Source organism: Baekduia sp., assembly GCF_035685985.1.
GTDB lineage: Bacteria > Actinomycetota > Thermoleophilia > Solirubrobacterales > Solirubrobacteraceae > Baekduia.
Genome location: NZ_DASRZV010000003.1, coordinates 1 through 49,084, shown reverse-complemented (window position 1 = coordinate 49,084; position 49,084 = coordinate 1). Strand labels below are relative to the sequence as shown.

Sequence of the window (49,084 nt, the reverse complement as noted above, 5' to 3'; positions counted from 1 at the left end):
CGCGGTGAGCCGGGCGGTCAGCGAGGCGCCGTGGGCGCTGGCGATCGTCCGGGACACGGCGGTCACGCCGCTGCCGCTGAGCTTGACCTTGCCGGCGCCGAGGCCCGCGAGGCGCAGCGTGATCGAGCGGCTGCTGGTGGTCGTCTTGGCCACCGACAGCGAGCAGTCGGCCAACGACATCAGGCCCTTGCTCTTGACCACCTTGCCGGTCTGACCGGTGAACGCGGCCACCGAGTCATCCGCCGCGGCGCAGATGTTCTCGTTGCCGACCAGGATCCCGTGCGCCCCGCCGGCCAGCGTCATCTGGAAGCTGGAGACCGGAGCGTCGGGGATGTTGTCGAACGTCGAGACCAGGTGACCCGCGTCATCCACCGTCGAGCCGGCCCAGAGGTCCAGCGACACGCCCTCGCCCTCGAGCTTCAGCCAGAGGTTGGGGAACGTCTTGCGGACCTTGCCGGTCGTGGTCGTCCGCGTCGCCTCGACGAAGTACACCGGGCCGGTCAGGGCCTCGTGCAGCGCCGGGGTCCGCACCGTGGCCTGGCCGACGATCGAGCCCTCCGGGCAGGCCTTCGCGACCGCCTGCTCGGGCTTGCACAGCGCCTGGGCGTTGTCGGGATCCAGCGACATCGACAACGGCAACGTCACCTTCACGTTGCGCAGACCCGACTCACCGGACTGCTGCGTCAGGCCGGCCACCAACGCCGGATGCCCGCCGTCCTTCAACTCCGACTTCCCGCTCAGGCCGAGCGTCAGCTTCGGCGCCAACGGCGTCGAGGCGCACTCGGCCACCTGATAGCGGCTGCTGAGCGACGCGACCTGGCCGGCGGCCGAGGCCACCGTCGTACCCACGCTCGTCGGCGCGCAGCTGGTCGGGTTGATCATGAACCCGGGCCGATCGACGGTCACGTTGATCGTCCGGTACTGGAGCGGGAAGCCCTTCAGGATCTGCGGCAGCGGATCGCTCTTGATCGTCACCTGCGCCTTGTTGGCATCCACGAACAGCGCCGCGCGGACCACGACCGTGCCGAGGTCGTACGGACCGGCCTGCGCCGGCACGACGATGCTCAACGAGAACGGCGCACCCTTGTAGGGACCGCCCAGGTACACCGCGGTCGGGGCCTTGCCCGCCTGCGGCAGCGTGACCGGGTTGGCGCCCGGGCCGACCGAGACCGTCGTGTGGCCGATCTGGCTGTCGGCACCGCACGTCCCCGCCGCCGCCTGGGCCTCGGGGCACAGCGGGACCTCGGACAGGCGGGCCAGCTGGCCCGGCGGCAGCGCGACGTCCAGCGAGCCGATGTTCGGCTGCCCGTCGGGCTTGGTGACCGTCAGCGTGAACGCCGACGTCGCACCGGCCTGCAGGTTGACCGTGCCGGCCGTGACCGACGGCGTGAACGCCGCGCCCTTGTCACAGCCCTGGTCGACCGTGAACGCCGTGTCGGCGTTCACCGCGGTGTCGGACGACCACGGCGTCAGCGCCACGGCCACCGACTTCGCGCCGCAGGCGACCGGGTTGGTCAGGACCGCGCGCGGCCCGCCGTTGAACCGCAGCGAGATCCTGCTCGACGCCAGCGGCGGCAGGTCGTCGAACGTCGTCGTCACCCGGCCGGTGACCGGGTCGAGGTCGATCGTGCCCGGGATCTTGAGCAGGACGTTGCCGCCCTCGATGACGAGGAAGACCCGGACGAGCTGGTCCGGCGTCGGCGTGCCGACGTAGATCCGCCCGGCCATGTCGTCGGCCAGCAGCGGCGTCTTGATCGACGCGGTGCCGATCTCCGACGCCTGCGGGCAGGTCGCCGGGTCGTCGTTGCCGATCCCGATCTGCGCGTCGCTGCAGCCGACCAGGCCGTCGGCGGCCGACGGCGACAGCGTCATGCCCTCGGGCAGCGTGACCACCGCGCGCTTCAGCGGCGGCGTCGCGGGATCGGTCGAGGCGACGGTCTGGGGGATGTCGATGTCGACGCCCAGCCCGGTCGGCGCTCCGGCCTCGGAGCTGCCGGGCCGCACGCTCGCCGCCGGCGTGATCCGCTCGCTGTCACAGCCGGTCAGCGCCGGGATGCCGGTCTCGTACGACCGGTGGTCGTTGCGGTGCACCCACGTGTTCATCGTGAACTTCGCGCTGGTGGCCACGCCGCACTGGGCGCTGTTGCTCATGAACGCGCGCGGCCCGACGCCGCTCGGGATGCCGGCGGCCGGGAACGGGTGGGTCGGATCGGTCGTGCTGTGGCAGTCCGTGCTGCCGAACATCGTCTGGCAGCTCAGCGCCCGCTCGTTGTCGTGCGCGTGCGACGCCGGGTCGCCCCAGAACGTCATGTCGACGTCGAAGAGCGGGACGGCCTGCGGCACCTGGGGGATGTTCAGCGTCAAGCCGTGGTCGCCGGGGCGGACCGAGGCGGTCATGTGGGTCGGGACGACCTGCATCGCGTTGAACGCGAACTGCGCCACGCTCCCCTGCGCCGGCTCCATGTTGAAGACCGGCGACTGCGCGATCACGTCGAAGCCATACGAGAGGGTCAGCGTCGTCGTGCCGATCACGGTGTCCGCCGGGCAGTCCGGGTACTCCGCCGGCTTGCACATCGGATAGGCCTGCGGGTTGCCCACCAGGCCCGGCGGCAGGTCGACCTGCATGTCCTTGACGGCCTCGCTCGGCATGTCGAGCGGGGACCCGAAGAACACGCCGGGCTCCTTGATGAACGCGAAGCGCGTCCGGACGTCCGGGTGCCCGCCGGCCTGCGTGGTCGACAGGTCGACGTGGAAGCTGCCGGGCACCAGGCCCCAGTCGGCGCGCGCCGACCCGGCCAGCAGCAGCGCGGCCAGCATCGCCAGGCAGGCCGCGGCGATCCCGGCGCGCGTCGCCCGGAACATCGAGGTCATCGTCGTCTCCTTCGTGGCGGCGGACATCAGCGCGCCGCCTTCTTGCTCGTGGCCTTCTTGGTGGCCTTCTTGGCGAACTTCAGCTGCACCGTCTTCGACCCGGCCTGGCCGTCGACGGGCGTGAACTGGACCTTCAGGGCCGCGGTGATGCTGCTGTGACGGGCCAGCGACCGCTGCCATGCCTTGGTCAGCGCCACGCGCACCGAGTAGGTCCCGGCCTTCAGCACCGTGCGCTTGGCCGTGCCGACGCGCGCGCCGCTGATGCGGATCACGCCGCCGCCCGGCACCTTGACGCGCACCAGCGCGCTGGTCCCGCGCACCGTGCCCGACGGCTTGGTGACCGTGGGCGTGCTCGAGACCGGCTCGTCCTGCGCCGGCGGCACGAGGTTGCCCGGCCCGGCGAACGTCACCGAGGCGGCGACCGGCAGGCTCGGCGCCGGGGCGAGCGGGCCCTGGCAGGCCGTGCCGCACGGATCGGGCGTCTGCTGGACCGGGAAGCCCCCGCCGATGCGGGAGACCCAGAGCTTCTGGTAGATGTCGGTCACGCCGGGGACGTTCTGCGTGCCGCCCTGCTGGAAGAAGATCGACGACCCGTCGGGCGTCATGCCGCGCGCGACGCCGGGCGTCGTGCCGGTGCCGCTGGAGATCAGCACCTGCTTGCCGTCCTCCCAGGCATAGGTGTCGGTGAGCCCGTTGGTGTCCCGGGGGTCGAGGGCCATCTTGGTGATGAAGACGATGGTCTTGCCGTCCTCGCTGACGAAGGGCCGCCAGATGGCCGCGGCGAACGCGGCCGGGGCCAGGGGAAACGACGTGTCCGCCGTGACGCCGGCCGGCGGGCACGAGACGCACTCCGACACGCCGTCGCGACCGATCCGCGTGAGCTGGATGCCGTGGAAGGCCCCGGTCACCGGGTCCGTGGTGGCCCCTCCGTAGACCAGGGTGCGGCCGTCGGAGGTGAGCTGGCTCTGGTCGCTGCCGCCGAACGTCTTGAGCAGCGGGGCGGTCAGGTAGGTCCCGACGAAGTGCAGGGCGCCGTCGTCCCAGAGGAAGATGTTGGGCTTGCCGGCCTGGCCGGAACCGCCGAGCGGCTGGTCGGCCTCGAACCAGACCGTCGAGCCGTCCCGCGAGGCCTGCGTCTGACCGGCGGTGACGACGCCGTCGGTGATCCGCGTCAGCTGCCCGCGCTCCCAGACGTAGAGGTCGGTGGCGCCGTTGGTGTCGCTCGCCTGGAGCTTGGCCGCGGTCGTGAAGTAGATGCGCGACGCGTCAGGGCTCCGGCCGACGAACGCCGCGTTGCCGTCGGCGCCGCCGCTGACCGGCGTCGTGATGTCGGTCGACGTCCCGTCGTGCCACAGCACGAGGTGGCTCGGGACCGGCGTCGCCGGCGAGCCGACCGTGCAGGCCGGGGTCGCGACGACGAGGGTGCTGCCGTCGGCCGAGATGCCCGTCTGGCCGTTCTCGCGCATGGCGAGCGTCGCGAGCGGGTCGGCGCAGGTGGCACCGGAGTAGCGCGACATGTCGATGTCGATGGGCTCATAGCCGTCGGCCGACCAGCGGTACAGCCCGCTGTTGCTGGTGGTCGCGGTGAGCTGCCCGGCGGACGCGCGGACGACGAGCCGGCTGAGGTCCTTGGAGCCGGCGAGGTAGCTCGGCGCCTCGCTGGGATCCAGGGCCGAGTCCCAGACGGCGAGCTGCGAGATGTGGCCGTCCTGGATGGTGAACAGGCCCTGGGGGTAGCCGGGGATGCCCGCATAGGGCGAGAGCTCGTTCCAGACGACCGCCGACCCGTCCGGGGAGAGATCCTGGACGCCGAAGCCGGCACCGTTGAGCTGGGCGTCGAGCGTGCTCGGCGTCGTCCAGCCGGTGGCCGTGCGCCTCGTGGTCTTGACGTCGGCGACGAAGAACTCGTCGGCCCAGAGCGCCATGTTGCCGTCGAGCGAGTTGTAGCCCGAGGCGTCGTTGACGTCGGTGCCCTGCGACCTGGCCGGCGAGACCGGCTCGACGACGCGCTCCTGCGCGTGGGCGATGCCGGGCACGACGAGCGCCCCGACCGCGGCCAGCGGGGCGAGCCCGCGGATCACCGCGCGCCTCATGCGGTCCCACTCCCGCCACGGCACGACGTGACAAGCCGGCGGCTCGCGGCCGCCCGCTGAAGGTGCTTCATCGACTGCTTCCTCCTCCACAGAGACAAGAGCCGGTCGCGTCTCGACCTAACGACCTTCAGAAACGCAACCGGCCCCCAATGTCGCAACCGTAAACGTAAAAGTTCCTATGCGTCAAGCATTCGCGCCGAGAGCGCGGGCGGAGCCCAGCAGAAACCCTGCAAATCCAGCAAATTTCGGAAGCTGAGAATCGACCGTCCCGCCTTCCTGGAGTGCATCGAGAGCGCTCATCGACGGAGCGTCCTGTGCCATTCCCCCGTCCCGCCGCCCCTCCGTGCCCGGCCGCCCCTGGGCGATCCCCCGATGTGCGCCGGGAGCGGCGTCCGCACGATGGCCCAATGCCGTCTCGCACCCGCCCCGGGAGCCTCAACGCCGTTCGTGTCGCGTCGCTGCTCGCGACCCTGATCGCGCTCGCCCTCGCCGCCGCGTCGACCATGGCGCCCGCCGCCGCGCAGGCGCGCACGTTCGTCGTCGACGACGAGCGCGACAAGCCCGACAGCGACACCGACGACGGCCGCTGCGAGACCGAGGACCACACGTGCACGCTGCGCGCGGCCATCCAGCAGGCCAACCGCGAGGACGACCGCGACACGATCACCTTCGACCTCCCCGACGACGCGACGATCGAGCCCGAGGGCAACGGCCTGCCCGCGATCCGCAAGCCGGTGACGATCGACGGCGCCGGCGACGACGGGCGCCCGCACACCGTGATCGGCGGCGACGCGCTGACGCGCCCGAACGCGCCGTCCGGCGAGGGCTGGTTCGTGCTGGAGCCCCACGGCCTGCAGGTGACCGACGCCCAGGACGTGGTGATCCGCGGGCTGATCGTCAACCACACCGTCGGCGCCGGGATCGCGGTCGTGGGCGGCACCGACGTGCGCGTCGAGAACAACTGGTTCGGGCTGGACCGCACCGGCACCTTCGACGCGGGCTACTACACCACCGACAACGTCGATCCGGCCGGCGTGCTCGTGCGCGGCGGGAGGCACGTGACGATCGGCGGCCCGCTGGCCGGCCAGGGCAACGTCATCTCCGGCACCGAGCGCGGCGTGGTCGTCGTCGACGGCGCGCTGCAGACGAGCATCGAGGGCAACCTCGTCGGCCTCAGCGCCGACGGCCGCGAGCCGATCCGCAACGACCGCGACGGCATCGTCGTCGCGCTCGGCCTCGTCGGCACCGCGCCGCGCGAGACCGAGATCATCAACAACGTCGTCTCCTCCTCGGGCCGGCCGTCGCTGCCCGAGCTGGCCGGCACCGCCAACGGCATCCACCTCCAGGGGGCGGTCGACACGCGGATCGTGGGCAACTGGGTCGGCTACGACCGCTCCCACGAGCACGTCGCCGGCGCCGAGGGCGGCACGCTGGGCGTCGACGGCATGGGGATCCGCGTCGAGGACGCGCCGCGCACGACGATCGGCGGCCGCGGCGCGGAGGCCAACCACGTGGCCGCGTCCAAGCGCGACGCGATCCTCGTCATCGGCGACGGGCTCTCCGGCACGCGCGTGCAGGGCAACGTCGTCGGCCTCGACGCCGAGGGGCGCACCACGGTCGACGCCGACCTCGAGGACACCACCAACGCGGGCAACGGCATCCGCGTCCTCGCCCACGAGACGGCGAGCGACGTGCTGATCGGCGGCGACGCGCTCGGCGAGGGCAACACGGTCGCGGGCAGCCGCGAGCAGTACGGGATGATCGTCGAGGGCCCGCTCGTCGCGCCGCGGATCGTCGGCAACACGGTCGGCACCTCGCTCCTCGAGCCCACCGCGATCCCGGACAAGCTCGGCGGGATCCTCGTCGACCGCAGCGACGAGGGCCGGCCCAGCGATCCGCTGCTGGTGGGCAACCGCGTCGTCGCCGAGCCGGTCGGCATCCGCCTGGAGGCGGCCGACCGGGCGCGCGTGCGCGGCAACCGCGTCGGCCTCGGCGCCGACGGCCGCGCGATCGGCAACGGCTACGGCATCGCGATCCTCGACGCGCCGGACGCCGAGGTCGGCGGCCCGCTGCCCGAGGACGCCAACACGATCGTCGCCGCCCGCCAGGCGGGCGTCGTGGTCAACGACGCCCGCGCCGCGGGCACCAGGATCTTCAACAACGACATCGGCCGCACGGCGCTGCCGAGCACCGCGACGCCCGACGAGCTCGGCAACGCGATCGGCGTCGCGGTCGGCGACGCCGCCGGCCGCCAACCCGCCAAGGACGTGACCGTCGGCGGCACGTCGCCCGGCACCGCCAACCGCATCGCCAACGGCGACGTCGGCGTGCTCGTCCGCAACCAGGCGCGCCACACGACCGTGGCGGGCAACGTGATCGGGCTGGACGGCACCGCGCCGGCCCCGATGAGGACCGGGATCGAGGTCTCGCGCGGGCCCGAGACGCAGGTCGGCCTCCCGGGGCGCCCGAACGTCGTCGTCGCGACGACCGCCGACGCGATCCTCGTCTCCGGCACCGCCGAGAAGCGGCGCGTCCAGGGCAACCGCCTCGGCCTGCCCCCGGCGCCCGGCACGGAGGTGATCGGCAACAGGGACAACGCCATCCGCCTCTCCGGGGCGTCCGAGGTGGTCGTCGGCTACGGCCTCGACGCCCAGGCGATCGAGCCCGACTGCGTCGCGGCCTGCAACGAGATCGCGGGCTCGGACGGGTCGTCGATCGTGGTGACCGGCGAGGGCACCAAGAACACGATCCGCGGCAACCGCGTGCGCGTCTCCGGCGGGCTCGCCGTCGACCTGGGCAACGACGGGCTCGACCAGCTGGACGAGCGCGACGCCGACGGCGGACCCAACCGCGGGATGAACGCCCCGGCGGCGCTCCAGGTCGTGCGCAGCGGCCGCCGCGGGAACATGGTCGTCACGGGCCTCGTGGAGTCGGCGAAGCCGACCGAGATCACCGTCGACATCTACCGGCAGCCGATGCCCAGCGAGGGCGCCGGACGCGACGGCGTCGGCCAGGACACGACCTGGGTCGGGACCGTGAAGCCCGACGCCCACGGGGCGTTCGTCGCGGCCCCCGACGCCGACCACACCGGCAAGGACACCATGTACACGGCGATCGCCACCGACAAGGACGGCAACTCGTCGGAGTTCGGCCAGGCCTGCGGCGCGGTCGACCCGTCGCTGGGCAGCGACGGCGACGGCGACGGGATCTGCGACGAGTGGGAGCGGTGGGGCGTCGACGTCAACCTCGACGGGATCGAGGACTTCGACTTCCCCGACGCGCGGACCAAGCAGCGCGACGCCTACGTCGAGGTCGACGCGATGGAGGGCCCCGACCTGCGCCCGAGCCGCGCCTCGCTGGCGCGGGTCCAGCGGGCGCTCTCCGACGGTCCCGGCGGCGGCGTGGTCCTGCACTTCGTGACCGGCGACGGCGACCGCGACCACGTCGACGAGGACGTCCCGGCGTCCCCGGGCGCGCTCGCGGTCAACTACCGCAAGGGCGGCGCGCTGGACGACTACGACGACTACCGCTGGGGCGACGGCCCGCCCACGGACAAGGCCTGCCCTGGGTACTTCGGCACCGCCGCCGAGCGGGCCAACGGCGACCACGCCTGCTGGGCGCGCATGGCGGCGCGCGGCCTCGTGGTCCGCTACGCGCTGGCGGCGCACCAGCTGGAGCGCGCCACCCAGGAGGGCGGCACGACGCTCGGCCAGGCGGCCTACGGCCGCGGCTTCGCCGAGGCGATCGGCGCCCAGACCGACCGGTGGGCGCTCGGCCACGGCCTCGGTCGCGAAGGCTGCGCCACCGGCTCGTCCTGTCGCGAGATGGTGCGCTCCTGGACGTTCATGCACGAGCTGGGCCACACCTTCGGCCTGCACCACAGCGGCGCGGAGAACGAGCCGGTCTACGACCCCGCGCACCTCAGCGTCATGTCCTACCAGTACGACATGCCCAACGTCGGGACGCCGCTCGACTACGGGCGCGGCGACGGCCCGGCGGTGATCGACGAGCAGGCGGTCGACGAGCAGCACGGCTTCGCGATCCCGGCCACGGCGACCGCCCGCGGCTGGAAGGTCGCGGCCTCGACCGTGGTCGACCCGTTCGGGCGCGACGAGCCGCGCGACTACGTCTGCGACATCCAGCTGTTCGGCTCCGGCGAGCCCCACGACTTCAACTTGGACAAGAAGCTCGAGCCGCGCATCGCCCACGGGCTCAACGACCCGTGGTCCGACACCCGCTGCCGTGACGACGCGGACAAGCAGACCGACCGCTCGACCGGCGACTACGACGAGTGGGGCCACCTGGAGCTGTCGGTCCTCCTCGCCGAGCGCCACTGGCGACCCAACGGCCTGCGCGCCGCCGCGGCCGACGACCCGGAGCCCGAGCCCGCGCACGAGACGCTGCGCCTGGACCGCGACGGCGACGGCATCTCCGTGGGCGACGTCTGCCCGACGGTGCCCGATCGCGACCAGAAGGACTCCGACCACGACGGCGTCGGCGACGCGTGCACCAAGCCGGAGATCATCGGCGCCAGCGACCTGGCGGTGAAGCTCGACGGCCCGTCGCGGCTGCGGGCCGGCGAGCGCGGCACGCTGAAGGTCACGCTGACCAACGACTGGCCGATCGCCGCCGGCGCGGCCACCGTCGGGCTCACGCTCCCGGAGGGGATCGTCCTCGACGGCGCCGCCGAGGGCGACGGCGACTTCGACGCGGCGACCGCGCGCTGGAGCGTCGACGGCGTCGGCGTGCGCGGCGAGCGGCGGCTGACCGTCCCGGTCCGCGCCGAGCACGGCGACGTCACCGCGGTGGAGCGGGAGGCCATCGCGGAGGTCGTCGCCGCCGCCGACCCCGACATCGACTCGACGGCGGGCAACGGCGTCCCCGGCGAGGACGACTGGGCCGCGCACCCGATCGAGCTGCTGCCCGGCGACGCGGCGCCGCGCGCGCTGTCGGTCGCCGACGCGGCGACCGCGGAGGGCACGACGGTCGCGCGCCGCCTGCGCTTCGCGATCACCCTGGACCAGGAGTCGGTCGGGACGGTGCGCCTGCGCGCCCGGACCCGTCCGGGCACCGCCACCAGCCCCGAGGACTTCGACGCGGTCGACGTGCCGGTGCGCTTCGCGCCCGGCCAGGTCCGCCAGGTCGTCGAGGTCCCGGTCCGCCCGGACGCCGACCAGGAGGACGACGAGGACCTCGAGCTGGAGCTGACCGACGTCGACGGCGCGACCGTCGCCCGCGGCGTCGCGCGCGGCACGATCCGCGACGACGACCAGCCGCTCGTGGCCGGCGACCTCACCGCCCTCTCGTGCATCGGCCCCTACAGCGACACGAAGGCCTGCGGCATCGAGGGCCCGGGCCTGCGCGGGGCCAAGTTGATGTTGATGATCGGCGAGCGCGACCTGTACGTCAGCGACCGCGAGCAGCTCCTGCTCCTGCACCGCGACCCGGCGACCGAGGCGATCGAGCCGGTCCGCTGCTGGGCGGTCTTCATCAAGGACCGCGACTGCGCGCGGCTGGCGATGCCCGCCGAGGAGGACGAGGAGACGGACCCGCCCACGCTGCGCAACGCCGAGACGCGGCGCATCGCGGCCTCGGCGGACGGGCGCGTGATCGCGCTGTCGTCCAACCACGGCAACAGCACCGGCCAGGACCCGCGCGTCCAGCTGCTGCGCCGCGACCCGGCCACGGGCGACCTGCGCTACACCGGCTGCATCGCGCCCGCCGGCGCCCCCGAGTGCCTGCGCGCGATCGTCGGCTACCCCGACGCCGTCCACGTCTCGCCCGACGGGCGCTTCGTGTACCTCGTCGCCGGGCTGCGGGTGCGGCGGATCGCCGTCAGCGCCGACGGCGTGCCGACCGCCATCACCGAGCAGCGCTTCGACAACAGCGAGGAGGAGCCGCAGCGCGACAGCTCGAGCTCCGCGCTGGCGCCCGACGGCCGCACGCTGCTCGTCCGCGCCGCGGGCCGGCTCACGGTGTTCGACGTCGCCCCGGCCGGGGGCGCGCCGTCGATCGCGCGCGCCGTCGACCTGCCGGGCTTCGGCCCGGTGACGATCGCGCCGGACGGCAAGCGCGCGTACGCGTTCAGCGAGGAGCAGCGGCTGCTGGGCCAGTACGGGTACCCGTCGCTCGCCGGCCAGGGCTGCGCCCAGGAGCGCGGCACCGGGAACGCCGGGTGCGCGGCGCGGCCCGCGCTGCTGCGCGGCATCGGCGAGCTGGCGGCGACCGCCGACGGGCGCGACGTGTACGGGTCGGTCAGCGGCGGCGGCGCGATCGTCGTGCACCGCGACGGCGACGGCGCGCTGAAGGCCGGCCGCTGCATCGACCCCGAGGACGACGTGCCCTCCTGCGACGAGCCCGGCGACGACAAGGACCGCCGCGGCGACGGCGTGCTGTCGACCGCCGACGGCCGCGTCGTCTTCACGGTCGACGGTGGCATCGCCAACCAGCTCGTGCGCGTCCAGCCGCCGGCGCCCGACGGCAACCGCGCGCCCGTGTGCGCGCCGGCCAACGTCTTCGGACGGCCGGACAGCCCGCTGCGGGTGCCGCTGCGCTGCGCGGACTTCGACGGCGACCCGGTCACGATCCGCGTGACCGGCGACCCGGCGCACGGCGCGTTCGACCCGTTCGACGCCGACTCCCGCAGCGTGACCTACCACCCGGAGCGCGGGTTCCGCGGCACCGACACCGCGACGTTCCGCGGCAGCGACGGCCGCGCCGAGTCGCCCGACACGCGCATCGACCTCGCGGTCGGCAACCACGCGCCGATGTGCGCGTCGGCGACCCTGTTCGTGCACAGCACGCGTGGCACCGGACACGTCTACGCCTCGTGCGTCGACGAGGATCGCGACCCGCTGACGGTGACGGTGCTCGAGGGTCCCGAGCACGGCACGCTCGGCGCCTTCGACGGGCTGGACGCGTCCTACACGCCGCATCGCGGCTACCACGGGCCGGACCGGATCACGGTCCGCGCGAGCGACCCCTATGACATCTCCGAGCCGGTGACGATCTCGATCGATGTCGGCGACCCGCCGCCGTCCTGCGGGCCCGCCGCGCCGCTGGCGCTCGGCGCGCAGGCCACCAAGACGGTGGGCCTCGCGTGCGCGGATCCCGACGGCGGCCCCGTGACGCTCGCGGTCGAGTCCGGCGTGCCGTTCGCGACGGCGACGGTGAAGGACGGCGGGCTGACCGTCACGTCGGCCGAGCAGGCGGGCAGCGGCACGGTCGTCGTCGCCGCCACCGACGACGGCGGGCAGGTCGCGCGCGTCGAGGTCCCGGTGACCGTGACGATCCCGCCGCCGCCGAAGCAGACGCCCGCCGACCCGACGTGCGCCAACGGCTGCCGGCCGGACGCCGGCGGCACGGTCACCATCACGTTCTTCTGCGACGGCGCGTCGGTCTCGCAGGCCAAGTACCACGCGTGCCGCGGGCAGGCGGTGATGGTCGTGTGCAGCTCGCCGTCGGCGTGCCGCACGACGACCAGCTCGCCGACCGGCCACAGCGCGGCGGCCAAGGGCAAGAGCAAGGCCAAGGTGAAGATCCTGCCCTCGGTGAAGGGCAAGCGCCTGGCGCAGGTGCGGACCTCGGTCAAGGCCGGGAAGCAGGGGCGCCTGCGCCTCAAGCTGACCAAGGAGGGGCGCAAGCAGCTGGCCCGCAAGCGCCAGCTGCGCGTGGCGATCGTGATCGAGGTCCGCCAGCTGGACGGCAAGACCTCGCGCGTGCGCAAGGTGGTCACGATCAAGGCCCCCAAGAACAAGAAGGCCCGCCATGGGCGGGCCCTCTCGTAGGTGGAGGAGGGGGCGCTCCGCGACCGGAGCGCCCCCGGTGACTCAGCGGCGCTTGCGCGCGGCCTTGGCCTTGCCAGCCTTCTTGGTGGCCTTGCTCGCCTTCTTGGCCTTGGGGCACGGCGTCGACAGCGCCGTCGCGCCGTCCGACGGCTTGCCGTTCTGGCCGTCGATCGCGTAGTCGGCGACCTGGCGCGCGGCGCAGACGTTCTCCGTCGCCGCCAGGATGCCGCCCTTGCCCGACTTCAGCTGCAGGTCGAACTGGCTGATCGCGGCGTCCGGGATGTTCGAGAACGTCGTGACCAGGCGGTCCTTGTGCACGTTGGTCGTGGCCCGCAGGTCGATCGCCAGCTCACCCCGCAGCGGGATGAACAGCGTCGGCAGCGACTTGACCATGCCGGTCTTCGTCTTGCGCATGCCCTGCACGAGGTAGACGGCGCCGGTGAGCGGCTGGTTGAGCAGCGGCGTCACCGCCTTCGCCGTGCCGATCGCCGAGGCGGCCGGGCACTCGCCCTTCAGGCCGTCCTCGTAGGGGCACAGCGCGTTGGCGTTCTCGGGCTCCAGCGCGAGGCTGAGCGGCAGCGTCACGGCGACGTTCTTCATGTTCGCCTGCCCCGCCGGCGGCCGCGATGCTGTTGACCGCGCTGCCGCTCTTGTGCACCGGCGAGACCAGCTCGTAGGCCCGCCCGGGCGGCGGCGTCGCGGCCACCGCCGCCGACGGCACGCCGGCCGCGCTCGCGAGCGCGGCCGTGCCCAACACCGCGCAGAGCCCGGACCGCGCCAGGCCTGTCCGCCGCCGGCCATCACCCGGCTGCTGACGATCCCTCATCGACTTCCCTCTCCTCCTCCGCAGACGAAAACGTCCGCGACCACCCGCCCTAACAGCCTTCAGAAACGCGAGCGGCCACGAAGGAGGCAACCGTAAACACGGCGGTATCTCTTAGTCAAGCGATTTGACCGAAAGGTACCGAAGAGCCTCGTAAATCCCCCGCAAATCGTCGCAAACGACGAGCGGGCGCGAAGCGCGCTCAGGCCTGGCTCGGGACCGGCACGAGCAGCCAGTCGCGCACCGGCGCCGCGCGCTCGGCGCCGCGGCGCCACCGCAGCCGCCGGCCCGCGGCGACCGACGGCTCGCTGGAGGCGATGACGCGCCCGTCGGCGTTGGTCAGCGCGACGGGCACGGCGAGCGCGGCGAGCGCCGGCGCGACGCGCCGCTCGAGGCGGGACAGCAGCACGTCGGCGGCGGCGACGCCGAGGAAGGCCCCGTCCGGGCCGTGGACCGGCACCGCCATCGTGATGGCGTACTGGTTGGTGCAGGCGTAGTCGACGTAGGGCCCCGCCAGCCGCGGCTCGTCGGTCGCATACCAGGCGGTCGCCGTGTAGTCGTAGAAGTCGGGCGCGCCGGGATCGAGGTTCACGCGCAGCGCCTCGGCCGCGCCCGCGGGGCCGAGCCACCACCACTCCAGCCAGCGCGGCGCGTCGGCGAGCAGGCCCGGCGCGGTGACGATCCCGGCGCCGGTGAGCAGGTCGGGGTGGTCGGCCAGGAGCGCGAGGATCGCCGGGCGCAGCGGCTCGAGGTCGTCGCGCCGCGCGGCCTCCAGCTCCGCGAAGCGCGCCCCGAGGTCGCCCAGCGCGGCGAACACCACGTCGAGCTCGCGGGCGACGACCTCCAGCGGCTCGCCCTCGCTGAGGTCGGGCGCCGCCAGGCGCAGCGCGATCAGCCGCTCGGTCTCCGCCGCCACGAGCCGCGCGGCCACCTCGCGCGCCCGCGCCGGGCGCCGCTTGGCGATCGCCTCGACGAGCGCGCGGGGCAGCGCGTCGTCCTCGACGTCGCCGAGCCGCAGCAGGTCCCCGAGCTCGGAGCGCAGCCGCGCCTCCTCGTGCGTGAGGCGCGGCGACTGCGCCGCGGCGGCGACGGCGATCGCCAGCTCGGCGTCGGCCCGGCGGCGCTCCAGGAGCTCGCGCAGGTGCCGGATCTCCTCCGGGTCCGCGCGCTGCGCGGCCAGGCCGGCCGCGGCGCTCAGGATCGCGGCGCGCTGGTCGCCGAGGTCGCGCAGCTCGCTGACGCTGAAGCGCCGCAGCGGCTCGTGCGCGTCGGCCGGGGCGTGGACGAAGCTCCCGCCGCCGCGGCCGCGCCGCGTGGTCACCAGGCCCTGCTCGCGCAACAGCGTCAGCGCCTCGCGCAGCGTGACCGGCGAGACGCCGAACCGCGCGGCCAACTCGCTCTCGGCCGGGAGCCGCTCGCCGTCGGCGATCAGGCCCAGGCGGATGGCGTCGCCCAGGCGGCGGGCGATGAGCTCGGGCAGGCCGCCGGACGAGCCCTCCAGCGGCGCGAGGACCGTGCGCGCCGCCGCGGTGGTGAACCCCCTTGACATCGAAACCTATACAACCATAGGTTAGACAGCACCGCATCCTGTCGAGGGGAGGAGCACCCCACATGGCCACGACCTCTGGACCGGAGACCCCGGTCCCGCCTGTCGCCGACAACGACGACGACGCGCGCCTCAAGAGCCTGGGCTACACCCCGCAGCTCAACCGCGTGCTCGGGCTGTTCGCGAACTTCTCGGTCGCGTTCACCTACCTCTCGCCCATGGTCGGGATCTACTCGCTCTTCGTGCTGGGCGTGGGGACCGGCGGGCCGGCGTACCTCTGGCTGACGATCCTGCCGGTCGTCGGCATGCTGTTCGTCGCGCTCGTCTTCGGCGAGCTGGCCAGCCACTACCCCGTCGCGGGCGCGTTGTACCAGTACTCGAAGTTCTCGGTCGGACCCGGGTTCGGATGGTTCGTCGGCTGGTTCTACGGCATCGCGCTGCTGGTCACCGTGGCGTCGGTGGACACCGGTGTCGTCACCTACGTCACCGCGCTCACGCACAACTGGTTCGGCTGGAACCTCAACCCCGCGAGCCACGGCACGATCCTGGTCATCACGCTGATCCTGCTGTCCATCCAGACGACGCTGAACATCACGGGCGCCCGAGTGATGGGGCGTGTCGCGCAGTTCGGCGTCTACGTCGAGGTGCTCGGCACGTTCGGGATCGCGCTGATCCTGCTGATCCACGGCTTCCACCACGACCTCGGGTTCCTGTTCTCGACGCAGGGCGTCGAGCACGCGGCCAGCAACCCGCTGAAGCTCGACTTCCACGGGACGTGGTTCCCGGCCGCGGCGCTGATCGCGGTCCTCGCGCCCGTCTACATCTTCTACGGCTTCGAGTCGGCGGGCGACATCTCCGAGGAGACCAAGGACGCGGGGCGCAGCGTGCCGCGCGCGATGCGCCTGGCGCTGATCTGGGGCGGCATCGCGTCGCTGGTGCTGACCGCCTCGCTGCTGCTGGCGATGCCCAAGCACGACCCGGTCGGCGCGACGGTCAACGGCGGCGGCGTCCCGTTCATCCTCGGCGGCCTGTCGGAGGGCGTCCAGGACTTCCTGCTGCTGTTGATCATCTTCGCGTTCTTCTCCTGCGGCACGTCGGTGCAGGGCGCGGGCAGCCGCCTGGCGTTCTCCTACGCCCGCGACGGCGCGCTGCCGGGCTCCAAGTGGCTCGGCCACGTCAACCGGCGCTTCAAGACCCCGGTCAACGCGCTGATCGGCGGCGTGTTCATCACGGTGCTCTTCGTCCTGCTCGTGTTCCCGTCGCCCAGCCACGACGTGAAGATCGGGTTCATCACCTACCCGGCCAACACCAATGCCTTGGTCGCGCTGGTGTCCTTCGGCGTCAGCGGCATCTACCTGTCGTTCCTGCTGACGGTGATCGGGTCGATCATCGCCAAGCGCCGCGGCTGGATCCCGGAGGGCAGCTTCACGCTCGGGCGCTGGGGCTGGCCGGTGCGCATCATCGCGGCCGGCTACCTCGGGTTGATGTTCATCAACGTCGCGTTCCCGAGCGGCATCACGAGCCCGAGGGCGTACTTCAACCTCGACTGGATCACGCTCAGCGTCATCGTGGTGATCGCGGTGGTCGGCGCGATCCTGTTCCTGATCGCGCGGCCCGACCGCGGGGTCGCGCGCCACGTGCACGACGCGATCGAGCCGACGGGGGCCGAACGCGTGTAGGCGCGCCTCGTCGGCTCAGAACGGCCACACCACCGGCACCCAGAGGATCGCCACGACCGCGTAGAGCGCGATGAACGGCAGCGCGAAGCGCCAGTAGTCGCCGAAGCGGTAGCCCGCCGGGCCCATGATCATCAGGTTGCCCGGCGTCGAGATCGGCGTCAGGAACGAGGCGCTGCAGCCGACGGCCAGCGACATCAGGATCGGCCGCGCCGAGACGTCCAGCGAGTGCGCCGCCGAGACGCCGACCGGGATCAGGATCAGCGCGGTCGCCGTGTTGCTGACCGCGACGCTGAAGGCCAGCGCGACGAGGAACAGCGCCACCAGCACCATGTGCGGCCCGGCGTCGCCGACGACGTCCAGCAGCACGCGCGCCAGGTCGTCGGCCGCGCCGGTGGACTGCAGCGCGTGCGACAGCGGGAACAGCCCGGCGATCAGGATGACCGTCGTCCACGAGACCGCCCGGTAGGCCTGCTCGACCCCGACGACGCCGAGCAGGATCAGCGCGCCCGCGGCCAGCACGCCCGCGATCGCCGGCGGCAGCGCGCCGGTCGCCAGCGCCACGACCATCCCGACCAGCACGCCGAGCGCCAACCCCGCGCCCTCGCTCAGCGGCACGAGCTGCCGGCGCACGGTCTCGGGGTCGTCGACCACCAGCACCTCCTGGTCCAGGTGGCGGCCCAGCGCCTCCCACGAGCCCTCCAGCAGCAGCACGTCGCCCGCCGCCAGCGTCACGTCGCCCGGCCCGGCCTCGGCCCCGGCGCGCTGGATCGCCAACACCACCAGGTCGCCGCTGGGCGTCGTCATCCCGTTGAAGAACGTCTCCCCCACCAGCGGCGACCGCGGCGGCACGAGCACCTCGGCCACGCCCGACGTGCGCGTGAACAGCTCCTCGGGCGCCTCGTGGCGGACGGCCGCGCCGTCGCCGCCGTACTGCGCCATCAGCGTCCGCGCGTGGTCCGACAGGTCCACCGACAGCTCGCGCGGCCGGCGCTCCGGCAGCAGCCGGCCCGCCAGCGTGACGCCGATGGCGATCGCGCCGATCACCAGCGGCACCCCGAACAGCGCGAACGCGAAGAACCCGAACGGCCCACCGGCCGAGCGGTCGGCCTCCTCGGAGACCAGCACGTTGACCGGCGAGCCCATCAGCACCAGCGACGCGCCCGCGTAGCCGGCGAAGGCCATCGGCATCAACATCAACGACGGCGCGCGCCCGAGCCGCAGCGCCATCAGCACGGTCATCGGGATCATCGCCGCGACCGCGCCGTTGGGCGTCAGCACCGCCGCCAGCACCGCGGCCAAGGCCAACAGCATCGCGACCAGCCGTCCCTTGCTGCGCCCCGCCGCCGCGACGAGCCGCTCGCCCGCCCACGTCGTCACGCCGGTCGCGTCCAGCGCCTCGCCGACCACGAACAGCGACGCGATGAAGATCACGGTCGGGTCGCCGAACCCCGCGAACGCCGCGTCGGCGGAGATCACCCCGGTCGCGTACAGCGCCACCGCCACGCCCATCGCGACGACCGCGACCGGCCATCGGTTCCACACGAACAACGCGACCGCCGCGCCCAGGACGACGAACGTGATCGTCGCGTCGTCCACCGCGCGCTACACGGGCCAGCCCGGGCCCAGCGGGATGCCCAGCAGGTACCAGAGCACGAAGAACGCCACCCAGAAGACCGCGACGACGATCGCGTAGGGCACCATCAACGCGATCACCGTGCCGATGCCCGAGTCCCTCTGGTAGCGCGCGGCGAAGACCACCATCAACGGGAAGTAGGGCATCAGCGGCGTGACGACGTTGATCGGCGAGTCCCCGACGCGGTAGGCCGCCAGCACCGTCTGCGGCGCCACGCCCAGGCGCAGCATCAGCGGCACGAAGATCGGCGCGAGGATCGCCCACTTGGCGATCTTGGCGGGCATGATGATGTCGACGGCGAACGTCAAGATGATGATCATGAGCAACAGCAGGACCTTGCCCAGGTCCAGGTGCTCGAGGATGTCGCCGAGCCAGATCGCGACGACCTGCGCGATGTTGCTGAAGTCGAAGTACGCGATGAACTGCGCGATCAGCAGGAACAGGAACAGCAGCGACGCCAGGCTCGCCCACGACTTGGCGATCATGCCCAGCGCGTCGTCGGCGCCCCCGATCGTCCCCGCCGCGCGGCCGAAGGCCAGCCCGGCGGCCAGGAACGTCGCCGAGATGATCACGATGAGGCTGCTCATCAGCGGCGAGTCGCCGATGATGTCGCCGGTGTCGGGGTTGCGCAGCGGCGCGCCCGGCGGCAGCGTCAGCGCGAGCACGACCAGCAGCACGAACGCCACCGCGTAGAGCGCCCAGCGCAGGCCCTTGGCCTCGGCCTCCGGGTCGATCGGCGGGCCCTCCTCGCGCGCCAGCTCCTCCTCGTCGGCCTGGCCGCGGTCCCACGTCCCCAGCCGCGGCTCGACGATCCGCGTGGTGACCAGCGTGATGACCACGGTGAGGAAGAGCGTCGAGACGATCCCGAACCAGAGGTTGGCCACGAGGTCGAGGTGCACGCTCGGGTCGACGAGGTGCGCGGCCTCGTTGGTGATGTCGGTCACCACGCCGTCGGCGGGCGTCAGCAGGATGTTGACCGCGAACGCCGCGCTGACCGCGCCGAAGGCGGCCGCGATCCCCGCCAGCGGGTGGCGGCCCACGCTGAGGAACGCCGCCGCCGCGAGCGGCACCAACACCAGGTACCCCGCGTCGCTGGCGATCGACGACACGATGCCGACGAACACGATGATGTAGGTCAACAGGCCGGGCGACGAGATCGCCACGAGCTTGCGGATCAGCGCGCCCACCAGCCCCGAGTACTCGGCGACCCCCACGCCGACCATCGCCACCAGGATCACGCCGACGGCCGCGAACCCGAGGAAGTTGGGGACGAACTGCGTGAACATGAAGCGGATGCCGTCGCCGGTCAGCAGGCCCTTGGCCTCGATCCGCTCGGTCTTGATCGCGTACTGCGCGTGCGTCTCGGGCGGGTCGTAGGACTGCGCCGACGGCTCGACCTGCGCGGCCGGCGCCTCGGCGACCTGGTGCGTGACGCCGACGTTGGCCCAGTCGAGCACCTGCGAGAGCACGATCACGCTGACGATCAGCCCGAGGAAGAGGATCGCCGGGTTCGGCACGCGGTTGCCCGCACGCTCGACCCACGCCAGGGCGCGCGCGCCGAGGCCCCCGCCGCCCGGCTCGGGGCGCGCCGCGTCCGGGGCCGCGGCCTCGGCGGTCATCGCGCGAAGGCCTCCGCGTACAACCCCAGGAACGTCGCCTCGGCGCGCACCGCGCGCTCCAGCTCGTCGAGCAGGACGCGCTCGTTGGGCCCGTGGATGTTGGCGTAGCCGTCGGTGGTGCCGACCAGCAGCGCCTCGGCGTCGGGCAGCGCGCCGGCCAGCGCGCTGACGATCGGGATCGACCCGCCGCTGCCCGCCAGCAGCACGTCGGCGTCGTCGTAGGCCTCGCTCCACGCGGCGCGCGCGGCCTCGTAGGCGGGCCCGTCGGTGGACGCCGCGAAGCCGTTGCCGGTCGGCCCGGGCGCCACGCGCGGCTCGATCCCGAAGGGCCGCTGCGCGCGCAGGTGGGCCATGACCGCCTCCTGGGCCTCGCGCGCGTCCTGCTCGGGGTGCACGCGGACGTTGAGCACCGCGCGCGCGTGCGGCGCGACCGCGTTGACCGCGCCCGCCACCGACGGCGCGTCGAGGCCGGTGACCGTGATCGCCGGCCCCGACCAGATCCGCGACCCGAGGCCGCCGGTGCCGATCAGCGGCACGCCGTCCAGGACCGTGCCCAGCTCGCGGAACTGGGCCTCGGCCTGCGCCGGGCCGTCCCACTCCTCGCGGCGCAGGCCGGCGACCGCGACGTCGCCGGCGGCGTCGTGCAGCGAGGCCAACGCCGCGATCAGCGCCAACAGCGCGTCGGGCGCGGCGCCGCCGTACTGGCCGCTGTGCTTGCCGGACGCCAGCGTCCGGCACTCGACGACGACGTTGGCCATGCCCCGCAGCGCGGTGGTCAGCGTCGGCGTGCCGGGGGCGATCGACCCCATGTCGCCGATGATCAGCGCGTCGGCGCGGAACAGCTCGGGGTCGTCGGCGGGGAAGCCGAGCAGCGCGCCGCTGCCGATCTCCTCGTAGCCCTCGACGCAGAGCCGCACCCCGACCGGCGGCCGCCCGCCCCAGGCCCGCAGCGCGCCGACGTGCATCAAGATGTTGGACTTGGTGTCGGCCGCGCCGCGCCCGTAGAGCGCGCCGTCGCGCTCGGTGGGCTCGAAGGGCGGCGAGTCCCACAGCGCCTCGTCGCCGGCGGGCACGACGTCGTAGTGGCTGTAGAGCAGGACGGTCGGCGCGCCGGGCGGCGCGGGGATCTCGCCGACGAGCACCGGGGCGGTGTCGGGCAGGTCCAGGCGTCCGACCGCCACGCCCGCGTCGGCGAAGAGGCGGCTGGTCCGATCGAAGGCCGCCAGCAGGTCGGGGCCGACCTCGCCGGGGACCGAGACCGACGGGATCCGCACCAGGTCCTCGAGGTCGCGCCGCAGTCGCGGCAGCAGCGCGGTGACCGCGGCGCGCACGTCGGTGAGGGCGTCGGTCATCGTCGGTGGACCCTCGCCGACCGCCGGGTGACCGCCCCTCACCCGAATAGGGTGATTCCCGGTCACTCGGGTAAGCGGAAGGGTCATGGGCATGCGAACGGCCGCGGCGGTGCTCCTGACGGCGCTGATCCTCGCCGTGGCGGCGGGGTGCGGCGGCGACGACGGCGGGTCCGGCGCCGCGACCACGACCGCGACGGCCACACGGACCGCGACGACCGGCGCCGCGACGACGACCGCGCCCGACGACACGCTGACCGACACCGCCGCCCAGGAGATGGACACGGCGATCGAGACGACCGCGCCGGACCCGTCGACGAGCGCGGCGACGCACGCCACCGAGACGTTCCTGCGGGCGTCGTTCATCTCCGCCCAGGACCTCTGGCGGCGCCAGTTCGCGGCCGCCGGCGCGACCTACCGTCCCGCTCACCTGCGGCTGTTCCACCACGCGGTCCACACCGCCTGCGGGACCCAGAGCGCCGAGGTCGGCCCGTTCTACTGCCCGGCCGACGAGACCGTCTACCTCAACACCACGTTCTTCGGGGCGCTGGCCAGGGCCTACAACCTGCGCAGCGGCTTCGCGGCCGGATACGTCACCGCCCACGAGGTCGGCCACCACGTCCAGAACGTGCTCGGGCTGCTGACCGCCAAGGCGCACGCCGACGCCGCCGACCCGGCCGGCGCGAACGCGCGCTCGATCCTCACCGAGCTGCAGGCCGACTGCTACGCGGGCGTCTGGCTCCACGAGCTGCACGGCGCCGGGTCGCTGACCAACGCCGACATCAACGACATCATCCGCGCGGCGACGGTCGTCGGCGACGACTTCCAGCGCAACCAGGCGGGCGCGCCGCTGGCGCCCGAGACGTGGACCCACGGCTCCTCCGAGCAGCGGGTGCGGTGGCTGACCGCCGGCATGCGCTCGGGCGTGCCGGCCACGTGCGACACGTTCCGGTCAGCCGCCGCGGGAAGCGGCGGCTGAGCCGGGGGGTGTCTAGGCGAGCGCCGGGACCTTGTCGAGCGCCGTCAGCGGATCGACGGCGGTGAGGCCCTGGTCGATCGCGACGGGCTCGTAGGTGACCTCGCCGGCGGCGACGTTGAGGCCCGCCAGGAAGCCCGGATCGGACTTCAGCGCGGCGTGGACGCCCTGCTCGGCGAGCTTGACGACGTAGGGCATCGTCGCGTTGGTCAGCGCGAAGGTCGAGGTGATCGGCACCGCGCCGGGCATGTTGGCCACGCAGTAGTGCGTGACGCCGTCGACCTCGTAGGTCGGATCGGTGTGCGTCGTCGGGCGCGAGGTCTCAAAGCACCCGCCCTGATCGATCGACACGTCGACCAGCACCGCGTTGGCCTTCATCAGCTTGAGCTGCTCGCGCGTGATCACGTGCGGCGCCTTGGCCCCGTGGACCAAGACGGCGCCGACCACGAGGTCGACCTCGGGCAGCAGCTTCTCGATGGACAGCGTGCTGGAGAAGACGGTGGAGCAGCGGTTGTTGAGCAGGAAGTCCAGCTCGCGCAACCGGTCGATCGAGCGGTCAAAGACGTAGGTCTCGGCCCCCATGCCGATCGCGATCTCCGCCGCCGTCAACCCCACGACGCCACCGCCGATGACCATCACCTTGCCCGCCGCGACGCCCGGCACGCCGCCCAGCAGCAGGCCGCGGCCACCCAACGGCTTCTCCAACATGAACGCACCGGCCTGCGTGGCGATCTTGCCCGCCACCTCGCTCATCGGCGCCAGCAGCGGCAGCTTGCCCTTGGCGTCGGTGACGGTCTCGTAGGCGATGCAGGTCGCGCCGGAGTCGCGCAGCCCCTGCGTCAGCTCGGCGTCGGGCGCGAGGTGCAGGTAGGTGAACAGCGTGTGGCGCGGCTCGAGCATCGCGACCTCGACCGGCTGGGGCTCCTTGACCTTGACGATCATGTCGCTGCCGGCGAACACCGCGGCGGCGTCCGGGACGATCTGGGCGCCCTGCTCGGTGTACTCGGCGTCGGGGATCGCCGAGCCGACGCCGGCGCCCTCCTGGATCAGGACCTCGTGGCCCCGGTCCACCAGCTCGCGCACGCCCGCGGGCGTGAACGCGACGCGGTACTCGTCGGTCTTGATCTCCGTGGGGACGCCGATGCGCATGTGCGCGATTCTGCGAAGATCACGTGTGGACGACAAGCGATCGGCCAAAACTCCGTGGGATCCTCAAGCCTCGACGACACCGACTTCCGAATTCTCAACCTGCTCGTCGCGAACGGAAGGGCCTCGTTCGCGTCGCTGGGCGAGGAGGTCGGGCTGAGCCCGCACGGCGCCGCCGACCGCGTCCGGCGCCTGGAGCGCGCGGGCGTCATCACCGGCTACGCGGCAACGGTCGCGCTGGAGTCCGTGGGCCGCGCGCTGGACGCGATGATCGACGTCCGGCTGGCCTCGACGACGTCCTCGGACCGCTTCGAGGAGTTCTGCGCGACGCTGCCCGCCGTCCAGGAGGTCGCGTTCGTCACCGGCCGCTTCGACTTCTACGTGCGCGTCGCCTGCCAGAACGCCGACGACCTCGACGCGACCGTCCGCGCGATCCGCCGCGAGGGCGGCGCCGCGCAGACCGAGACGCGCATCGTCCTGCGCGCGACCCAGCACGACCACGAGCTGGACGCCTAGTGTCGTGATTCATTCATTCGGTCGCAGCATTCCGGGATGCTCGGCCCCGTCAGGCGGTCGTCGATGACCGCAGGCGACCCCTTGGGTCGTTGAGGATCAGCGACGAGCGCATGGCGGCGGCGAGCGCCCGGAGGCGGCCGGCGAATGAATGAATCACGACACTAGAGCGACAACATGCCTCGCCGGCGAGCTAGGCGGAGCGCGGCGGCGGGCCGGCCCGGTCGGCGCGCAGCGCCGGCGGGATGGCGGCGGCGTCGCCGGCGAGGAGCGCGTCGGCGAGGAGGTGGGCGGAGGCGGCGCCGGTGGAGATGCCGCGGCCGCCGTGGCCGGTGGCCAGCCAGAGGGTGGGGTCGCCGGCGACGGGGCCGAGGAGCGGGCGGCCGTCGAAGGCGTGGGGGCGGGCGCAGACGCGGGTGGCGGCGATGGTCGCGGTGGTCGCCGCCGGCCAGAAGGCGGCGGCGTCGGCCAGCAGCTGGGTGGCCCAGGGCGCGCCGTCGGGCTCGTCGGCCAGCCAGGTCGAGCCCAGGGCCAGCTCCGAGGGCGTGGCGATCAAGCTGAAGGCCTTGGGTGGAAGCTCGCCGCGGCCGTCCATCAGCGGCACGCGTGGCCGGGCCCCGCCGTCGATCGACACGCTCACGCCCCACACCGGGCGGACGGGACGCCAGCGCCCCGTCGGATCGACGAGCGCGCTCGACGCGGCGCCGGCCGCCACGACCACGACGTCGGCGCGGTGGACCTCGCCGCCGGCGACCACGCCGCGGACGGTGCCGCCGTCGCGGTGCAGCGCGACCGGCGCGTCGGTGACGAGCGTCGCGCCGCGCTCGCGCGCGAGGCCCGCGAACCGGTGCACGGCGGCCGCGGGCCGCAGCGGGTGGCCGGTCGCCAGCAGGCAGCCCCAGAGCCCGTCGCGGACGCCCGGCTCCAGCGCGGTCACCTCCCCCGGCGCCAGCAGCGCCGGCGCCAGCTCCGGGAACGCCGCCGCCTCGGCGACCGCCCGCTCGGCGCCCGCCGCGTCGCCGAAGAGCAGCAGCGCGCCGGTCGGCTCGGCGGGCACGACGTCGGCGCCCAGCACGTCGCGCAGGATCGCCACGGTCTCCTCGTGCAGCGCGACCTGCTCGGCCTCGAACGGATGCTCGACCAGCCCCGCGTTGCGCCCGGACGCGCCCGCGCCGACCGGTCCCGCGTCGAAGACCGCCACCCGCGCGCCGCGCCGCGCCAGCGACGCGGCCGTCACGCAGCCGACGATGCCGGCGCCGACGACGACCACGTCATAGGTCATGGCTCAGGAGCGTACGGCGATCTCGGGCACGGCCGCCCGCAGCTGCTGGGTGTAGGGGTGCCGCGGCCGGTCGAGGACCTGGGCGGTCGGCCCGTGCTCGACGACCGCGCCGTCCTTGAGCACGAGGCAGGCGTCGCAGAGCTGGTCGACGACCGCCAGGTTGTGGGAGATCAGCAGGTAGGACAGCGAGCGCTCGGCGCGCAGGCGGCGGATGAGGTCGAGGATCCGCGCCTGGACGGTGACGTCCAGCGCGCTGGTCGGCTCGTCCAAGATGAGGATCTTGGGCTCGACGGCCAGGGCGCGGGCGATCGTCGCGCGCTGGCGCTGGCCGCCCGACAGCTCGTGCGGGTAGCGATCGGCCAGCGCCGCGGGCAGCCCGACCTCCTCCAGCAGCTCGGCGACGCGGGCGGCGCGCCGCGGCCCGCGGGGGATCAACGCGTGCGCCGCGATGCCCTCGGCCACCGACGCGCCGACCTTCATGCGCGGGTCCAGCGCCTCGGTGCCGTCCTGCATCACCAGCTGCACGGCGCGGCGGAAGGCCTTCATGTCGCCCCGGCGCAGCGTGGAGATGTCGGTGCCCTCGAACGCGATCGTGCCGCCGGCCAGCGGCGTCAACCCCAACAACGCCCGCGCGATGGTGGACTTGCCCGAGCCGGACTCGCCGATCAGCCCGAGCCCGAACGGGCCCTCGGGCACGTCGAACGACACGGCCTGGACGGCGTGGACGTCGCGGAAGCGCACGTCGATGGCGGACGCGGTCAGCAGCGGCGCGGTCATGCGATGCGCTTCTCCCCGATGACCGGCACGGCGTCCAGCAGCGCGCGCGTGTAGTCGTCGCTCGGCGTGTGCAGGACGTCGGCCACCGCGCCCTCCTCGATCACGCGGCCGTCGCGCATGACCACGACGCGATCGGCGAGGTCGCCGATCACCGCGAGGTCGTGCGAGATGAACAACATGGCCGTCCCGTGCTCCTCGCGCAACCGCTTCAACAACGCGACGACCTGGGCCTGGACGGTGACGTCCAGCGCGCTGGTCGGCTCGTCGCACAGCAGCACGTCGGCCCGCAGCGCGACCGCCAGCGCGATCGCGAAGCGCTGCGCCTGGCCGCCGGACACCTGATGCGGGTAGCGCGACAGCAGCGACGTCTCCAGCGACACGTCGGCCAGCGCGTCCTCCATCCGGCGCCGCGCCTCGTCGCCCTCGATGCCGTGCAGGCCGAGCGTCCGCAGGAAGTACTTGCCCAACCGCAGCGTCGGGTTCAGCGACCCGCGCGGCGACTGCATCACCATCGCGATCCGCCGTCCGCGCAGCTCGCGCCAGCGCGCCTCGGTCGCGCCGAGCAGCTCCTCGCCGTCGAGCGCGATCGACCCGCTCACCGACGCGCCCAAGGACCGCGACAGCCCGAGGACCGCCAGCGCGGTCTGCGACTTGCCCGACCCGCTCTCGCCGGCCAGGCCGACGATCTCGCCGCGCGTGAGGTCCAGCGACGGCACGCGCGCCACCACGTTGCCGGCGTAGGCGACTTCCAGATCCCGGACCGCGATCACCAGCGCCGCCCCGCCTTCGGGTCCAGCAGCGTGCGCAGCCCGTCGCCGAGCAGGTTGAAGCCGACCGCCGCGAAGATGATCGCCACGCCCGGCACGATCGCCACCCACCAGTTGGTCTCCAGCAGGCCCTGGCCCTGGTTGACCATCAGGCCCCACTCCGGCGTCGGGTCCTGCGCGCCGAGCCCGAGGAACGACAGCGCCGCGGCCGTCAGCATGATCCCGGCCGCGTCCAGCGACAGCTGCACGATCGTCGGCGGCAGCGCGTTGGGCAGCACGTGGCGCGCGAGCACCTTCCAGCGCGGGACGCCCAGCGCCCGCGCGGCCTCGACGTACCCGCGCTGCGCGATGGCGAGGGCGCTGCCACGAGCGAGGCGCGCGTACCAGGGCCACCACGTCACGGCGATCGCCAGCGCCGCGTGCTCGGCCGAGGGGCTGAGGACGGTGGCGAGGGCGAGCGCGAGCAGGAGCGCCGGGAAGGCCAGGAACACGTCGGTGATCCGCATGATCACGTCGTCGATCCAGCCGCCGGTCGCGCCGGCGACGATCCCCAGCGGCACGCCGATCAGCGCGCTGATCGCCAACACCACCACGACGATCAACAGCGACGTGCGCGCGCCGTAGAGCACGCGCGTCAGCACGTCGCGCCCGAGCTGGTCGGTGCCCAGCAGGTGCGAGCCGCCGGGCTTCAGCAGCGTCTCGGTCGGGTGCGTGACGTTGCCGGCGTCGCCCGGGTGCGGCGCGATCAGCGGTGCGAAGATCGCGATCAGCACCAACACCACGATGATGCCCAGGCCGATGGCCATCAGCGGCTGGCGGCGCAGCGCGGCGCGGAAGTCGCGCAGCGGCGCGCGCGACGGCGCGGCCTCCAGCGGGGCGGTCTCCATGACCGTCATCGAACGCCCCTCCACGTCGGGGAACCTGCGCGACGGCAGCGTTCGACGCTCACGACAGCGACACCCGCGGGTCGAGCCACACCTGGATCACGTCCACCACCAACGTCGAGATCACGTACACCAACGCCACGAACAGCGTCACCCCGATGATCGCCGGGGTGTCGAGCGCCTGGATCGACGCCGTCGCGTAGGAGCCCAGCCCCGGCCAGTTGAAGATCGACTCCACCAGGAACGTGTTGACCAAGGCGTAGGCGAACATCAGCGCGGTCACCGAGACCACCGGGTTCAGCGCGGGCCGCAGCGCCAGGCCGCGCACGATCTGGCGCTCGCTGTAGCCCAGGCCGCGCGCCATCCGCACGTGGTCCTCGCCGAGCTGCTCGATCAGCGACGCGCGCGTCATCTGCGCGATCACGCCGGTCGGGTAGGCGGCGACCGCGATCACCGGCAGCACGAGGTGCGCCAGCGCGCTGAAGAAGATCGCGAAGTTCCCCGTGATCAGCGCGTCGACCACCGTGAGGTGCGTGAGCACCGTCAGCGGGTGCGTGTAGTCGAGCTTGGGGTCGTACTCGCCGGCGACGGGGAACCACCCGAGCTTCTGCGAGAACACGAACTGCAGCGTCAAGGCCAACAGGAACACCGGCGCCGACACCGAGAGCATCGACCCGACGCGCACGCCCGCGTCCGGACCGCCGCCCCGGCGTGCCGCGAGCATCCCCAGCGGCACGCCGATCAGCAACGACACCAACAACGCGATCCCGACGAGCTCCAGCGTCGGCGGGATCACGTTGCCGAGGTCGTCGAGCACGGGGCGGTGCGTGTGCAGCGCCGTCCCCCAGTCCCCGGTGACCGTGCCCTTGAGGTAGTCGCCGAGCTGCTCGATGGCCGGCTTGTCCAGCCCGAACTCGTCCCGCACCTGCTGCAACGCGGCCGGCGTCGCGTGCGGGCCGGCGTAGGCCACCGCCGGGTCGCCCGGGACGATCCGGGCGACCACGAAGGTGAGCACGATGACGCCGAGGACGACGATCACCGCCTGCGCCAGGCGTCGCAGGAGGTAGCGGCGCATGGCCTAGCTCTCGGCCCCCGGGACCACGTCGTAGGCGAACACGACGTTCGAGTACGCCGGGTTGTCCACGTACTTGGTCAGCGACTTGCGGAACGGGCGCTGGTAGGTGTTGACGAAGAACGTCATCACCACGGCGTCGTCCAGGACGCGCTTCTGCGCGTCGGCGTACGCGGTCTGCGCGGTGTCCCCGCCCTGGGCGGCCTTCTCCTGCAGCGCGTCGATCTCGCTGTCGAGCTGCGCGTCCTTGACGTAGGACAGGTTGAACGCCGGCTCGTCGGAGGAGCGGAACAGCGAGGTGAACCACGAGAACGCGTCCGCGTAGTCCGGGTACCAGTACATGACGAAGATGTCCTGGCGCTTGGACGCGTCGGAGGACTTGGCCTGGTCCCACTGCGCCGTCCACTGCATGGGCTTGACCTTGACGTCGACGCCGACCTTGGCGAGATCGGACTTCAGGACCGCCGCGGTCAGCGACTCGTTGTCGTCGCCCTGGGCGTGGGTGAGCGTCAGCGTGAGCTTCTTGCCGCCGTCGCCGTAGCCGGCCTCCTTGAGCAGCGCCTTGGCGCCGTCGAGGTCCTGCTGCTCGGTGATCGACGGGTCGTAGCCGGCCAGGCCCTCGGGGATGAACCCGTGCGCCTCCTGGCCCGCGCCCTTCAGCGCCTGGATCAGGCCGCTGTAGTCCATCGTCTTGATGACGGCCTGGCGGACGCGCTTGTCCTTCAGCGGGCCCGACGCGGTGTTCAGCAGGCCGACGAGGTTCTCGAACGACGGCGTCGTCGAGGACGTCATGCCCGGCGCGGACTTCACGTTGTCGAACAGCTGCGCGTTGAGCTGGCGGGCGATCGTCGCGTCGCCGGAGCGCAGCAGCTGCGCGCTCGTGGTCGCCTGCGGCACGTGGCGGTAGACGACGTTGGCGTAGTGCGTGCCGTCCCAGCCCTTCCAGTAGCCGGAGAACTGCTTCAACCGCACCTCGACGTCGGCGCCCTTGTTCCACTGGGCCAGCTGGTAGGGCCCGGTGCCCGCCTCGTGGCCGGCGGCGAACCACTTGGCCAGCGTCGTGCCCGACGGCGCGGCCTTCGTGTCGTACACGTAGGCCGCGTAGGCCGACGAGGCGATCAGGTCCAGCGGCGCCGGGTACTTCAGCTGGAACTTCAGCGTGGTCGCGTCCGGCGCGGTGATCTTCTTCACGGCGCCCCACTCGTAGGCGGCGCCCTGGTTGAGCTTCATCGTGCGCTCGATCGCGGCCTTGGCGGCGGGAGCGTCGGCCGCGTGGCCGTTGTGGAACTTGACGCCCGGGTGCAGCTTGAACGTCCAGGACTTGCCGTCCGACGACTTGGTGTAGGAGTCGGCGAGCTGGGGCTCGACCTGCTTGGTGTCCTTGTCGTAGCGGACGAGCTGCTCGTACATGTTGTTCATGACCGAGACCTCGTTGGAGTACGAGGTCGCCGGATCCCAGCCCACCATCAGCTCGTTGGAGTCGAGGTAGGTGAGCGTGGCGTCCTTGGGCCCGTTGGCCGTGGACGCGTCCGCGGTCGTGCCGGAGCCCGCCGAGCCGGAAGCGCCCGTGCCACCCGGAGCCTTCTTGGAGCCGCAGCCCGCCAGCGGGACGACGGCCAGCGCCGCGCACGCGACGACGATTGCCCTACGCATGGTGCATCCTCTGTTCGCTTGTCCGTAGCGGTCCGACCGCCTTGACCCGGAGCCGCACGATCGGCTCGGTCATGTAGGCGAGCGGGACCTCGTCCAACTCGACGACCTCGGTCCGGGAGCCGTCGGCCCCGGCCTCGACGGCGCGGCGGATCGCCCGGCCACGCGCCTCCTCCAGCTTCTCCGCGCGGTCGCCGTTGAGCGAGACGACCTCCTCGATCTGCCCGCTGACCTGCGCGATCGCGGCGCCGACGGCGTTGGCCACGTCGTGGTGGTCGGGCCGCAGCACCTCGCTGATGCCCGGCAGCGCGTCGGGCACGAGGAACGACCCGCCGCCGACGGCGACCAGCGGCACGTCCTGCGGCGCGGTGCGCGCGCGGTCGACCGCGTTGGCCAGCAGCTCGCCCGCCCGCGCGAGGATCGCGTCGGCGTCCAGGTCGGCCGGCGGCGCCACGTCGCCGATCGCCACGCGCCCCGCGCGCACGGCGGCGTCGGTGAGCGTCGTGGTCGCGCCGCCGAAGACCAGGCCCTGGGTCGGCAGCGCGGCGCCGACCGACTGCGGGCCGACCGCGTAGCCGCCGGCCACGTCGGCGTCCGGCCGCACGATCGAGCCGCCGCCGACGCCGATCGAGACGATGTCGGGCATCCGGAAGTTCGTGCGCGCGCCGCCGATGTCGATGGCGATCGCCGACTCGCGCGGGAAGCCGTGCTCCAGCGCGGCGACGTCGCTCGACGTGCCGCCGACGTCCACGACGAGGCCATCGCGCAACCGCGACAGGAACGCCGCGCCGCGCATCGAGTTGGCCAGGCCGGACCCGATCGTCAGCACCGGCGTGCGCGCGGCGGCCTCGACCGACATCAGCGTGCCGTCGTTCTGGGTGAACAACAGCTGCGCGTCCAGGCCCTGGGCGGTCACCGCGTCGGCGACGCCCTGCGCGGCCGCCCGCGCCACGGCGGTCAGCGCCGCGTTGAGGACCGCGGCGTTCTCGCGCTCGATCAGCCCGAGCGTCCCGACCTCGTGGCCGAGCGCGACCGTGACGTCCGCGCCCAGCACCTCGCGCGCGACGTCGCGGGCGCGCAGCTCGTGCTCGGGGTCGGCGGGCGAGAACGCGCCGGTGATCGCGACCGCGTCGGCCACGCCCTCCATCTCGCCGAGGAAGCGCTTGGCCGCCTCGACGTCCAGCGGCGCGATCTCGCGGCCGTCGACCTCGTGGCCGCCGCCGATGATCGCTCCGCCGGCCAGCACCGCGTCGCGCAGCTCGGCGGGCCAGCCGATCAGCGGGCGCACGGCCAGGCCGGTCGGCGCGGCGAGCCGCAGCACCGCGACCTTCTGCAGCCGGCGGCGCTCGAGGATCGCGTTCATCGCGTGGGTCGAGCCGACCATCACGTGGGTGACGCGCGCGGCCACGGCGGGGTCGCCGGCGCGGTCCAGCACGCCGTCCAGCGCGGCGCGGACGCCGCTGGTCACGTCGGCCGTCGTCGGGACCTTCACCTTGGCCTTGACGTCGTGGGCGGCGTTGAGCAGCACCGCGTCGGTGTGCGTGCCGCCGACGTCGATGCCGATCCGCAGGTCAGGCGCGAGGGGCAAGAGCGTCCTCCACGGGCACGTAGTCGAGGTCGTAGCCGAAGGCGCGCGGGCCCGCGACCTCCAGGCCCCGCGGGCTGCGCCACAGCGGGTCGCAGGGCAGCGCGATCACCGCGACGCGCTGGCCGAAGCGCAGCACCTCGGTCGGGACCGCCTCGCCGCTCTGGTCGTCGACGAGCGAGATCAGGTCCGGGACGCAGCAGAGCATGCGCCCGTCCTCGAAGGCGGCGAGGTTCTCGTTCTGGATCTCGACGCGCAGCAGGCGCCCGGCGTCGTCGCCGGTGCCCTCGATCGTCACCGAGCCGCGGACGAAGCCGCCGGTGGTCCGGCGCTCGACGTCGATGATCTTGCCCTCGATCAAGGCATAGGCACCGAGATGGTCGACCAGCGCCTGCACGCCGTCGGCGGCGCCGCGCCCGCGCAGCGCGCGGCCGATCTCCACCGCCGTGGTGATCGAGCCCTCGACGATCGCGCCCTGGGCCTCGGCGGCCGTCATGATGTAGTCGATCTCCACCGCGCTGCCGCCCATCGCGACGGCGGCGGTGCGGGCCAGGCGCTCGGCCCAGTACTCGCTGGAGGGCTCGAAGGACACCAGGTTGCCGTGCGGGTCGCAGAGCAACACCATCCCGGGCGGCAGGCCCGCGACGTTCATGGACACCATCTGGACCTCGGGGAACGCGCGGCCCATCGCGTCGCCGTCGACGACCGGCAGGTCGAGCAGACCCGCGTAGGCGATCGGCTTGACGCCGTTGGAGCCGCCGATCTCGACCGGCATCAGCGCGACGACCGGCGCGTCGAAGCGCGCCTCGACGTGCGCGCGCAGCCGCGCGGGCTCGGTGCCCGCGGGCACCTTCTCCAGCGAGACCGTCGGCGCGCCGATCGTCCCGATCGGCAGGATCAGCCCGTCCTGGGGCAGCTCGTCGAGCGTGACGAGGCGCACCGGGCCGCGCTCCTCCAGGACCTGCTTGGCCATCAGCTCGCCCGCGTAGGTCGCGCCGCCGCCGCCGGTGCCGAGGATGCCGCAGCCGACGCCGAGGTCGTCGACGTCGTCGAGCGCGATCTGGGTGAGGCGGTCGGACATCAGTCCCCGAAGGCGTGCGGGTAATCGGCGCGGGCGCGCGCCTCGGACAGGTAGCCGTCGCGGACGTCGGCGAGGACCGCGGCCGCGTCGCGCTCGGCGGGCGCGCCGTAGCCGCCACCGCCGCCGGTGTGCAGGTGCACGACCGCGTCCTTGGGCAGGACCACGCGCGTGGCCTTCGAGTACGGCGTGACCGTGCCGTCGGGCAGCTCGACCTCGAGGGCGTTGGGTCGGGCGGCGGTGCCGCCGTCCAGGCCCCACGGCGCGTTCTTGGTGCGCTCGACCGTCGTGGTCATCAGCGCGTCCTCCAGGAAGCGGAACGAGTAGTCGACGCCCAGGCCGCCGCGGTGGCGCCCCGCGCCGCCGGAGTCCGGCGCCAGCTCGACGCGGTCCATGATCCACGGGTTCTTGGCCTCGGCGACCTCCACGGAGGTCACGCGCGTGGCCGCCTCGGAGATGTGCATCAACCCGCTCTGGCCGTCGCCGCGGACGTGGGCGCCCTGGCCGACCGCGTGCGGGCCGCCGTCGGTCCACGGCTCGCGCGTCCGCTCGCGCGTGCCCCAGAAGACCAGCGCGCAGATGTCGCCGCCGGAGCAGGCCGGGACGGCCTCGGGCATCGCGCCGAACAGCGCCTGGTAGATCGCCTCCATCGCCTGGTCGCCCGCCCAGCCGTAGAGGAAGCACGGCGCCGGCGGCTCGGGGTGGAAGAGCGTGCCGGGCTTGGTCAGGACCTCGATCGCGCGGAAGTGCCCCTCGTTGGGCGCCTCGCCGCCGCCGGCCAGCATCGTGATCGCGATGCGGGTCGCGCTGACGGTGCTCGGCACCGGGCAGTTGATCGGGCCCGGGCGCTCGGGCGGCGCGTTGGTGTAGTCCACCACCACGTCGGAGCCCTTGACCTCGATGGCGATCTCGAACGGGACGCGGTCCTCGGTCAGGCCGTCGGAGTCCATCTCGCCGCGGCCGAGGTAGCGGCCGTCGGGCAGCTTGTCGAACCACGACCGGACGACCGCCTCGCCCGCCGCGTACATGCGCTCGACGCACTCGCGGAAGACCGGGAGCGTGTGGCGGCCGACGACGCGGTCCAGCGCGGTGGCGCCCGCGCGCACGCCGACGACCAGGGCGTTGATGTCGCCCGCGACCATCTTCGGGACGCGCGAGTTGGCGGTCGCCATCCGGTAGATGTCGCTCACCAGCCGCCCGCGGCTGAAGAGCTTGACGCCCGGGAAGATCGTGCCCTCCTGGAAGACGTCCACCGTGTCGGTCGAGTACGGGTCCTTGCCGCCGATGTCCAACCAATGGGCCTTGATCGCCGAGTACCCGATCAACTCGCCCTCGGCCAGGAAGACCGGCATGACGACCGCGACGTCCTGCGGGTGCGAGCCGGTGCCGTAGGGCACGTTGTACAAGATGATGTCGCCGGGCTCCAGCGCGTCCTCGCCGCCGACGGCCTCGACGGCGCCGGTGACGCAGAACGACATGGTGCCCATGAACGTCGGCAGCGTCGGCGCCTGGGCGAGCAGGTTGACGTCGCGGTCGTACAGCGCCGCCGCGAAGTCCAGGACCTCGTAGATGACCGGCGAGAACGACGTGCGGATCAGCGCCCGCTTCATCTGCTCGGCGGCGGCGTTCAGCGCCTGGCGGACGATCTCCGTGGTGACGGGATCGGCGCCGCGGGCGACCTTCGTGGTCTCGGTCTCGCTCATGCGCTCAGGCCTCCTTGGTGATGACCAGCGCGCCGGTCGCGTGGACGGTGGCCGTGTGGCCGGCGTCCAGGTACGTCGTGGTGGTGGGCTCGGTGAGGATCGCGGGGCCGGCGACCGTGTCGCCGGGCGCCAGCGCGGCGCGGGCGCGGATCGGGAAGGCGGTCCGCTCGCCGCGGGTGAAGCTGTGGGCCTCGATCGTCGGGGCGTCGTCCTCGGCCGTCGCCGCCGCGGCGCTGAGGTGCGCGCCGAGCGTGTCGCTCAGCGGCGTCGTGGCGATCACGCGGAACGTGACGATCTCCAGCTCCTCGTCGAGCACGGCGCCGAACGCGCGCTGGTACTCGGCGCTGAACGTGCGGCGCACGGTCTCGGCGTCGCCGTCGAGGACGATCGTCAGCGTGTGCTCCTGGCCGACGTAGCGCATGTCGGCGTGGACCTCGAGCGTGCGGCGCGGGTCCGGCGTGCCGTCGGAGCGGCGGTCCAGCTCCTCGGTCAGCTCGGCGATCAGCGCCTGGGCCTCCTGGAGGCCCTCGTCGCTCAGGCGGGTGAGGCGCGTGCGCGACGAGGTCTGCGCGAGGTCGACGCCGAGCAGGCCCCAGGCCGACAGGTTGCCCGCGTGCGGCGGGACGACGATCGTGGTGATGTCCAGCTCGTGGGCCATCACGGTGGCCAGCACGGGGCCGGCGCCGCCGAAGCCGATCATCGCGGCGTCGCGCGGGTCGCGGCCGGACTCGACGGTGATCGAGCGGATCGCGTCGGCCATGTGCGCGCAGGCCACGCGGATGACGCCGCGGGCGACCTCGTCGGCGTCCGCGAAGCCCAGCGGCCCGGCCAGCGGCTCCAGCGCGGCGCGGGCGAGGTCCGGGTCCAGGACGACGTCGCCGGCGATCGGGCCGGGCGGCAGCATGCCGAGCAGGACGGCGGCGTCGGTGACCGTCGGCTCGGTGCCGCCGGCGCCGTAGCAGGCGGGTCCGGGGCGGGCGCCCGCGGACCGGGGGCCGACGCGCAGCAGGCCGCCGGCGTCGACCGAGGCGATCGAGCCCCCGCCGGCGCCGATCGAGCGGACGTCGACCCACGGCGTCTGCAACGGCAGCCCGATGATCGAGCCCTCGTAGAGGACCGGCGCGCGGCCGTCGGCGATCAGGCAGGTGTCGAAGCTCGTGCCGCCGACGTCGGCGGCGATCGCGTCGCCGAGGCCGAGCAGCTCGGTCAGCTGCTGGGCGGCGGCCACGCCGGCGACCGGGCCCGACATGATGGTCTCGAACGGGCGGTCGGTGGCCTCGGGGAAGGACAGCGCGCCGCCGCCGCTGCGGGTGATGAACGCGCCGCCGGCGAAGCCGCGGTCCTGCAGGCCCTCGGCCAGGCGGTCGAGGTAGCCGCCCATGCGCCGCCGGACGAACGCGTCGATGACCGTCGTGCAGGTGCGCTCGTACTCGCGGTACTCGCCGCTGACGCGGTGGGAGACGGAGATGTCGCCGGCGAAGCCCGCTTCGCGCAGCAGGCGCTCGGCCTCCTGCTCGTGGGCGGGGTTGGCGTAGGCGTTCATGAACGCGATCGCGACGGCGTCCACGCCGTTGGCGGCGAACGTGCGGGCGGCGGCCGCCACGTCGTCGGCGCTCAGCGGCGCGTGGACCGTGCCGTCGGCGCGGACGCGCTCGGCGACCGGCAGCCGCAGGTGGCGCGGGACCAGCGGCTCGGGCGCGCGCCAGAACAGATCGTAGGGGTCGTCGCGGTCGCCGCGACGCAGCTCGAGGACGTCGCGGAAGCCCCGCGTGACGAGCAGGCCGACGGTCGCGCCGCGCCGCTCCAGCAGCGCGTTGAGGCCGACGGTCGTCCCGTGCACGAACGTCTGCGCGGTGTTCAGGGCGTCCGCGCTGAGGGAGGCCGCGACGGCCTCGAGCACGCCTTCGTCAGGCCGTGCCGGAGAGGTGAGCTGCTTGCCGACGAACACCTCGCCGGTCGACGGCTCGTGGGCGATGAGGTCGGTGAACGTGCCACCGACGTCGACGCCGATGCGAATCCCCTGTACGGCCATGGCCGACGATCCTGGACGGTGCCGTTCGGCTTTGGCAATGGGCTGTTGGCACAGTCGTGAACACAGGATTGTGCTGACAGCACGTATGCTCTGCGGAGCGGATGCCGACCGTCGACGAGCTCCTGAGGAATCCCGCGACCCGCGGATTGACGCTCGTTGCAGGGCCTTGGGACGCGCGGCCCGCCGGGAGCGTGGCGATCGTCGACGCAATCGCGGACCTCGGCCGCACGCGCGAGGGCGCTGTCGCGCTGCTGACGCCGAGCGCGTCATCCGGAGCACTCGGCTACCAGCTCGACGTGGCGCTGGCGACCGCGGGCGAGCGGCGGCTGGCCGCGCTGGCGATCTACGGCGCGGCCACGACGTCGGTCACCGCGATCCGGCTGGCCGACCGCACGCGGGTGGCACTGCTGACGATCGACGCCTCGGTCGACCTGACCGACCTGGCCTTCGGGCTGGCCCGGCTGATCCGGGCCGACCCGGGCGGCGTGATGAACCGCGCGCTGGACGCGATGCGCGCCGTCGCGGCGGCCGAGGCCGACGGGACCGAGGCGGTCCTGGAGGCGGCGATCGCGGCGGTCGGGTCGACGTTCGCGCTGCGCCCGCGCCTGGGCGCGGGCGGCGGGCCGCCGGCGGGCGCGGCAGTGCCGATCGTCTCCGACGGACGGCCCGACGGGTGGATCGTCGGCGAGCGCGACGACCATGCCGCGACGCTCACCGCGCACCTGCTCGCGGGCGCGATCGGGCGGATCCGGACGCAGGCGATCAAGGCGGCGCGGCGACCGGCGCAGGCGCGCGCGGACGCGCTGGGCGGGCTGCTGACCGCGCGGCCGGCGGGCGTGGCGCGCGCCGCGGAGCGGGCGCGCGACGTCGGCGTGCGCCTCGACGGAGAGCTGGCGGTCGCCCGGATCGAGCTGCGCTCCGAGCCCGACCGCGACCTGGTGACGCGCCGCGCGATGGACGAGGAGCTGGACGACCTCGTGCTGGAGGTCGCCGAGGACTCCGGCGCCGAGGGGGAGTGGCACCGCGCGCGGATCGACGACGCGCTGCTGCTGATCCACGCCGGGCCGGCCGGCACGGAGCTGCCGGCGGCGCGGCTGCTGAGCGCCGCGCGCGACGCGTTCCCGACCGCGACGTTCTTCTGCGGCGTCGGCGGCCACCACCACGGCGTGCCCGGGCTGCGGGAGAGCGCGACGCAGGCGGCGACCGCGGCGGCCGCCGCGCGCGGCTGGGGCCGTCCGGGGACGCCGGTGCACATCGACGCGGTGGGCCTGCCGCCGTTGGTGGTGGACTGGCTCGGGACGCCCGCCGCGCAGGACTCGACCGAGCGGCTGCTGCGGCCGTTGATCGGCCAGGGCGGGGCGCGGGCCGACACCGCGATCCGGACGCTGCAGGTCTACCTGGACGAGCGCGGGTCGCTGGCGCGCGCCGGGGAGCGCCTGCACCTGCACAAGAACGCGGTGTCCTACCGGATGAAGCGGATCCGGGCGGCGCTGGAGGACGTCGACGTCGACCTCGACGACCCGGACCGGCGGCTGGAGCTGCAGCTCGCGTGCCGGGCGTGGCTGCTCAGCCGATCGCGGTGAGCGCGGCGCCGGGCAGGTGGGGCGCGGCGCCGGTCCCGGCGAGGACGAAGCCGGAGGCGGAGGAGATCGCGGAGGCGCTCGGGTCGCCCAAGGCGTAGGCGTCGGTGATCGCGCCGTCGCCCAGCCGGACCTCGATCAGGCTGGAGCTCGCGTGGCGGCGCCACGCGCCAGCGCTCGCGCCCGGTCACGAGGTCGAACGCGGCGACCTCGCTCCCCAGCGACGCGGCGACGCGGCGACGCGTCGACGACCGTCCGTCCCGAGATCGCCGCCGCGCCGGGGATGCCGCCGGCCAGGCGAGCGACCCACCGCACGCCCGCCGACGGACGCACGCCGACCGGGGCCGCGCGCGTCCCGGCGAGGTCGTGTCCGGCGCTCGGCCAGTCCCGGCCGTCGTCCCACCATCCCAGCGCGCCCACGGCCCGCGGCCGCGCCAGCAGCGCCGCCACGGATCCGGTCGCCGCCGTCCTCAGCAGCCGTCGGCGGGTGAGCGGAACGCCCGAATGGTGCACGGTCACGACGTATATCCGGGAGGGCCGCGCCGTCGAGCGGCCGGTGCTGACGGCCCGGCAACGAGGACCACCGTCGGGCTACGCTTCACCGGTGAGCGCGAAAGGCCAGGGGCGCGCCGAGATCCTGCGGTACTGGCGGACCGTCGAGCTGTTCGCTCCGGCGACCGTGGAGCGGGCCGATCCACGGCGTGGCCGCTTCCGGGTGGCCGACGACGAGCCGCTGCCGTGGGAGCCCGAGCATCCGGTCGCGCGCGAGGCCGTCGCCCCGGGCCGAGTCCGCCGCCATGTCCTGCATCTCGGCATCTTCCGCCTCGACGCGGTCGGCGAGGTGATGGAGCAGGCGCTCGGGACCGACGACCAGGCGCTCGACCAGCGCCCCGGCGGCGAGTCCGCGGTCGCGGCCGTGCTCGTCGACGCTGGCGGAGTGCTGCTGCCGGACTCCGCGGTCCTGTCGTCGTGTGCGTGGGCGGTGGGCCGCGTGGCCCACGGCGCACCGGGCGACGTGGCCCGCCTGAGGGGCTTCGACGCCGCCGAGGCGCAGCTGCGCGAGACGCTGGCCGAGCAGGCGGCCGACGACGAGCCCATGGACCACGCGCGGCTGCGAGACGCCCTGGCCGCCGCCATCGCGGCCGCAGAGGTCGACGGCGTGCTCGCGGCCGCCGAGGTTCGCATCCGGACCGAGGTCGTCCGCGCGAACGCCGACGACGACACCGGCTTCCTCAACAGCTTCCACGCCCGCGACCTGTCGGTCGTCGCCGAGGCCGTCGCCACCGGCGACGCGGGTCCGGCACTGCTGGCCTACCTCCAGAGCGAAGACGAGGCCGCGCCGGGCCGCGCCGACGTGCGCACCGACCTCACCGCGGTCGCCGCCGCCACGGGGCCGGGGCGTCTTCCGCTCGGGCGCTGGCCGTCGGCCCCGGACCGGCAGGCCGCGCTGGGGCAGCAGATGGCCATCGGGGAGGCGCTGGCGATGGACGCGGGGCTGTTGGGCGTCAACGGCCCACCCGGCACGGGCAAGACCACGCTCGTGCGCGACCTGATCGCGGCGATCGTCGTCGAGCGCGCGCGACGTCTCGCCGCGTTGGACGACCCACGCGACGCGTTCTCCGGCGAGCCGTTCCGATGGCGCTCCGGGGACTTCCGTCGCGTCGTGCACCGCTGGCGGCCCGAGCTCACCGGCTTCGAGCTCGTCATCGCCTCCCAGAACAACGGCGCGGTCGAGAACGTCACGCACGACATCCCCGGCGCCGACGCGATCGACCCCGGATGGAGCACGGCTGCCGAGGCCGCCGACGGGTTCGCCGAGCTGGCGGGAACGCTGATCGAGCGCGACGCGTGGGGCCTGATCGCCGCGCGGCTCGGACGCCAGACGCACCGGACGGCGTTCTCGGCCCGGGCGCTCTGGAGCGGCAAGGACGGCCACGGCCCCGAGGGCGTGATGCGGTGGCTGGCCCGCCTCGAGCGGGAACCGCCGCCCGACGCCGACGACTGGGACCAAGCCGTGGCGGCGTTCCAGCGCGCGCTCGGCGGCGCCGCCGCCGTCCGCGAGCGCGGAGAGCAGGTGGCCGCGGCGCTGGCGCGACGGCCCGAGCTCGAGTCCCGACGCCGCGCGGTAGCCGAAGCCGTCGACGCTCAGACGACCCGGACGGCCGTGGCCGCGACCGCATTGGCCGCGGCGATACGTGACGCGCGGACCGCGGAACGGGAGGAGGAGCGCCGCACGGCCCGGCGCGAAGAGCACCGCCGCTCTCGCCCGGGCTGGGGCGAGCGGCTGACATCGGGGGGACGAGCGATGCGGGAGTGGCGCGCGCGCGACAACTCGCTCGCGGCGCCGCTGCTCGAGGCCCAGCGGGCCGCCGACGCGGCGCGCGAGCGCCTGGCTCGGGCCGAAGGAGAACGCGACGCCGCCGCCCGGTCAGCCGCCGCGACATGGGACGAGGCCACAGCTCTGGATCGCGAGCGCGAGGCGCTGGACGGCGTGCTGCGCGCCGCGCGCGAGGCGCTCGGCGACGCGTTCCCCGACGAGGCCTGGCATGCGCCCGACGCCCGCGAGCGTCGCGAGCGCACCGCGCCGTGGACCGATCCATCCCTCGACCGTGCGCGCAGCGAGACGTTCCTCGCCGCGGTGGCCCTGCACCGCGCGTTCCTGCGTCACGTCCCGCGCGAGATGCGCCAGAGCCTGCACGGCGCCGACGACCTGCTGCGTGGCGCGGCACCTGGGTCGCTGCCCGAAGACGCCGCGCGAGCGGCGTGGCAGGCGCTCTTCTTCGTGGTGCCCGTGGTCTCGACGACGTTCGCCTCGCTCCCTCGCATGTTCTCGCGCCTGGGCCGCGAGGCCCTCGGCTGGCTGGTCGTCGACGAGGGTGGCCAGGCCTCACCGCCCGCGGCGGCCGGCGGCATCTGGCGCGCCCGGCGCTGCGTGGTCCTCGGCGACCCGCGCCAGCTGACGCCGATCGACACGCTCTCGCCCGCCGCCCAGCGGACGCTGGCGCGTCAGCACGGCGTCGACCCCCGCTGGGCGCCGCGCGGGCTCTCGGTCCAGCGGCTCGCCGACCGCGCGACCCGACTCGGAACGTGGCTGCCCGGCGATGACGGCCCCGACTGGGTCGGAACGCCGTTGACCGTCCACCGCCGCTGCGATCGTCCGATCTTCGATCTGGTTAATGCCATTGCCTATGACGGGTTGATGGTCTACGCGACGGATCCCGCCGCGGGCGCGACGTTCGACCACCGCCACCCGGGTCTGCCGCCATCGAAGTGGATCGACGTGCCGGCGACCGGCGCTCGGGGGCACTGGGTGCCGGCCCAGGGCGATCAGGTCGAGCACGTCCTCGCGCAGCTGCGACGGCGCGGCGTCGAGTTGGACGACATCTTGATCATCTCGCCGTTTCGCGAGGTCTCCGACGAGCTGCGAGCGCTGGCGTGGCGACGGCATCGCGGGCTGATCACGGGCACCGTCCACACCGTGCAGGGCCGTGAGGCCGACGTGGTCCTGCTGGTGCTCGGCGGGCATCCGGAGCGGCCCGGCGCGCGGCAGTGGGCGGGGCGCACGCCGAACCTCCTGAACGTCGCGATCAGCCGGGCGCGACGCCGGCTGTACGTCATCGGCGACCACGCCGCGTGGCGCGAAGTGCGGCACTTCGACGTGCTGGCTCAACGACTGCCCCAGCAGCACCCGATCGGAGGCTGAGCTCATAGCCTTCCCGACCATGAGCGCGATCCTCGACGGGCTGGAGCTGCCGATCGTCGGGGCGCCGATGGCCGGAGGGCCGTCGACGCCGGAGCTGGTCGCGGCGGTGAGCGGCGCGGGCGGGATCGGGTTCCTCGGCGCGGGCTACAGGACGGTGGCGGCGGTCGGTGCGGACGTCGCCGCGACGCGGGCGCTGACCGAGCGGCCGTTCGGCGTCAACGTGTTCACGCCCGGCGGCGGCGTGCGGGCGGACGCCGGGGAGCTGGTGGCCTACGCGCGGCGGCTGGCGGCGGAGGCCGCGGCGGCGGGCGTCGCGCTCGGCGAGCCGCGCCACGACGACGACGCGTTCGCGGGCAAGGTGGAGGCGTTGGTCGCCGACCCGGTCGCGGTCGTGTCGTTCACGTTCGGGCTGCCGCCGCGCGAGGCGGTCGACGCGCTGCGGCGCGCCGGCAGCGAGGTGTGGATCACGGTCACCGCGCCCGACGAGGCCCGCGCGGCGGCGCGGCTCGCCCCGGACGCACTGATCGTCCAGGGCGTCGAGGCCGGCGGGCACCGCGGCGTCTTCGCCGACGACGAGGACGCGTCGGACCTCACCTTGCTGGTGGCCTTGCAGCTGGTCGGCGAGGCCACCGACCTGCCGCTGGTCGCCGGTGGCGGGCTGGCGACCGGCGCGGCGGTGGGCGCCGCGCTCGTCGCGGGCGCGCGCGCCGCGCAGGTCGGCACCGCGTACCTGCGCGCGACCGAGGCCGGGACCTCGGCCGCCCAGAAGGACGCGACCGCGACCGACGCGCCGACGCGGCTGACCCGCGCGTTCTCGGGCCGCACGGCGCGCGGCATCGTCAACCGGCTGCTGGCCGACCACACCGACGCCGCGCCGCGCGGCTACCCGGAGGTCCACCACCTCACGACGCCGCTGCGCGCCCACGGCCGCGCGTCCGGCGACGCCGACCTCGTCAACCTCTGGGCCGGCCAGGCGCACGCGCTCGCGCGCGCGGAGCCCGCCGCGGAGATCACGCGGCGACTTGCCGCGGAGGCCCGCGAAGCGCTTGAATCCGCGATCCGGAGGCTGCGATGACCACGCTCTACTACGACCTCGCCTCGCCCTACGCCTACCTCGCGTTCATGCGCGCGGCCGACGTGCTCGGCGCGCCGCCCACGCTGCGGCCGGTCCTGGCCGGCGCGATCTTCGCCCACCGCGGCTGGGGCAGCTGGGCGCACATGGAGACGCGCGCCGAGAACGTCGCCGAGGTCGAGCGCCGCGCCGCCGCGTACGGCCTGCCGCCGGTCACCTGGCCGCCGAGCTGGCCGCCCAACTCGCTGAACGCGATGCGCGCCGTGGTCTGGGCGCGGCGCGAGCACGGCGACGGCGCCGCCGAGGCGTTCTCGCGCGTCGCCTTCCGCCTCGCCTTCGCCGAGGACCAGGATCTCGGCGACCTCGCGGTCCTGGAGCGCGCGGCCGCCGAGGCGGGCCTCGGCGACGGCGTGCGCGACGGCCTCGCCGACCCCGCGGTCAAGGCCGCGCTGCGCGAGGCGACCGAGTCAGCGATCGCCCGCGGGGTCCGCGGCGTGCCGTCCGTCGAGACCGGCGACGGCCGCATCCTCTTCGGCGACGACCGGCTCGCCGAGGCCGTCGCCTGAGATCTCGCCGGTCTGCACGGCCCACAGCGCCGCGTACGGCCCGCCCCGCGCGACCAGCTCGTCGTGCGTGCCGGACTCCACGACGCGCCCGGCCGAGAGCACGTGGATCGCGTCCGCGTGGCGGATCGTCGACAGCCGGTGGGCGATGACGATCGTCGTGCGCTGGTGCGACACCCGCAGCAGCGAGCGCTGGATCGCGGCCTCGGTCTCGTTGTCGACCGCCGACGTCGCCTCGTCCAGCACCAGGATCGACGGGTCGCGCACGAGCGCCCGCGCGATCGTCAGCCGCTGGCGCTGCCCGCCGCTGAGCCGCACGCCGCGCTCGCCGACCGGCGTGTCGTAGCCCCGCGGCAGCTCGCCGACGAACCCGTGCGCCTCGGCCAGCCGCGCCGCGCGCGCCAGCTCGGCGTCGGTGGCGTCCGGCGCGCCGTAGCGCAGGTTGTCGGCGACGGTCCCGTCGAACAGGAACGTGTCCTGCCCGACGTAGCCGATGGCGCCGCGCAGCGACCGGAAGGACAGCTCGCCGACCGGCACGCCGTCGACCGCCACGGTCCCCGCCGTCGCGTCGTACAACCGCAGCAGCAGCTTGACGATCGTGGACTTGCCCGCGCCGGTCGCGCCGACGATCGCGTGGGTCTCCCCCGCGGGCACGGTCAGCGACAGCCCGTCGAGCACCGGCCGCGGCGACTCCTCGTAGCCGAAGGTCACGTCCTCGAAGGCGACCGCGCGCGACGGCGTGGCGTCGGCGTCGGCGGCCACCGGCGGCAGCTCGCGCGCGCCGGACGCGATCGCGATCGGCGTGTCGAGCAGGTCGAGGATCCGCCGGATCGACGCCACGCCGCGCTGGTAGAGGTCGAGCGTCTCGCCCAGCTCGGTCAGCGGCCACAGCAGCCGCTGGGTCATGAACACCAACACGGAGTACAGCCCGATCTCCAGCGTGCCGTTGAGCGCCATGTGGCCGCCGAGGACCAAGGTCACCATGAACCCGCAGAGGATCGCCATCCGGATCAGCGGCACGAACCCGGCGCTCAAGGTGATGGCCTTGGCGTTGGCCTCCGCGTAGTCGCGCGACGCCGCGGCGACCCGCGCGGCCTCGCGGTCCTCGGCGCCGAAGGCCTTGATCGTGGCGATCCCGCCGAGGTTGCCGCCGATCAGCCCGCCGAGCCGCCCGGCGCGCTCGCGCACCGCCTCGTAGCGCGGGCCCAGCCGGCGCTGGAAGAGCAGCGAGCCGCCGACGATCACCGGGATCGGCAGGAACGCCAGCAGCGCCAGCAGCGGCGAGATCGCGACGAACACCGCGCCGACGGCGACGATGTTCACCGCGGTGAGGATGATCTGCATCGCGCCGACGTCCAGGAAGCGCTCGAGCTGGTTGACGTCGTCGTTCAAGATGGTCAACAGCCGCCCGGACGCCCGGTGCTCGAACCACGCCAGCTCGAGGTCCTGCACATGGCGGTAGGCGTCCATGCGCAGGTCGTGTTGGAGGTCCTGGGACAGCCGCCGCCAGATCCGCTGCGACAGGTACTCGGTCAGCGACTCGAGGATCCAGACCACGGCGGTCGCCGCGCCGAGGATCCACAGCTGCGTCTCGCGGCCGGAGACGCCGAACAGCTGCGCGACCATCGAGTCGGAGTCGCGCACGACGATGTCGATCGCGACGCCGATCAGCAGCTCGGGCGCGATGTCGAACAGCTTGTTCAGCGCGGTCAGGACCGTGCCGGAGACGATCCGGCCGCGGTAGGCGGGCGCGCGCCGCCAGAGGCGGATCAGCGGATGGGTCCGCGAGCCGGGGAGCGACGCCGTGGGGAGCGGGGTCATCGCCCCGCACCCTAGTGTCGCTCGACCACGTCGAACGCGAGGCCCGAGGCGATCAGCCGCTCGCGCAGCGCGGGCCCGAGCGCCTGCGCGGCCGTCACCTGGCCGGCGGTCTCGGGCAGGTCGTCGAGCGCGAGGCAGAGCGTCGCGTCGGCGAGCATGCGCGAGGTCTCGCGGTAGCCCGGGTCGCCGCCGCGCACCTCGCAGACCACCCGCCGGCCGCCGCCCTCGCCGACCATCGTCACCGTGAACCAGCCCGCGTCCATCTGCGCGTCGGTCGGCCCGTCGCCCTGCGGCAGCCGCGACAGCAGCGCGCGGCGGACCGGGCCGATCTGCGCGGCCGCGACCAGCGCGGCGAGGCCCGCCGCGCCGCCGACGGCGATCGGCAGGCGCTTGACCGCCGCGTAGTGGCCGTAGCGGAACTCCGGGCCGTAGCGCGGGAGCGCGCGGGCCGAGCGCGCGATCACCTGCGGGTCGATCGTCGGCAGCGGGACCGCCCAGTAGCCGCGGGCGCGATGCGGGCGGCCGGCGTCGGGCCCGATCGACCGCGTCGGGTCGCGCGGCGGCTCGGCGGCCCTGCGCGCCTTGGCGGCGGCGACGTTCTGGCGCGGGCGCGAGAAGCCGGTCAGCGCGGAGGCGAACGTCCCGCCGCTGATCCGGCCGCCGGCGCGCACGTAGCCGCGGACGGTCAGCGGCACGCCCTCGGGCAGCTGCTCGACGGCGAGCTGCGCGCCGAGGTCGTGCGGGATCGAGTCGAAGCCGCAGGCGTGGATCAGCCGCGCGCCGGTCCGCACGGCCCGCGCGTGGTGGGCGGCGTACATGCGGTCGGCGAACTCGGGCTCGCCGGTGAGGTCGAGGTAGCCGGTGCCGTGCTCGGCGCAGGCGGCGACGACCGGCTCGCCGTGCAGCGCGTAGGGGCCGACGGTGCTCGTCAGCACGCGCGTGGACGCCGCCAGCGCGTGCAGCGACGCGCGATCCTCGACGTCGGCGACGACCAGCTCGGGCGCGGGCGCGCCCGGATGGGCGGCCAGGACCCGGTCCCGCGCGACGGCCAGCTTGTCGCGGTTGCGGCCCGCCAGCGCCCAGCGGAACCCCGCCGGCGCGCGGCCCGCGATCTCGGCGGCGGTGAGCGCGCCGGTGAAGCCGGTCGCGCCGAGCAGCGCGACGTCGTACGCACGTTCGGCCATGGCCGAACACCCTCTCACACCCGAACGGCTGCATCCCGACGTGCACGGGCCCAGGAAAGCGGGCACGTTGCCGATGACCCGTAGGACAGTGCATCGTTCTTCGAGCTTGTACGATGCGCTGTCCGTCCAACCTGATCCGAACCAAGGGACTTCCGACGTGCGCTTCCGCTTCGCCCTTGCTGTGATGGTCGCCGGCATGCTCTTCGCCGCGGGGATCGCCTCCGCGCAGAGCACGACCACCGATCCGACCAGCGGCTACACCAACACGACGACCGAGAAGACGACCACCAGCGAGCCGACGCAGACCACGTCGCCGACGACCAAGGCCGACGAGGAGACCGGCGTCGCGCCGTCGGTGGCCGCGCAGACCACGACGTCCGCGCCGTCCGGCCTGGCCTTCACCGGTGGCGAGCCGCTGCTGCTGATCGCGTTCGGCCTGGCCCTCACGGGCGGCACGGCGCTGCTGCTGGTCCGCGAGCGCCGCCGCGGCGAGAGCTAGGACCCGCAAGGCCGTCATGGCCGCTGGCGACGAGCCGGTCGCGCCCCTCCTGGGGGCGCGCCGCACGTCCGTCGCCGACCTCCGGGCCGAGGTCGAGCGTCTCACCGAGGCGCTCGCCCTCGCCGAGGAGCGCCGTCGCACCGCCGAGCGCACGCTCGCCGACGTCGCCCAGATGGCCGCCGCCGACGCGGCGGACCTCCGCGCCCGGCTCGCGGAGCTGCAGGCGCGCCCGGACGCCGCGTCCACGCCGCCCGCCCCCGCCCCGCCGGCTCCGGCCGCCGCGGGCTCCGGCCGCCCGCGCGCCACGCCGTGGCGCCGCGGCCGTCGCGTGCTGCTGCTCGCCGGGCTGGTGCTCGGCGTCGCGCTGATCGCCGACGGGCTGCTGACGATCTTCTGGCAGGAGCCGCTGACCGCGCTGCAGCAGTCCCACGACCAGGCCGCGCTGCGCCACGACCTGGGCCGGCTGCGGGAGCGGGAGCGGGCCGCGCCCAAGGTCGCCAAGGAGTCCTCGGCGACCCGCATGCGCCGCCAGGCCCGCGCGCTGCTGACCGCGCGCGCCGACGGCAAGGCCCTGGGGTCGGTCTCGATCCCGAAGATCGGGCTGAAGACCGTCTTCGTCGAGGCCACGACGCACGACTCGCTGAAGAAGGGCCCCGGCCACTACCGCGGCACGGTGCTGCCGGGCATGACCGGGACCGTCGGGCTCGCCGGGCACCGCACGACCTACGGCGCGCCGTTCCGCCGCGTCGACGAGCTGGTCAAGGGCTCGCGGATCGTCGTCCGGATGCCCTACGGGACGTTCACCTACAAGGTGACCGGGACGCGGATCACGACGCCCGACGACGCGTCGTCGCTGGTCTCGCACGCGGGCACGGACAAGCTCGTCCTCACCGCCTGCCACCCGCTCTACAGCGCGGCCAAGCGGATCGTCGTCAGCGCGCGGCTGGCGTCGTCGACGCCGGCGTAGCGTCGCCGCCGCCCTCGTCGCCGCCGCCCAGGCGCGCGGCGCAGACGTCGACCGCGTCGGCCGACGCGTCGACCAGCACGAACCGGCGCCCGAGCGCGCGCGCCGCCGCGCCCAGCGTCCCCGAGCCGGCGAAGAAGTCCAGGCACCAGCCGCCCGGCCGCGACGAGGCGGCCACGCAGCGGCGCACGACGCCCAGCGGCTTCTGCGTCGGGTAGCCGGTGCGCTCGGCGCCGGAGGTCGGGACGATCGTGTGCCACCACACGTCGGTCGGCCGCTTGCCGCGCGCCCGCTGCTCGGCGGTGACCAGGCCGGGCGACATGTAGGGCTCGCGGTCGACCTCGGCGTCGTCGAACCAGTAGGCGTCGCGGTCCTTGACGTACATCAGGATCACGTCGTGCTTGGCGGGCCAGCGGCGGCGCGGCTTGGCGCCGTAGTCGTAGGCCCAGATCAGCTCGTTGAGAAAGGCGTCTCTCCCGAAGATCTCGTCCAGCAGCAGCTTGCAGTAGTGCGACTCGCGGTAGTCGATGTGGAAGTACAGGGTCCCGTGAGCGGCGAGCAGCTCCCGAGCCCGGATCAGCCGCGGCTCCAGGAACGCCAGGTAGTCGGCGAACTGGTCGTCGTAGCTGAGACTCTGCAGCAGACGTGAGCTGTACCGGCGTCCGCCGAAGCCGATGCGCGACCCGGGGCCCGACCCCTCCTCTCGCTTTACCGACAGCGTGGCCCGGGCCTGCGCGCGGCCGGTGTTGAACGGAGGGTCCATGTAGACGAGGTCGAAACTCCCGGTCGGCAGCCGCTCGAGCGCGCCGGCGTTGTCGCCGTGGATCACGAGG

31 protein-coding genes are annotated in these 49,084 nt (G+C 73.9%); 10 read left to right on the top strand and 21 right to left on the bottom strand.

The genetic code is table 11. The features are described from left to right. Positions 1–2,898 (bottom strand): hypothetical protein (locus tag VFG42_RS00830; protein ID WP_324904220.1); only part of this gene is annotated, 2,898 nt, incomplete at its 3' end. Beyond that, positions 2,898–4,964 (bottom strand): hypothetical protein, encoded by a 2,067-nt coding sequence (locus VFG42_RS00825; protein WP_324904218.1) that lies wholly within the window; start codon positions 4,962–4,964, stop codon positions 2,898–2,900. The genes VFG42_RS00830 and VFG42_RS00825, both read right to left, overlap by 1 nt. Before the next feature lie 407 nt (positions 4,965–5,371). Here VFG42_RS00825 and VFG42_RS00820 point away from each other — a divergent pair, with 407 nt between their 5' ends. After that, positions 5,372–12,751 carry an Ig-like domain-containing protein gene (locus VFG42_RS00820; protein ID WP_324904216.1) on the top strand — a complete coding sequence of 2,460 codons (7,380 nt, stop codon included), beginning with the start codon at positions 5,372–5,374 and terminating at the stop codon, positions 12,749–12,751. 42 nt (positions 12,752–12,793) lie between these two features. Here the strand turns inward: VFG42_RS00820 and VFG42_RS00815 are convergent, their stop codons facing one another. Continuing rightward, positions 12,794–13,351, bottom strand: coding sequence for a hypothetical protein (locus VFG42_RS00815; protein WP_324904214.1), 558 nt, complete (start codon positions 13,349–13,351; stop codon positions 12,794–12,796). Between the two features lie 425 nt (positions 13,352–13,776). Further along, on the bottom strand, positions 13,777–15,123 hold the full coding sequence (locus VFG42_RS00810; protein WP_324904212.1) for a GntR family transcriptional regulator: 1,347 nt from the start codon (positions 15,121–15,123) through the stop codon (positions 13,777–13,779). A gap of 62 nt (positions 15,124–15,185) precedes the next feature. Here VFG42_RS00810 and VFG42_RS00805 point away from each other — a divergent pair, with 62 nt between their 5' ends. Further along, positions 15,186–16,799, top strand: a complete 1,614-nt coding sequence (locus tag VFG42_RS00805; protein ID WP_324904210.1) for an APC family permease — start codon at positions 15,186–15,188, stop codon at positions 16,797–16,799. Positions 16,800–16,814: 15 nt separating this feature from the next. Here VFG42_RS00805 and VFG42_RS00800 read toward each other — a convergent pair whose 3' ends face one another. From VFG42_RS00800 to VFG42_RS00790, 3 genes are read right to left on the bottom strand one after another with little or no spacing between them, the layout of a single operon-like run. After that, a complete protein-coding gene (locus VFG42_RS00800; protein WP_324904208.1) occupies positions 16,815–18,395 on the bottom strand; it encodes an SLC13 family permease in 1,581 nt (526 codons plus the stop codon). 6 nt (positions 18,396–18,401) lie between these two features. Continuing rightward, on the bottom strand, positions 18,402–20,051 hold the full coding sequence (locus VFG42_RS00795; RefSeq protein WP_324904206.1) for an AbgT family transporter: 1,650 nt from the start codon (positions 20,049–20,051) through the stop codon (positions 18,402–18,404). Further along, entirely contained in the window at positions 20,048–21,403 is a 1,356-nt protein-coding gene (locus VFG42_RS00790; protein ID WP_324904204.1) for a M20/M25/M40 family metallo-hydrolase, read from the bottom strand. Before VFG42_RS00790 ends, VFG42_RS00795 begins: the two co-directional genes overlap by 4 nt. A gap of 85 nt (positions 21,404–21,488) precedes the next feature. On the opposite strand from VFG42_RS00790, the gene ypfJ reads away from it, so the two are divergent. After that, a complete protein-coding gene (gene ypfJ / locus VFG42_RS00785; RefSeq protein WP_324904201.1) occupies positions 21,489–22,379 on the top strand; it encodes a KPN_02809 family neutral zinc metallopeptidase in 891 nt (296 codons plus the stop codon). A gap of 12 nt (positions 22,380–22,391) precedes the next feature. On the opposite strand, the gene ald is transcribed toward ypfJ, so the two are convergent. Then, positions 22,392–23,525 (bottom strand): alanine dehydrogenase, encoded by a 1,134-nt coding sequence (gene ald, locus VFG42_RS00780; protein WP_324904199.1) that lies wholly within the window; start codon positions 23,523–23,525, stop codon positions 22,392–22,394. 54 nt (positions 23,526–23,579) lie between these two features. On the opposite strand from ald, the gene VFG42_RS00775 reads away from it, so the two are divergent. Next, complete coding sequence (locus VFG42_RS00775) at positions 23,580–24,038, top strand: Lrp/AsnC family transcriptional regulator (RefSeq protein ID WP_324904197.1); 459 nt, start codon at positions 23,580–23,582, stop codon at positions 24,036–24,038. A gap of 190 nt (positions 24,039–24,228) precedes the next feature. Here VFG42_RS00775 and VFG42_RS00770 read toward each other — a convergent pair whose 3' ends face one another. Genes VFG42_RS00770 through VFG42_RS00725 form a run of 10 tightly spaced genes read right to left on the bottom strand, consistent with a single transcriptional unit; the run spans position 24,229 to position 36,865 of the window. After that, the gene (locus tag VFG42_RS00770; protein WP_324904194.1) at positions 24,229–25,317 is read right to left on the bottom strand and encodes an FAD-dependent oxidoreductase; all 1,089 of its coding nucleotides are present in this window, start codon (positions 25,315–25,317) and stop codon (positions 24,229–24,231) included. A 3-nt stretch (positions 25,318–25,320) separates the two neighbouring features. Next, on the bottom strand, positions 25,321–26,094 hold the full coding sequence (locus VFG42_RS00765) for an ATP-binding cassette domain-containing protein (protein WP_324904193.1): 774 nt from the start codon (positions 26,092–26,094) through the stop codon (positions 25,321–25,323). Beyond that, a complete protein-coding gene (locus tag VFG42_RS00760; RefSeq protein ID WP_324904191.1) occupies positions 26,091–26,864 on the bottom strand; it encodes an ABC transporter ATP-binding protein in 774 nt (257 codons plus the stop codon). The genes VFG42_RS00765 and VFG42_RS00760 overlap by 4 nt, the downstream gene beginning before the upstream one ends. Then, positions 26,861–27,748, bottom strand: coding sequence for an ABC transporter permease (locus tag VFG42_RS00755; protein WP_324904189.1), 888 nt, complete (start codon positions 27,746–27,748; stop codon positions 26,861–26,863). Before VFG42_RS00755 ends, VFG42_RS00760 begins: the two co-directional genes overlap by 4 nt. Positions 27,749–27,806: 58 nt before the next feature. Then, positions 27,807–28,820 (bottom strand): ABC transporter permease, encoded by a 1,014-nt coding sequence (locus VFG42_RS00750; RefSeq protein ID WP_324904187.1) that lies wholly within the window; start codon positions 28,818–28,820, stop codon positions 27,807–27,809. 3 nt (positions 28,821–28,823) lie between these two features. After that, positions 28,824–30,470 (bottom strand): ABC transporter substrate-binding protein, encoded by a 1,647-nt coding sequence (locus VFG42_RS00745; RefSeq protein WP_324904185.1) that lies wholly within the window; start codon positions 30,468–30,470, stop codon positions 28,824–28,826. Beyond that, complete coding sequence (locus VFG42_RS00740; protein ID WP_324904183.1) at positions 30,463–32,055, bottom strand: hydantoinase/oxoprolinase family protein; 1,593 nt, start codon at positions 32,053–32,055, stop codon at positions 30,463–30,465. The genes VFG42_RS00745 and VFG42_RS00740 overlap by 8 nt, the downstream gene beginning before the upstream one ends. Beyond that, positions 32,039–33,133: a DUF917 domain-containing protein gene (locus VFG42_RS00735; protein ID WP_324904181.1), complete on the bottom strand. Its 1,095-nt coding sequence runs from the start codon at positions 33,131–33,133 to the stop codon at positions 32,039–32,041. Before VFG42_RS00735 ends, VFG42_RS00740 begins: the two co-directional genes overlap by 17 nt. Then, complete coding sequence (locus tag VFG42_RS00730) at positions 33,133–34,833, bottom strand: hydantoinase B/oxoprolinase family protein (protein ID WP_324904179.1); 1,701 nt, start codon at positions 34,831–34,833, stop codon at positions 33,133–33,135. The genes VFG42_RS00735 and VFG42_RS00730 overlap by 1 nt, the downstream gene beginning before the upstream one ends. Before the next feature lie 4 nt (positions 34,834–34,837). Next, the gene (locus VFG42_RS00725) at positions 34,838–36,865 is read right to left on the bottom strand and encodes a hydantoinase/oxoprolinase family protein (protein WP_324904177.1); all 2,028 of its coding nucleotides are present in this window, start codon (positions 36,863–36,865) and stop codon (positions 34,838–34,840) included. A 191-nt stretch (positions 36,866–37,056) separates the two neighbouring features. Between VFG42_RS00725 and VFG42_RS00720 the strand changes: the two genes are divergently transcribed. The 4 genes from VFG42_RS00720 (at position 37,057) to VFG42_RS00705 (ending at position 43,786) form a co-directional block, all read left to right on the top strand. Beyond that, complete coding sequence (locus VFG42_RS00720; RefSeq protein ID WP_324904175.1) at positions 37,057–38,448, top strand: helix-turn-helix domain-containing protein; 1,392 nt, start codon at positions 37,057–37,059, stop codon at positions 38,446–38,448. 601 nt (positions 38,449–39,049) lie between these two features. Further along, entirely contained in the window at positions 39,050–42,148 is a 3,099-nt protein-coding gene (locus VFG42_RS00715) for an ATP-binding protein (RefSeq protein ID WP_324904173.1), read from the top strand. 19 nt (positions 42,149–42,167) lie between these two features. Beyond that, positions 42,168–43,223, top strand: coding sequence for an NAD(P)H-dependent flavin oxidoreductase (locus tag VFG42_RS00710; protein WP_324904171.1), 1,056 nt, complete (start codon positions 42,168–42,170; stop codon positions 43,221–43,223). Continuing rightward, positions 43,220–43,786: a 2-hydroxychromene-2-carboxylate isomerase gene (locus tag VFG42_RS00705; protein ID WP_324904169.1), complete on the top strand. Its 567-nt coding sequence runs from the start codon at positions 43,220–43,222 to the stop codon at positions 43,784–43,786. The genes VFG42_RS00710 and VFG42_RS00705 overlap by 4 nt, the downstream gene beginning before the upstream one ends. Here VFG42_RS00705 and VFG42_RS00700 read toward each other — a convergent pair. Next, the gene (locus VFG42_RS00700; RefSeq protein ID WP_324904167.1) at positions 43,688–45,604 is read right to left on the bottom strand and encodes an ABC transporter ATP-binding protein; all 1,917 of its coding nucleotides are present in this window, start codon (positions 45,602–45,604) and stop codon (positions 43,688–43,690) included. The two genes, VFG42_RS00705 and VFG42_RS00700, sit on opposite strands and share 99 nt — an antisense overlap. 11 nt (positions 45,605–45,615) lie before the next feature. Beyond that, a complete protein-coding gene (locus VFG42_RS00695) occupies positions 45,616–46,788 on the bottom strand; it encodes a saccharopine dehydrogenase family protein (protein WP_324904165.1) in 1,173 nt (390 codons plus the stop codon). 157 nt (positions 46,789–46,945) lie between these two features. On the opposite strand from VFG42_RS00695, the gene VFG42_RS00690 reads away from it, so the two are divergent. Continuing rightward, a complete protein-coding gene (locus VFG42_RS00690; protein ID WP_324904163.1) occupies positions 46,946–47,287 on the top strand; it encodes a hypothetical protein in 342 nt (113 codons plus the stop codon). A gap of 16 nt (positions 47,288–47,303) precedes the next feature. Continuing rightward, a complete protein-coding gene (locus VFG42_RS00685; RefSeq protein WP_324904161.1) occupies positions 47,304–48,254 on the top strand; it encodes a class E sortase in 951 nt (316 codons plus the stop codon). On the opposite strand, the gene VFG42_RS00680 is transcribed toward VFG42_RS00685, so the two are convergent. Then, positions 48,220–49,084, bottom strand: an 865-nt coding sequence (locus VFG42_RS00680; protein WP_324904159.1) for a site-specific DNA-methyltransferase, incomplete at its 5' end; no start/stop codon positions are given. The genes VFG42_RS00685 and VFG42_RS00680 overlap by 35 nt on opposite strands.

What these genes read in the sequence shown, in the direction of transcription:
- VFG42_RS00805 (WP_324904210.1), top strand. Translation starts at nt 15,186, where the DNA reads ATGGCCACGACCTCTGGACCGGAGACCCCGGTCCCGCCTGTCGCCGAC.
- VFG42_RS00825 (WP_324904218.1), bottom strand. Translation starts at nt 4,964, where the DNA reads ATGAGGCGCGCGGTGATCCGCGGGCTCGCCCCGCTGGCCGCGGTCGGG.
- VFG42_RS00750 (WP_324904187.1), bottom strand. Translation starts at nt 28,820, where the DNA reads ATGCGCCGCTACCTCCTGCGACGCCTGGCGCAGGCGGTGATCGTCGTC.
- ald (WP_324904199.1), bottom strand. Translation starts at nt 23,525, where the DNA reads ATGCGCATCGGCGTCCCCACGGAGATCAAGACCGACGAGTACCGCGTC.
- VFG42_RS00755 (WP_324904189.1), bottom strand. Translation starts at nt 27,748, where the DNA reads ATGGAGACCGCCCCGCTGGAGGCCGCGCCGTCGCGCGCGCCGCTGCGC.
- VFG42_RS00745 (WP_324904185.1), bottom strand. Translation starts at nt 30,470, where the DNA reads ATGCGTAGGGCAATCGTCGTCGCGTGCGCGGCGCTGGCCGTCGTCCCG.
- VFG42_RS00810 (WP_324904212.1), bottom strand. Translation starts at nt 15,123, where the DNA reads ATGTCAAGGGGGTTCACCACCGCGGCGGCGCGCACGGTCCTCGCGCCG.
- VFG42_RS00710 (WP_324904171.1), top strand. Translation starts at nt 42,168, where the DNA reads ATGAGCGCGATCCTCGACGGGCTGGAGCTGCCGATCGTCGGGGCGCCG.
- VFG42_RS00765 (WP_324904193.1), bottom strand. Translation starts at nt 26,094, where the DNA reads ATGACCGCGCCGCTGCTGACCGCGTCCGCCATCGACGTGCGCTTCCGC.
- VFG42_RS00695 (WP_324904165.1), bottom strand. Translation starts at nt 46,788, where the DNA reads ATGGCCGAACGTGCGTACGACGTCGCGCTGCTCGGCGCGACCGGCTTC.
- VFG42_RS00820 (WP_324904216.1), top strand. Translation starts at nt 5,372, where the DNA reads ATGCCGTCTCGCACCCGCCCCGGGAGCCTCAACGCCGTTCGTGTCGCG.
- VFG42_RS00730 (WP_324904179.1), bottom strand. Translation starts at nt 34,833, where the DNA reads ATGAGCGAGACCGAGACCACGAAGGTCGCCCGCGGCGCCGATCCCGTC.
- VFG42_RS00770 (WP_324904194.1), bottom strand. Translation starts at nt 25,317, where the DNA reads ATGACCTATGACGTGGTCGTCGTCGGCGCCGGCATCGTCGGCTGCGTG.
- VFG42_RS00790 (WP_324904204.1), bottom strand. Translation starts at nt 21,403, where the DNA reads ATGACCGACGCCCTCACCGACGTGCGCGCCGCGGTCACCGCGCTGCTG.
- VFG42_RS00795 (WP_324904206.1), bottom strand. Translation starts at nt 20,051, where the DNA reads ATGACCGCCGAGGCCGCGGCCCCGGACGCGGCGCGCCCCGAGCCGGGC.
- VFG42_RS00685 (WP_324904161.1), top strand. Translation starts at nt 47,304, where the DNA reads ATGGCCGCTGGCGACGAGCCGGTCGCGCCCCTCCTGGGGGCGCGCCGC.
- VFG42_RS00725 (WP_324904177.1), bottom strand. Translation starts at nt 36,865, where the DNA reads ATGGCCGTACAGGGGATTCGCATCGGCGTCGACGTCGGTGGCACGTTC.
- VFG42_RS00700 (WP_324904167.1), bottom strand. Translation starts at nt 45,604, where the DNA reads ATGACCCCGCTCCCCACGGCGTCGCTCCCCGGCTCGCGGACCCATCCG.
- VFG42_RS00705 (WP_324904169.1), top strand. Translation starts at nt 43,220, where the DNA reads ATGACCACGCTCTACTACGACCTCGCCTCGCCCTACGCCTACCTCGCG.
- VFG42_RS00735 (WP_324904181.1), bottom strand. Translation starts at nt 33,133, where the DNA reads ATGTCCGACCGCCTCACCCAGATCGCGCTCGACGACGTCGACGACCTC.
- VFG42_RS00815 (WP_324904214.1), bottom strand. Translation starts at nt 13,351, where the DNA reads ATGAAGAACGTCGCCGTGACGCTGCCGCTCAGCCTCGCGCTGGAGCCC.
- ypfJ (WP_324904201.1), top strand. Translation starts at nt 21,489, where the DNA reads ATGGGCATGCGAACGGCCGCGGCGGTGCTCCTGACGGCGCTGATCCTC.